Genomic DNA, 54,173 nt, shown 5'->3' on the forward strand with positions numbered 1-54,173 from the left:
GCCCGTGGACCATCAGCCGCCCGTCCTCGTCCGGTTCGGTGTGACGAGGCTGGGTGTCCTCCGAGACCTCGGCGAACGCCCGGACGTCCGCTTTGGTGAACGTTCGTTCGACGGTGAAGACGTCTCCCTCTTCGGGACGGTCGGTCATTATCGGGGCAACCACTCGGTCCGGCTAAGGAGTTGTGTGTTCGCGGGCTGTCGACGCCGCGCTCGTCGTGAGCGACGAGCTGTTAGAGAAGCTGAAAAAAGGCGCTCGTCTGGTACTGTGTGAGTTTACCGCTCGTCGACCGGCGTGAACTCCTGACCGGCGTCCGGGCCGACGTAGCGGCCGCGCGGGCGGATCAGGCGGTTGTCGTCGTACTGCTCGAGGACGTGGGCGATCCAGCCGCCGATGCGGGACATCGCGAAGATGGGCGTGTAGATGTCGACCGGGATGCCCATCTGATAGTACGTCGACGCCGAGTAGAAGTCGACGTTCGGGGCCAGGCCCTTGTTCTCGCCGATCCACTCTTCGATCTCCGTGGAGTACTCGAACCACTTCAGCGAGCCCGCGGCCTCGCCGAGCGCCTTGGACTTGTCCGAGAGGATGCGTGCGCGCGGGTCCTTGACGTTGTAGACGCGGTGACCGAAGCCGGGGACGCGCTCGCCGGCGTCGAGTTTGTCCTTGACCCACTGGACCGGCTCTTTGCCGGACTCGTCGAGGTCGAGCAGGGCTTCCATGACGTCCTGGTTCGCGCCGCCGTGGAGCGAGCCCGACAGCGCGCCGATCCCGGCCGGGATGGCCGAGTGGAGGTCTGCCAGCGTCGAGGAGACGACCATCGTCGAGAACGTCGACGCGTTCAGACCGTGGTCGGCGTGGAGCACGAGCGCCATGTCGAAGGTCTCGGCCAGCACGTCGTCCGGTTCCTCGTCGTTGAGCATGTAGAGGAAGTTCTCGGCGTGGCTGAGGTCCTCGCGGGGGGCGACCGGGTCGTTCCCGTCGCGCAGGCGCGTGAACGCGGCGATGATCGTCGGGATCTTCGCCGTGATGCGCCGGCCCTTCCGGAGGTTGGCCTCGCGGTCGGTCGGCTCGGCGTCAGCGTCCGGATCGTACGCGGAGAGGCTGGAGACGGCCGTCCGCAGTGCGGCCATCGGGTTCTCGTCGGCCTCGGCGAGTTGCCGAACCGTCGTCAGGACGTTCTCGTCGAGCTGGCGTTCCGTGCTCATCTCGTCGGTGAACGCCGCCAATTCCTCGCTGCTCGGAAGGTGACCGTGCCAGAGGAGGTACAGGACCTCCTCGAAGCTGGCTTCGCGCGCCAGGTCGTCGATCGAGTACCCTCGATAGATGAGCTGACCCGCGTCACCATCGATGTAGCTGAGCTCCGACTCGGCGACCAGGACACCCTCAAGCCCTTTCTTGAGCTCCTCGGACATAATCCGAGATTTACGACCTGCCGCTAAAAACATTATTATCCGTGGTAGATAGGTGACCGCCAGACGGCGCCGGGATTGGACACATGCCCATTCTTTCACGTCCATGAGTATAGGTATCTTACATCTTTCGTCGGGACGATCCTCGCCGGTCCCTGCGGGCGGACAACGTTTTTGTCTCGGCCCCGTCGAGATACGTGGGATGGCAGCCGACGACGTCGCCTACGAGCCAGTCAGCGTCAAGGAGCTGCTGGCAGAGATGAAAGACACCGCCGAGTTGCTGATCGACCTCTCCTACTCGGCCGTGTTGCTCGGTAACGACGAGGTCGCGGAGGAGGTCCTCGAACTCGAAGCCAAGATGGACCTCCTCCAGATGCGCGCCCGCATGAGCCTGCTGATGGCCGCGCGCAACCCCGAAGACGCCGAAGCGCTCGCGCCCGTCCTCGGCGTCGTCGGCGCCGCGGAGAAAGTGAGCGACGCGGCCGGCGACATCGCCAAGATCGTCTTAGAGGACATCGGTCTTCCCGACGCGATGCGCGCCGCGCTGCCCGAGGCCGTCGAGACGCTCGTGCGCGCCGAAATCACCGGCGACTCCCCGCTCGCCGACCGCACGCTCGGGGACATCCACCTCGAAACCGAGACGGGCGTGCGCGCGCTGGCGATCCGTCGCCAGGGCGAGTGGCTGTTCAACCCGGACGCCGAAACGACGTTCCGGGCCGGCGACGTCGTCCTCTTCCGCGGCCCCGAGGACGGCATCACCCAGGTCTACGAGGACGCGACGGACCGGACCTACAACCCGCCGGAACCGCCCGAACCCGGCATCGAGGACCTCGAACGGGCCGTCGACTCGATCGTCCACATGAAAAACATGAGCGAACTCGCAGTCGATCTGGCGTACGGGGCGGTGCTGTTCGACAGCGACCAGGTCGCAGAGGAGGTGCTCGAACTCGAAGCCGAGGTCGACGCTCTCCAGTCGCGCTTCGAGGCGTGGACGCTCCAGGCCGCAGGCCGCATCGACGATCCGGTCTCCCTGCGCGGGCTGGTCCACCTGGCCAACGCCACCGAGGTCATCAGCGACGCCGCCCTCGAAATCAGCGAGGGCGTCCTCCGGGGGCTGGGCACCCATCCGGTCGTCGCCGAGGCGGTCCGGGAGTCAGACGAGGTGATCGTTCGGCTCACCGTCGCGCCCGACAGCGTCCTCGACGGCGTCACGCTCGGCGAACAGATGGTGAAAACCGAAACCGGGATGCGCGTCATCGCCGTCCGCCGAGCGCGCGACGCGAGCGACCGCACCGGTCGCGAAGGGAGCAGCTGGGTCATCTCGCCCGGGCCGACGACGGAACTGGTCGCCGGCGACGTGTTCATCGCCAAAGGGACCCAGTCGGGAGCGAACCGGCTGGCCGACCTCGCCGGGGCCGAGGCGGGTGTGGAGGACTGATTTTATCCCCGTTGTCTTCCCTATCTGATATCCGGGAGCGAGTTGCCGATCGGTGTGTCTGAGAGGTTATCCACCGTCAGTACCATCGCAGCCAGGACGTACAACACCGTACCGAGTGAGACGATTCGACTTTGCAGCGTGACGAGAGAAAATGCGCCGAACGCGAAAGCAATTGGCCAGACGAGGAGTAACCGCCTCATTCGGACGGCGTAGACGGCGATGACCGACACGCCGAGCATCGCGATCGACCATAGGTACGGGACGAGCGCCGTTGTCTCGGTCTCAGCGAGGGAAGCAACGTACATCGCCGTCACCGCAAACCCGACAGTCGCGCCAAGATGTCCGAGTGCCCTGCCGAGTCGGGATATATTCACCATTCTACCTTGGCAATTAATTCTCACAGGCCGTATTTAGTACCCCTGTTACAGCTCTTTCGAGAGCCGGTAGGCCGTCCGCGCGGTGAGCACCGTCGTTACGATGCCGCCGATGCCGACCGCGAGGACGAACGCCAGCCCCAGGTAGTACAGCTGCGAGCGGTTGGTTCCCGGAATGATGATGAAGAACACGAAGACGGCGACGGTGAACACGAATCCGAACCCGAAGCCGCGGCGTGCGTTCCGTGGCACCTCCAGTGCCTCGATGAATCTGGCCTTTCCGCTGGGTTCCTGGGCGTCGGCGTCTGCTGACACGCCCGGGGGTACGGCCGCACCGCTCAAAATCGCGTCGGTCCGGGTCGACGGACGCGCTTCGCCCAGTTCCGGCAGTATAGCCGGCATATCGAACCGCATAAGAGCATGGGGGCGTCCGTTGGAAACAATGACGAGCCTCGGCACGGCGACTGCCGCCCCGGGAGAGATCGACACGGGGCGGCTGTTCGTCGGAGAGACCCGCGACGGGACCGAGATCGGCCTGCCGGTCGCGGTCATCAACGGTGCCGACAGCGGGAAGACGCTGTATCTGCAGGCGGCCAGCGACGGCGACGAACTCAACGGCGTGGGCGTCATCCGACGCCTGGTCCCCCAACTCGACCCCGACGACATCGCCGGCACGATCCTCGTCGTCGGGATCGTCAACTACCACGCGTTCCAGGTCGCCGAGCACCGCAATCCGATCGACGACACGAAGATGAACCGGACGTACCCCGGCGACGAGACCGGGACTTCCTCCGAGCGCATCGCTGCCGCCACCTTCGACGCTGCGACCCGAGCCGACCTCGTGGTCGACCTCCACCAGGGCTCGACCTCCCGCATGATCGAGGAGTGCCGCGTCCGCTGTGGCCCGCGCCACCGCCTCCACGACGACTGTCTCGAACTCGCGAAGGTGTTCGGCTGCGGTCACATCCTCGATCAGAAGGGTCCTGATGGCCAACTCGCCCGCGCCGGCCCCGACGAGGGCGTCCCCACCATCGACCCCGAGTTAGGGGGGTGTGTGGGTTGGGACGACCACGCTATCGAGACCGGCGTCCAGGGCGTCAAGAACGTCCTCGCCTACTACGGCTTCACCGAGGCCACGCACGTCCCCGAAGCCCAGACCCGCGCCAGCGGCTTCGAGCAGTACGGCTCGCCCGCCGGCGGCCTCGTCACCTTCCACGCCGAGCTGGGTGACCGGGTCTCGCGCAACGATCTCCTCTTCGAGGTGACCGACGTCTTCGGCCGCACCAAAGCCGAGATCACCGCCGACTCCAGCGGCATCTTCTGGCGCGCCCGCCGACTCCCCCAGGTCGCCACCGGTGAGTACGTCTGCTCCGTGGGGACGCAACTCGATACCTACTAACCCACCGTTTTCATCGGAGCCTCGCTCACTTTCGCTCGCTCGATCCCGTCTGCTCACGGGCGCTTCGCGCCAGTTCGCACGACCCGAGGGACCGTCGGTCTCTCGCTGGCCCAAAAACAGCCGGACGTGAGCCGTCGGCTCGCGTCCGGAAACCCCGTCGCGCTGAGTGCCCCTGCCGGTCGAGTTGGCTTCGCGACTGCCTGGCGCGGGTCCTTCGACCACTGCGATTCGTACTCACTGGCCCGGAGACCGAACGAAACCTGCAAATTGACTCATTCCGCTTCAGATCCTGGTATGGGGCATGGGTTCGGCTCACACGGTTTCACGACGTGCGCTGCTCCGAACGACGGCGGGCGCGACGGCAGCGGCGAGTGCGACCGGCGTCGCCGCCGCGCAAGGCGCCTCGGAGATCGACGAGTATCTCAGCGACGCGGACAACTACGACGAGATCGTCGACGAGACGGGCAGCGGGACGGTGACCGTCCAGACGGGCGCGCAGGGCAACGGCGGCGCGTTCGCCTTCGAGCCGGCGGCCGTCCAGGTCGACCCCGGCACCACCATCCAGTGGGAGTGGACCGGCGAGGGCGGCGGCCACAACGTCGTCGACGAAGAGGGCGCGTTCGACTCGGGTACCCCCGTCGCAGAGGCCGGCGTCAACTTCGAGCACACCTTCGAGGAGGAGGGCGTCTTTCTGTACTACTGTGCGCCCCACAAGAGCCTCGGGATGAAAGGCGCCGTCGTCGTCGGCGCGCTCCCGGAAGGTGGCGGCGGTGGCGGCGAGGCCGCGGCCGAGGTCGATCCCGAACACATGGGCGTGCCGTTCCAGGCGCACTGGGTCGGGATCGTGACGATGCTGATGATGTTCGTCACCCTGATTTTCACCTTTTTCCTCCTGAAGTACGGCGAATCGTCCCACGCATCGCACGGGGACTAGCCGGCGTCGAGATACTCGATCGCCTCCTCGTCGGTGACCTGGGTGAAATCCCGGTAGTACTGCCCGACGGCGTGAAAGTCGGGCGGCGTCTCTAACACTACCGCGTCGTCGACCATCCGTTCGAGCTCCGCGATCGTTCGCGGCGAGCCGACCGGCACCGCCAGCACGATCCGTGCCGGCTGTTCCGACCGAACGCGTTCGATACACGCCCGGACCGTCGCACCGGTCGCGACGCCGTCGTCGACGACGAGCACGCGCTTGCCCGCTAACTCCGGTGGCGGGCCGTTCCGGTATCGCTCGGCTTTCTGGCGGGCTTCCGCCGCTTTCTGCTCGCGCTCGCGGGCGACGTACTCGCGGCTGATCCCCTGGCGCTGAATGACGTCGTCGTTGAGCCAGATGCTGCCGTCCGCGGCGACCGCGCCGATGGCGAACTCCGGGTTCCCCGGCGCACCGATCTTCTTCGCGATGACCACGTCGAGTGGGACGCCGAGTGCGTCCGCGACTGCGCGTCCCAGCGGGAGGCCCCCGCGTGGGATGGCAAGGACGACGTCCGCCCCGATGTTCTCCTCTCGGACTCGTTCCCCCAACTGTCGGCCTGCGTCCGTCCGGTCTGCGAACTGCGTGGAGTGGGACCCTCTGTACATCCCGCCCTAGCTACGACGCCAACCACCTAATACCGCAAGCCGACGTGCGTCTCGTCTGTGATTTCGTTCCTGACACTCCACAGTGTGCTACCGCTCCGGATGCGTCGGCGTGTCGAATCCCCCTCGGACCAGCCCACCTTTTACTTCGTCGGGTGTGCTCGCCCTGCTCGCACACCCTCCTCGTAAAATCTGGACCAAAAGGGCCGCGCCCTCACCACGTTCGGGCGCGGTCAACCGCCTTCCCTCCGGTCGGCGGATGCAAACTCACCGCTCGGGATGTGTCGGTGCGTCGAACCCCCCTCGGACCAGCGGCTTCGCGATGTGCCGGCGCGCACACGGCGGCACTTCGTACCAGCCCAGTTCGAGGTCGCGTTCGACCGACTGACCGACTTTGCCGTCCCTGCTCGTCCCGCAGTCCCGGCAGCGATAGCCCGCGTTCCGACCGGCGCTCTTCATCGACCGGCCGCAGTCCGGACACGTCGGCGTCACCAGTTCCGTCTCGTTCAACTCGCGGACGGCGAACTTCTCCAGTTTGAGCGTTCCGTCGGTCACCTCGCCGCAGACGGTCACGCGGTCGCCCACGCGAAGCGCGCGCACCCGGTCGCGGAAGCGTTTGGTCGGCTCGAACGCCACGCACGGGAGCGCGTCCGCATTATTACCTTCGAAGGAAATTTGTGTGAACACGTGTCCCCCCGCTCTGGTTTCCGGTTCGTCGACCACTGTTCCGGTCACTCGGTACGCGCGACCGTCGGTGACGGCGGTCGGGTCGGCGTCCCGGAGGTGCATGTCCGTTCCCTGGTTAGTGACGAACACCGCGCGGCGCTCGACGGCTTCGCTCTCGATGGCGTCGGCCGCCTCGCGGACGGTCTCGGGGTCGTCGCCGCGGATGCCGTGCAGCACCGGACCCGGCGTGTTCGGGACGCAGACGGCCTCGCCCTGCTCCGCGGCTCTCTTTGCTCCGCGGCTCCTGGCGTCGCCGCTCCGCCACGAGGCCTCCCACTGGTCGGCCTCGCCCTCGCCACGGTCGACGGTGTCCCAGATGGTCGGATAGAACTCGTCGGCGACCGCGAACACCGACTCGGGGTCGACGTCGCGGTCGGTGCCCCAGCGGTCGCGCTCGCGGTAGGTGATGGACTCGTAAGACCAGTCGGTCGGCCAGCCGTCGGGTGCGGTCGCCCCGAACGCGCGCCAGGCGCCGATGGCGGCGACGGCGCCGACCAGGCCGCGGCCGTTGCCCCAGCCGCGGTGGCGGTAGCCGGCCTCGGCCAGTGGCTCTTGCACGTCGGCTTCGGGGTCAAGGAGTTCTCGGACGGCCCGACGGGAAATCGACTGCATCCAGTCCGGCCGCGGTCCGAGGGCGTCGTCGGTCACGACCACGCCCGGGTTCGTCCGCTCGTCGGCGGTCTCGGCGTCGGCGGCCACCAGCTCCACTGCGAGGTCGAACGCGCGCTCGACCGGGAGGTCACAGTGGATCGCCAGCGCGGCGTTGCCTCTGGTTTTGAACTCCACGGCGGGGTTCAGGCGGACGAGGAGCAGTCGCTCGACGCGGCCGCCGGCGTCGCGGATGCGGTCGGCGAGCACGGCGGCGGCGTAGGTGGTGCACATCCCCTCGGTTCGGGAGTCCGTGTCGTCGAGGCCGACGATGGTCACGGCCGGCGGTTTGGCCCCGGTGGAGTAACCCGTTTCGGGCCAGTTGTCCTATATGAATCTATCGCCGGCCGACCGGGCAAATCGCAAGACGCGACTGTGTGTCGCGGTCACAATCGTTTTATACGAGGAATGGTTAACCGTAACCTGATGTCACGATCCGCACTGGTCGGGAACGTAACCGCAATGTTGCGGGACGCGGGCTTTCTCGTGAGTGACCGGTGTGCGATCCGACCCAAGAGTTTCGACGTGGCTGCACGCCGCGGCGAGGACACGGTGTTGGTGAAGATCCTGGGCAACATCGACGCGTTCGACGCCATGACCGGCGCGGAGATGCGTCGCCTCGGCGAGTACCTGCAGGCCACGCCGATCGTCATCGGACTCCGGACGCGCGACGAGGACCTCAAGCCCGGTGTGGTGTACTTCCGACACGGGGTGCCGGTCCTCTCGCCCGACACCGCGATGGACCTGTTCGTCGAGGAAGTCCCGCCGCTCATCTACGCCGCACCCGGCGGCCTGTACGTCAACATCGACAGCGAGGTCCTCGAAGACGCCCGCCAACAGCGCGACTGGTCGCTGGGCCGGCTCGCCAACGAACTCGGCGTCTCCCGGCGCACCGTCTCGAAGTACGAGGACGGCATGAACGCCTCCGTCGAGGTGGCGACCCAGCTCGAAGAGCTGTTCGAGGCCCCGCTGACCTCGCCCGTCGACGTGTTCGACGGCGTCGACGAGGTCCGCGACAGCGAGCCGATGCCAGACGACCCCGACGTCGATCCCGACGAGGAGCCGATCATCGCCGTCCTCACCCGCGTCGGCTTCGACGTCCACCCGACCGAGCGCGCACCGTTCCGCACCGTCAGCGAGGACGAACGCCACCAGTCGCGCATGCTGACCGGCCACTCGGAGTTCACCGAGACCGCCGAGAAGCGCGCGCGAATCATGTCCTCGGTCGGCCACGTCACCAGAACGACCTCCATCTACGTCGTCGATCGCGCCAAGCAGGAGTCGGTCGAGGGCACGGCGCTCATCGAGCGCGAGGAGATCGAAGACGTTCGCGACGTCGAGGACCTCAAAGACCTCATCAAGGAACGCGCTGCAGAGAACCCCGCCTGAACCGGGCGGGCACCACGCTTTTCTACCAATTCGTTGAACGGTTCGTATGGGACTGTTCGGTCCGGACGAACACGGTTCTGAGTACGAAGCGCAGTACGACGTCGCCGACGATCCGCCAGACGGCGCCAGCGACGACGCCGAGGAAGCTGACAAGGGACCGGCGTTAACGCTCGCACACATCCACGACGAACACGTTCGGGGGACCATCAAGCGCGTCGTCGACCACGAGGCCGGCGTGATGCTGTACTGTTACAACCACGGGAGTGCGGGGGGCATAGCTGCCGTTCCGCTCAGCGAGACTGACTTCGAGATGGAGCGCGAGTGATCAGGCCGACCGTCGGTGCGGACCGTCAGTTGCCGTAGGTCTCTTCGAGGTACTCGACGATGTCGTCGGACTCGGGCATGGCGTCGACGCCGTGATCCGGGTCGACGAGCACGGGCACGCCGGTCTGGCCGCTGATCTCCTTGACTTCGGTGCGTTCGCCGTGCGAGCGCGGGACCTCGTGAGTCTCGTAGTCCAGCCCGAGTTCGTCGAGCTTTCTCGTGACCTTCTTACAGAACGGACAGCCCGTGAGTTCGTACAGTTCCAGGTTTGTCATCGACAGTTGGTAGGAACCACTGCCTGATAGGCCCAACGGTAGTGTGTACGAACTGAACAGTGCCGCGTCGTCAGCCGCCGGTAATGGTGCGATAGACCCGGTCACCGAGTCGGCCCAGGCGTCGTCGAAGGCGGCGTCGCTGCGCCACGAGCTCGCCCAGTCCCCAGCCGACGAGCACGACGCCAGCGAGCGCGTAGCCGGCGAACGCCCAGCTCGGCATCCAGACCGGCCGGACGAACGGAACGACGTGGGAGTACCGCTCCCCCAGGTCGGACAGTCCCTGGCGTTGCAGCCAGGCGCCGACGCTGGAGTTGGTCGCGACCGTGCCGCCGTCGAGCGTGTAGTTACCGGTGGCGTTCACGTCGGCGATCGTCGGACCGTTCGACCCGTCGCCGGTCCCGATGCGTTCTGAATCGTAGGGTGCCCAGGGAGCGTACGTCTCCCAGACGACGCGTCCGCGCGGCGTCACCTCGATGACGCGGTGGTTCAGCGAGTCGGTGATGAGCGTGTTCCCGTTTGGCAACCGGTCGGCGTCCCTGGGCCACTTGAACGGGCCGGTCAGCGTCCAGGTGCGCTTCCACTCCCCGCCGCGGCGCGCGTACTCGACGACGCGGTCGTTCTCGCTGTCGGCGACCAGCAGCGTCGGCGTGCCGTTCTCGCTTTCGAGGTAGTCGGGGTTGTGCTGCTCGTACAGCGTGTCGTGATCGCCGTCGCTCCCCAGACGCATGTCGATGGCCTTGGTCGAGCGATTGACGACGATCACCTGGTCGAAGTTCCGCACGGAGACCAGGTACTGCCCGTCGGCGATCTTGTCCACGTCGTTGACGTGGGTCCAGTCGCCGGTGTACTCGCCGCCGCCGCTTCGCGGGAAGTGCCGACGAGCCTGCCACTGCCAGACGATCTCGTCTTTCCCCAGGTCGTAGACGTAGATGCGGTCGCGGTTGACCCCGTCCTCGTAGTTGCGCATGTTGGCGACGAGCAACTGATCGCCGTTGATCAGATCGACGTCGTGGGTGTCCTCGGCGTCCAGCGTCTCCTGCCACACGCGCTCGCGGGTCTCGCGGTCGAGTTCGTACACGACGGTCTTGCCCGGCACCGTCGAGGTGACCAGCAGGTTCCCGTTGGGGAGCGGATCCACGTCGTAGAACCAGGTAGCGCCGTGTTTCGAGCCGTTGTACACCCAGTCGGTGCTCCCGTCGGGGGCGACGCTCACCAGTCGCGCGGGCTTTTTCTCGTTCCCGACGCCCTGGAAGTGGAACCCCTGGACGCTGACGATGGTCTGGTTGGTCGCGGCCGACGCGACCGCCCCCGAACCCAGCGTCGCGGGGTCGTACGCGAACGTGGTCGCCGTCGCCCACCCGGCCAGCACCACAAGGACGACGAGCAACACGCTCCGGACGAGCCAGCGACGCGGCGGGTGCGACCCGCTGGAGAACATGGTCCGCGGTACCACGTTCCCCGTGAAGGGTCTGTGGTTACCAGCCACCTCTTCCGTCCTCTCTGAGCGCCATCACGTACTTTTACGGTCGTGTTGGTCGACGTGAATGTATGGACGACACGCGCCGCCAGACCCTCCAGTCCCTGGCCGGTCTCGCGACCGGTCTCGCCGTTGCCGGCTGTATCGAGCAGTCGACGCGCGCAGGCGACGACGCTGACGACGTCCCCGAGAGCACGGGTGACTCCCCGCCGACCGACACCGCGACGGTCGCCGCGAGGGAGCGATCACCCGGCGCACCGGACCTCGGTGGCTACCTCGACGACGCGAACAACTACGACGGGATCGTCGCCGACGAGACGGGCCAGCAAGTAGTGACCGTGCAGGTCGGGGCCGGCGACCCCGGCCTGGCGTTCGGACCGGCCGCAGTTCACGTCGACAACGGTGCCACCGTCACGTGGGAGTGGACCGGGGAGGGCGGCGCCCACACCGTCGTCGCCGAGGACGGCACCTTCGATTCGGGCAACCCCGTCGCGGAGGCCGGCGTCAACTTCGAGCACACGTTCGAGCGGGACGGCATCTACCCGTACTACTGCAACCCACACAAGGCCAGCGGGATGCTCGGTGCCGTCGTCGTCGGCACTGACTATCCGACGGTCGCGTCCCACGCCGACTCGACGCCGACGGAACCGCGTGACGAACCGCCGGCGGAGCAGTCGCCGAGCGACGCGCCGACGACGACGGAGTCCGAAGCGAGTGGCTACGACGGGTATCTGGACGACGTAGCGCCCTTCGACGGGGTCGCCGACGCGACCGACGCGTCGTCGGCCACGGTCACCGTCGGGGCCGGCGACGCCGCCTTCGCGTTCGATCCGCCCGCGCTCCGGGTGACGACCGAGACGACCGTCACGTGGAAGTGGAACGGAGAAGGCGGCGCTCACAACGTCGTCGCGGAGGACGGATCGTTCGACTCGGAAAGCCCCGTCGCCGAGGCGGGCGTCCATTTCGAGCATACGTTCGACGAGACCGGCGTCTACAAGTACTACTGTGCCCCGCACAAGGCGCTCGAGATGAAAGGCGTCGTCGAGGTCGTCGCGTAACTACTCGCCGACGTCCACGTCGTCGGGTGCGTCGGCCAGCAGGTCCGAGGCCGTCACGAGCGACTCCAGTTCGAGGTCGGCGTCGGCGAGGTTCTCGCGAGCGCCCTCCTCGCGGTCGACGACAACGATCACGCGCTCGACCTCGGCGCCGGCGTCGCGGAGCGCCTCGGCGGCGTCGACGGCGCTCTGGCCGGTCGTCGCGATGTCCTCGAGAATGATGACTTCCTCGCCGTCGTCGAGGGTCCCCTCGATGCGGTTTCCGGTGCCGTACTCTTTTGCCTGCTTGCGGGCGATGACGTAGGGATTGCCCGTCTCGACGCTCGTGACGGCCACGAGCGGGACGGCGCCGAGGGCGACGCCGGCGAGTTTCGTGTCGCCGACCCGGTCGGCGAAGGCGTCGGCGATCAGTTCGAGACACCGCGGATTCGTCTCGAAGACGTACTTGTCGACGTAGTAGTTCGAGGTGCCGCCGTGGGAGAGCTCGAACTCGCCGAACTTCACCGCGTCGGCGTCCCGAAGCGCGTCGATGAGCTGCTGGTTGGCCATACCAGACGGTCGGCCAGGGGCACAAATATACTGGCGATTGGCGGCGAGCGAGGGAGAACGGCGGCGCTTACTCGTCGTCGGCCCGTCCGGCAGCGTCCTGGGCCGCCGCGACGTTCCCTTCGAGGTCGTCCTGGAGGTCCTCGAACCGGTGTTCGAGCGCGTCGAGCTGGTCCTGGTACCGGTCGAGCTGCGTTTCGAACTGGCGGCCGAACGCGTCGGCCTGCGCTTCGAGCTGGTCGCCGAACTCCTCGGCCTGGTCCCCGAAGCGCTCGCTGACGTCGTCGTACTCGTCGATGACCTGCTCGATGGCGTCGAGCGTCCGCTCCTCGACGTCCTCGTTGGTCTCGACTACCGTCTCGATCTGCTCGTCGAGCGCCTCCAGCACGTCACCGATCGCCTCGTCGTAGGTGTCGATCCCCTGGGCGTAGTTGTCGTCGATAGCGTCGGCCGCCTCGGCGTGCTGGTCGCGGAGTTCCTCGAAGCCGTCGTCGACGGACTCGCGGACGTCTGCGAGCGCGTCGTCGCCAGCCGGCGTCGTCGCCTCGACGGTGTCCAGGAGCCGGTCGATCGTGTGCTGTGCGAACTCCAGCGTCCGCTGCTGGGCCCGTTTCTGGGGTTCGATCGTTCCGCGGACCGTCTCGTTGACGGTCTTGGGGACCTGCAGCGTCGTCTCGACGAGCCGCGGGCCGGCCTGCAAACTCTCACGCTGTACCTCGAAGATCGCACCGATGGGGGATGTGCGCTGGCTCATGCTGTGGCCTCCTGGGGTCGAGTAGCGGTACGATCCAGAGACCCCTCTTTCTGCTGCCACCGATACACGGCTCCGTTAAGTACCGCCGCCGTCCGCGAGGGACGCGGGGTCGCGTGGCGGGCGTTCGGTCGGGTCAGTTACGGCTGATGACATATATCGCGGCCAGTCCGCCCAGGCCGATCGCGAACCAGTAACTCGCGACCCGGTAGACCAGCGACACCGCGTAGGCTTCGGCTTCCGTGAGGCCGACGAGGCCGATCAACAGCGCCGTCAGCGCGATCTCGACGCCGCCGAGGCCGCCCGGCGAGGGGACGATGCCGGCGATGGTGCTCGCCGGAACGATGAACAGCACGAGCAGCGGGCCGATGGGGATGCCGACGGTCTGGCCGGCGAAGTACAGCGGGAGGGCGAAAAACACCCACCCGACGTAGGAGAAGGCGAGCGCCCGCACCAGCGCGCGGGGTTCGGCGGCGATGCGGTCGAACGCCGCCCCCAGGTCGTGAATGCGCTCGTGGACGCCCTCGACGCTCAGTTTCGGGGTCCGCCGCGCGACGGGCGCGGCCACGCGCATGAACCCCCTCGCCAGCCGTTCGCGGAACCGCCAGCCGGCTATCGTGAGCGCGGGCACGCCCACCGCGAGAACGAGCAGCCCCATCGCCAGCGGGCGGACAGCTGCCGGGAGGCTCGCCTGCCAGAGCAGCCATCCCATCCCGACCGCCGCGAAGCTAAAGAAGGGCAGCAGGTTCAGCAGGTCCGCCGTGACGACGCTCGCGAGGCTGTCCTCGTAGCTGGCCTCCGTGTCCCGCGAGAGAACGTAGGCGATGAACGGCTCACCGCCGGCCTGGCCAAGCGGCGTCACGTAGTTGGCGAACGTCGCCGCGAAGTACGTGACGACGAGTTTGCGGAACGGTTCGTCGATGCCGGCCACTTCCAGCACGACTTGCCAGGCTTTCCCCCAGGCGACGAGACACAGCGCCGTCGAGACACAGCCAAGCGCCAGCCAGCGCAGCTTCGCGTCGGCGAACGCGCGGCTCAGGTCCTCGGTCCCGATACCGACCGCGACGAGGTAGAGGACGAGCGCCGCGACGACGAACCCCAGCAGGACGCGGACGAGCGTCTTCCTGTCGGCAAAATCCAGGATCGCCCGTCCGTCGGTCGTCACGATCAGTCCCCCTCAGCCGAGATACCCCAGGTCTCGGAGCCTGTCTTTCGCTTCGCCGCCCATGTCGTCGAGCACGTCCTCGTCGTCGACGTCGCTCCACTCGCCGCCGACGTACGACTCGAACTCCGCGAGGACGGCCTCGGTCTCGGCGACGGCCGCGTCGTCGTCCCCAGCCAGGTTCCGTTCCTCGCCGGGGTCCTCGTCGATCCGGTAGGCTTCGTCCGGAATCGTCTGATTGCGGATGTACTTGGCGTCCGGCCGGCGCGCGGCGCGCATCCGCGAGTAGAACCGGGAGTCTCTCTCGAGTTCGATGCCCGCCTCCGCCGCCTTCCCTTCGAGCTGGCGCAACTCGACGACCGGGCGGTGGTACTCGACGAATCCGTACTCGCCGCCCTCGAACTGGCGGTGCTCGTCGCGCAGTAGCGACCGCGTCGCCTCGAGCGACTCCCCGCCGGGCGCAGCCGAGACGTCCGTGGCGTCGAGCACCGTGTGGTAGAGGTCGGTCAGCTCGACGGTCGTCTCGTCGTCGCGGCCCCCATCGAGGTCGGGGTGTTTGACCATGAGCGGGACGTTCACGAGCGGGTCGTAGATACAGAACTCGTGGCCGTAGAGGTCGTGTTCGCCGTGGAGTTCGCCGTGGTCGGCACAGACGACGACCATCGTCTCGTCCCAGACGCCCTGGTTTTTGAGCCAGCCGAAGAGGCGACCGAGCTGGTCGTCGATGTGCTTGATCTCGGCGTCGTACAGACCCGTGATGTCGTCCCACTCGTCGTCGTCGATGTCGCGCGCGCCACAGTTGTACTCCTTGGAGTTCTGGCAGACTTTCGTCGTGTCGATGCGCGGGGCGAACTCCTGCTGGTACTCCTCGGGCGGGTGGTAGGGGAGGTGGGCGTCCATCAGGTTGACGAACTGGAAGAACGGGCCCCGGGACTGGGAGATGAAGTCCATCGTGCTGTCGATGACGGCCGGCGTCTTCGTGTCGCCGCCGCCCTCGGAGGCGAACCGCTCGTGGAACTTGTTGCCCAGCTGGACCAGGCGGTTGGCGACCGCTCGCAGCCGATCGTTGTCGTTCATCTTCTTCCAGGCGTCGGCCAGCGGGCCCGAGAGGAAGTCGCCGGGCATGATCTGGAAGAAGTTGTCCTGGTCGTCGAACCCGTCGGTCAGGTGGGTGTAGGGCGTGATCCAGGCGTTCGAGGAGTAACAGGCCGTGTCGTAGCCGGCCGCGGAGAGCGATTCGGCGAGCGTCGTCGCGTCCTCCAGATAGGGGTTCTCCTGGGTCGCGCCGTGTTCGCTCGGGTACAGGCCCGTGAACATCGAGGCGTGGACTGGGAGCGTCCAGGGCGCGGGGGCGACGGCGTGCTCGTACACCGTCGCCTCTTCGGCGAACGACGCCAGGTTCGGCGTCGTCTCCTTGTCGTACCCGTAGACCGAAAGGTGATCCTTCCGGACCGTATCCATCACGACGAAGAGGACGTTCGACGGCCCGTCGCGTGTCATTACGATACTGGCATCTGTCCACCGGGTTAAAGACCCTGATTTCCGTCGCTTCCCCCCGAAATCTGTCGCCGTCAGGCGGTTCGACAGGGACGGACCGCCGGCTCGGCGGCGGGAAAAAACGGCAAAGTGAAACGGCTCAGAACGGGGCTTCCGGGCCTTCGTCGTCGTCGCTGCTGTCGCCGCCCTCGTGGCCGGGGAAGGAAGGGCTCGCACCGCCGGCCATGCCCTCGTTGCCGCCCATGCCGGTGTCGGCGTGGACCTCTTCGATCTCGGGAATCTCCTTGACCATCCGGGTCTTGATCGCCTGGATCGTCATCGGGGAGATGCCACAGCCCGAGCAGGCGCCGCCGAGCTGGATGGACACCACGCCGTCCTCCCGGTCGAGGTGCTGGATGGCCGCGCTCCCGCCGTGCATCTGGATCTGCGGGAAGTTCCGGCGCAGGAAGTTCGTGACCTCCTCGCGCAGGTCGTCGTCGCTCCGCTCAGATTCCGTGCTCATAGTGAATCCGTCTATGCAGCGGGCACGCTTAGGCTTTTGGACTCACCCAGTCGTCGCCCGCCGAAACCGGGCGATTCAGACCGTCGCCTGGATGATCCCGCTGGTCCGGACGGCGAAGTACAGGACGAACGCGCCGGCCAGCACCCACTGGCCGACCTGGACGTCCCGCCACTCGCCCTGTGCGGCCTTGACGACCGGGTAGGAGATGATGCCCGCGGCGATCCCGTACGCGATCGAGAACGTGAACGGCATCACGAGCACGGTGAGCCCGGCGGGCACGGCGTGACTGAGATCGTCCCACTGGATGTCGACGATGTTGCGAAGCATCAGGACCGCGACGACCACCAGCGCGATGTGTGACGCGTGGAGCGGCACGGCCGCGGCCAGGGGGACGACCGCCAGCGACGCGACGAACAGCAGGGCGACGACCAGCGCCGTCATCCCCGTCCGCCCGCCCTCCTCGACGCCCGAGGAGGACTCGATGTACGTGGTGACCGTCGACGTGCCGATGATGCCGCCCACGGTGGTCCCGATCGCGTCGGCCAACAGCGGTTTGTTGATCTCGGGCAGGTTGCCGTCCTCGTCGAGGAACCCCGCGATCTGGGAGACGCCGGTGAGCGTCCCCGCGGTGTCGAAGAAGTCGACGAAGAAGAACGTGAAGACGATGAGCGCGAACCCCATCGAATCGACGTTCGAGAACCCGCGCATGAACGCGCCGATCAGCGGCGTGATGTCGTAGCCCGCGAGGCTGTAGACGATGTCGGTCTGTCCGCTCAGCGACGCCGGCGTGTAGAGGAACACGCCCTCGGCGACTTCGGACGCGTGCGGGGAGTAGCCCATGGCGTCTGCGGCGTAGCTGATGATCGTCGTCGCGATGATGCCGAGAATGATCGCGCCGCTGACGTCGGCCGCGACGAGCGCGAAGGTGAGGAACAGGCCGATCACGCTGATGATCGCGAGCGGGTCGGTCGCGAACGCCGGGTTGAACTGGACGAACGTCGCCGGGTCGCTCGCGATGACGTGCATCGCCTGGAGGCCGATGATCGCCAGGAACAGCCCGATCCCGGCCCCGACCGCGAACTTCACCGGCTCGGGAACCATGTTGATGACGTACTCGCGCGCGCCGATCACGGTCAGAAACAGGAAGATGACGCCCTCGACGACCACGGCCGCCAGTGCCGTCTCCCACGGAATGCCCAGCGTCAGCACGACCGTGAACGCGAAGAAGGCGTTGAGACCCAGTCCCGGCGCCTGCCCGAAGGGCCTGTTCGCGTGGAAGGCCATGACGAAGGTCGCCACTGCGGCGGAAATGAGCGTCACGACCGCGAGCATCTGTTGGGTCTCGGCGGCCGTCCGCCCGTTGACGTCGATCGCGAGACCGAGGATCGCGGGATTCACGACGACGATGTAGCTCATCGTCAGGAAGGTCGTTATCCCCGCGACGATCTCGGTCCGCATGTCGGTCCCGTGTTCGTCGAACTCGAAGTACCGCGCGAACCACGAACCGCCGCCCTGGCTCGCTGTCGCGCTCCGTTGCCCACTGTCGTCTGCACTCTCACGTGCCATCGGTTACCTCCCTCTCACGAGAGATCAGCCAAGTTGCTGTTGGTTCGAACCTGCGGCGCGACCGTGCGTGGCTCGGTCACGGCGCGGGCCGCCAGACGCCCCGCTCGGCGCGTCGCTGTGCGGTGTATGCCACTCAGTCCGCGATCGAGGCCTCCGCTTCGATCTCGACGACGAGCGCCGGGTCGATCAGTCGCTCGACTTCGACCATCGTGGTCGCTGGCTTGACGTCGCCGAACACCTCGCCGTGGGCGCGGCCGATCTCCTCCCAGGCGTCGATGTCGGTGACGTACATGCGCGTGCGAACGACGTCCTCGACGCTCGCGCCCGCTTCGGCCAGCGCGTCCGCGACGAGGTCGAGCGCGCGCTTGGTCTGTTCGTACGGCCCGGCGTCCAGGGGATCGCCGTCGTCGTCGATCGCGGTCGTGCCCGAGACGTGGACGGCGTCGCCGGCTCTGACCGCCCGCGAGTACCCCACCTCGTCTTCCCAGTCGGTGCCGCTCGAAACCAGTCGCCGTTCCATGTCGGGAGCGCGGCGGCGAGCCAGAAGAAGCTACTGGGGGTCAGCCTTCGAGGCCGAAGACGGCGCGGTGCTCGCGTTCGAGTTCGTCGACGTACCGGTCGAGGATCTCGTCGAACTTCTCCTCGTCGACGACGACGCCCTGCATGCGCTCGTAGGGGTTCTCGGGGAGGTCGATGCGGAACTCGCCGTCACCCTCGTAGAAGGGTTCGCTCTCGTTCAGGACGAACTGGTCGATGGCGTGGATGAGTTCCGAGTCGTAGCGGTCGTTCATCCGGTTGAAGGCGTTCTTGTACGCCTCCTGGAGTTCGGTGAAGTAGTTCGCGTACTTGTCCTCGAACTGCTCGGGATCGAAGTCGGCCATTACCGCGACTGTCGCGGAGTGTGGACAAAAGTCGGACGGTCCCGCGTCAGTGCTCGTCGTCCCGCTCGTCGGTGTCGAACCCCACGCGCCGCGGGATACCGAACCCCTGCTCGGGCAGCGCGAGGAGGTACAGCGCCACTCCGACGACGAACGCGAAGACGACGGCCGCGACGACCGGGAGGAGGACGCGCGAATCGAGGAGGCTCGTGATCGTCACCGACTGCGGGGCGACCGTCGAGAGGACCATGCCGAGAATCAGCATGGTGAACGTGACGCCGAGGGCGAATCCTGCACCGAAGATGAGACGCTCGCGCTCGACCGTCTCGTCGGGATTCGGGTGACTCATGTCACGATCGTAGCGACGCCACTGGCAAAACCCTGCCGGCCACTGTGCAGTGCGGTCGTGTCGAGCCCGGGACGATCGTTCTGGCTGAGTGTGTACTTACTTAGTGCTGCCGTCCCAACGGGAGGTATGCACGATACGATCGTCGTCGGCGCGGGCCTCGGGGGCTTGACCGCGGGGGCGAAACTCGCGACGGCGGGCCAGGACGTGCTCGTCCTGGAGAAACACACGATCCCTGGCGGGTACGCGACGACGTTCCAGCGCGGCGAGTGCGAGTTCGAGGTCAGTCTCCACGAGATCGACGGGCTCGACGAGGGCGACGCGAAACGCGAGGTGTTCGCGGAACTGGGCGTGTTCGACGCGGTGGAGTTCGAACCGGTGCCGAACTACCGGGTGCGACACGGCGACGGCGACGTGACGCTGCCCCACGGGCGCGAGGCGATGGAAGCCGCGCTGGTCGAGGCGTTCCCCGAGGAGGCGGCGGGCATCGAGCGCTTTTTCGACGTGGTCTGTCGCATCCGCGAGGAGATCTCGGAGTTCCCGATGTCGGGCGGGTCGCTGCGGACGCTGCTGACGGCGCCGTTCACCAGTCCGACGCTGCTGCGCTACCGGAAGACGACCCTCGGGGAGTTCCTCGACTCGCTGGTCGACGACGAGCGGCTCAAACTCCTGTTGAGCTTCAACTACGCGTACTACAACGACGACCCGTACACGCTGGCGCTCCCGTTCTTCGCCGCGGGGCAGGGGAGTTACCTGGCGGGCGGGGGGCACTACGTCAAAGGTGGCTCGCAGGCACTCTCGGACCACCTCGCGTCGGTCGTCGAGGACGCCGGCGGGAGCGTCGAACTCGGGCGACTCGTGACGGACATCCTCGTCGAGGACGGCCGCGCGACGGGCGTCCGTCACGAGAAGACGAACACCGGCACGGACGCGCGGACCGATCGGGCACGGACAGTCGTGGCCAACGGTGCCATTCCGAACGTCGCCGAGCACCTGCTGCCCGACCCGCACGGCGCGGACCTCCACGCGGAGATCGGCGACTTCGAGCGGGGACCGTCGCTGACGACGCTGTACCTCGCCTTCGAGACGCCGCTGTGCGAACTGGGGAACGACCACTACTCGACGTTCGTCGTCGACGAGAGCGTCGACGCGCTCAGCGAGACCGCGACGAACTCGCACGCCTCGTTCGGCCGGCGGAGTTTCGCCTTCGTCGACTACAGCCAGGTGGCCGCCGACCTCGCGCCGGAGGGCCAGAGCACCGGGACGGTGGCGACGCTCGATGAGTGGGACAACTGGGCTGGCCTCACCGACGAGGAGTACCGCCAGAAGAAAGCCCACGTGAAAGACGTCCTCCTGCGCCGACTGGACGAGCAGATTCCGGGCGCCGCCGACGCGGTCGCCCACGCCGAACTCGCGACCCCGAAGACGATGCACCGGTACACGCGCAACCCCGGCGGTGCGGTGTACGGGTTCGCCCAGACGCCGTCGCAGTCCCTGCTGAATCGGCAGATTCGCGCACCGGTGTCGGACCTGTACTTCGCGTCCGCCTGGTCGTTCCCCGGCGGCGGGTTCTCCGGCGCGATCCTGAGCGGGTACGGTGCCGCCTCGAACGTCCTGCAGCGCGACTCCCGTGCTGAACCAGCGGCCGCCGACTGAGTCGCCGTGCCCCCCAGCGACCGCGAGTCCGTCGGCTCGCTCGCCGACTCCTCTCTGACCGAATTATCGCCGGCCGATAGAACGCTCTCTAGCTGATAGACTATCTGTCACACGGCGTTCGAAATATCTGGTTGCGATTGGCTGATCGAACACGATACGTTTACCGTCGGCAGTCGGTGAGGTTCGATGATGGCAACCGAGTCGCAGTCGGTGAACGGGTCGCGGAGCTGGCGGTCGGTTGCGACGGTCGCGGGCTGGCAGACGACTGCGAGCCTCTGTTACTACACGATCTTCGCCGCGACCGGGTTCCTGCGCGACGCGTTTTCCCTGTCCGAATCGCTCGTCGGCGTCTTCCTCACGGCGGCCATGCTCGGGTACACGCTCATGCTCTTTCCGAGCGGCGCGGCCGTCGACGGCCTCGGCGAGAAACGACTGATGACCGTCGGGCTCGCTAGCCTCGCCGTCGCGGCCGTCGGCGTGTCGCTGGCGCCCACGTTCCTCACGCTGCTCGGCGCCGGCGCGATCCTCGGGGCGGCGTACTCGACGGCGATGCCGGCCTCGAACCGCGCGATCGTCGCCAGCTCGCCCGCCGGACGCCAGGGCCTCGCCATGGGGCTGAAACAGGTCGGCGTCACCGCCGGCAGCGGTGCGGCCTCGCTCCTCGTGACTGGGATCGCCGCCGTCGCCGCCTGGCAGTTCGGCTTCTGGGTCATCGCGCTGCTGGCCGGTGGCTACGCGCTCGTCTTCGCGACGCTCTACGAGGGCTCGCGCGGGAGCGGCGAGTTCTCGCTGCCGGACCTCTCGGGCCTCCGCGCCAACCGGGCCTACGTCCTGCTCGTCGCCGCCGGCCTGTTCATCGGTGCCTCGATCTTCTCGATGCTTGGCTACACCGTCCTCTACGTCGACGACGTCGTCGGTGCGAGCGCCGCTGCGGGCGGGCTCGTGCTCGCGGTGACCCAGGTCACGGGCAGCGTCGGCCGGATCGGCGCCGGCAACCTCGCCGATCGACTCGGCGGGGCGACGGGGGCGGCCACCGTCGCGCTCGGCCAGATGGCGCTCGGGGCCGTCCTCTTTGCCCTCATCGCCACGCGCGCCTGGTCCCTGCCGGTCGCCGTCGTGCTCTTCGCGGGACTGGGCCTCTCGGTCCACGGTGCGACCGGCGTCTTCTATTCGTGTCTCTCCGCGCTCGTCGACGCCGACGACATCGGCGGAGCGACCGCCGGCGGGCAAACCGCGATCAACGTCGGCGGCCTGCTCGCGCCGCCGCTGTTCGGCCTGCTCGTCGAGACGAGCGGGTACAGCGTCGGGTGGGCCCTGCTCGCAGGCACGACGCTCTTCGCGGCGGTCTTGCTCCTGGCAGTTCGGCTGCGGACGTGACGAGGCGCTTCGACCGCACGGACGTTATGTGTCTCGACGCCGACAGCCACGTATGGCTATCGTCGCAGAGATCCTGCTCGCAGATCGGACGCTGCCGCTCGCCGACCTCGCGCGGTCGCTTCCGAGCGGGGAAATCTCGCTCTCGCACTCGGTGCCGCTCGACGACGACGATCGGGACCTGTTCATGGTGAGCGTCGCCGACGGGTCGCGTGCGGCGTTCGACCGCGAACTCCACGGCCAACCCGAGGTCTGCGATTCGACGACCATCGGGAAAACAGGAGACGGCTGGTTCTACCAGGTGTTCGTCGATAGCGACGCGTTACCGTTCGACGCCTGCGACCCGGAGCAGTTCGAGGGCGCGCTCATGGACGCGACGGTCACCGGCGACGGCTGGCGAGAGCGGAAGGTGTTCGCCGACTACGACGCGTTCAACATGTTCCGCGAGCGGTGCGCCGTCAACGACCTGCCACTGGAGTTACTGAACATCGCCTCGGACCCCGACAACCCCGACGAACGTGCCCAGTTCGGACTCACTGACCGGCAGTACACGGCGCTCTCGCTCGCGCTTTCGAGCGGCTACTACGACTCACCGCGGCGCACGTCGACCGAGGACCTCGCCGACGAACTCGGCATCTCCGCTGCGTCCGCGTCCGACCTCCTCCGGCGCGCCGAACACCAACTCATCAGCCAGACCCTCGGTCCGGAGCCCTACTTAAACACGCTTACAGGCTAGCATGCAACTCTCCTCTTCGACGCCAGTACTGACGAGTGATGTCAGAGACAGCTGATTCGACGAGCGACGAGCGGAACGCAGCACCACTCGCCGACTCGGTCGCGATCGTGACCGGCGCGTCTTCCGGGATCGGGGAGGCGACCGCCGAAGCCCTCGCCGAAGAAGGCGCGACTGTGGTCCTCGCGGCCCGTCGCGTCGACGAACTCGAAGCGCTCGCCGACCGGATCGAGTCAGCGGGCGGCGAGACGCTCGTCGTCCCGACCGACGTCACCGACGAGGACGACGTCGACTCGCTGGTCGAGACGGTCACCGACGAGTTCGGTCGCATCGACGTTCTCGTGAACAACGCCGGCGTGATGCTGCTGGAACCGCTCGAACGCGCCGACCGCTCGAACCTCCGCCAGATGGTCGAGGTCAACCTCCTCGGGCTGATGGACCTCACCCACGCCGTGCTGCCGATCATGCAGGACCAGGACGGCGGTCACATCGTCAACGTCTCCTCGGTCGCCGGTCGCAAGACCATGGCGAACGCGAGCGGGTACAACGCGACGAAGTTCGGCGTCAACGCCTTTACCGACGCCCTTCGACAGGAGGTCACGACCCAGAACGTCCGCACGACGATCATCGAACCCGGTGCGGTCGATACCGAACTCGCGAGCCACGTCCCCGACGAACAGGTTCTCGAACAACTCAGTGAACTGTACACTGAATCGCTCGACCCCGAGGACATCGCTCGTGCGATCGTGTACGCGACCACCCAACCCGAGCACGTGAGCGTCAACGAACTCATGATCCGGCCGACCGGGCAGGTCTAATCCTGAGCGACGCCGGTGCTCGATTGCACTTCCCGACGGGACGACACCGCCGAGTCACGGGGCAGACCGCCTGCCGCGCGTGGCCGGCAGTGGCGACGAGCTGTACTGCAAGGGCTCGCCCTCTGGATCGCCGTCGCGCTCGGGTTGATTCTGATCCCAGCCGGCCATCCGCTGCAGATCGCGGTCCTCGTCGCCGGCATCTACGGCGCTGTGCTCCTCCCACTGGCCGCGTATCCGTATCTCCGACACCGAACGGCAGCGGACGAGCGTCCGTTGCCAGCGCTTCTCTCGCGAGATCGCCTCACGGCAGCCTTTGCTCGCTGGCGTGATTTGGGTCGGTGTGCTCTCCGAGCGGGACCGCTCCGACGGTGCGGCTGCGACCCGTGACTTCGATCTCTTTGGGGTCCCGCCCGAGCGCCGTGCCTCCGCTCGCGCCGACCATGCAATTCTATATCGCGACATGCGATTCATTGGCTAATTCTCCCCGATCTCTCCTGACTGCCGTCTGTGGCCGCAAGAAAGGCCGAAGCCTACGATTCGCGCTCTTCGATGCCCTCGCCACTGCGACCCTCGCCGCCAGCGAAGCGATCTGCACCCTCCCGTGCGGTGTCGAGCGCCCGCGAGCCGTGCCAGGCTTCGATCTTCAGTCCCTGGTCGAGCGGTTCGCTGAGGCCGTCGTACACCGCGGCGCGGTCGGTTCGGACGGTCTCCTGCGGGAACGAGGCGATCTGCTCCCCCATCTCGACGGCTGCGTCGAGAGCGTCGCCCTCCTCGGTGACGCGGTTGCCCAGTCCCCACTCCTCGGCGGTCTCGGCGTCCAGCGCGCGCCCGGTCAAAATCAGTTCCAGCGCACGCCCGAGGCCCACGACCCGGGGGAGCGCTGGGTGCCCCCGTCGACCAGCGGGACGCCGAACCGCGGCTCGAAACAGCCGAACTCGGCCGTTTCGCTCGCCACCCGGAGGTCACACCACAGCACCAGCTCGATGCCGCCGGCCACGCAGTGGCCTTCGATCGCCGCGATGGTGGGTTTCGAGACCTCCATCCGGGAAAAACCGTGGTAACCCTCGGGGTCGTCTGTCAGATCCATCGCCTTCAGGTCTGCCCCGGCCGAGAAGGTACCGTTCGCGCCCGTGAGGACGGCGACCGCGGCCTCTTCGTCGTCGAAGCGCTTCCAGGCCTTTCTGAGCGCGAGCGCCGTCTCCCTGTCGATCGCGTTCCGTCGGTCCGGGCGGTCGACCGTGACGACGGCTACCGGCCCGCGTCGGTCGGATTCGACCATGAGCTTCGTTCACAACAACCACGGAATAGGCGGTGCCTGGCTCGACGCTGTTGATCCCCTCGTCTCTCGATACGACGTCGAAAGCGCACTGAGACCGCCGATTCTGGCTGTCGACTCGTAGCTGCCACCGTTCTCAGTAAACTGCTGGGCGCTATACAGAATCCTGCCGTGCTGCCTAACTCTGTTCTGCCAGTCCGCGCTCGAGTGGGCGGCTGGCGTTCGATTTCGGCCGGTCGGGGCGTTCGCTCTCCAGCTCCAGCGTCGCAGCGTCCAGAACTGTTTTGCACGGTGACGCGCAACTGCTGGTATGGCGATTCCCGACTGGACGTGGGAGTCAGCGCCTGCCGACGCCCTCGCCGGGCAGTCGCTGCAGTCGGCACCGCTCGAACCGGTCTCGGAGACGTTCGCGGCGCTCTCGGACGCGACCCGTCTCGAAATCCTCCTCGCGCTCGCGCGTGCAGACACGCCCGTAGCGTACTCGACGCTCCGGAACGCCACGGACGTCGACGACAAGGGCCAGTTCAACTATCACGTCCGCCAGTTGCGCGGTGAGTTCCTCGAACAGGGCGAGGACGGGTACGCCCTGACCGAGGCTGGCCGTGGAATCGTTCGGACTGTTCTGACTGATCCCGAACTGCTCGGCGATCGACCTGACTGAGCTGGGGCCGACGTTTCCGCGCCGAAGGAGAAATCTGCTTCTCCGAGTACTTACAGGTCTGGCACCGCTCTAGCTGTCTCGATGTCGATTGTGTGCCGAGACTGGCGCTCGCGAGGTGACCAGTCGTGAGTACGGACGTTCGCGACCCGTCGGAGCGCCCGGCGGGGGACGACCAGTCGGTCCGATTCTCGTGGGCCGGCATCCGAGACGGCTACCTGCAGTGCGTACCGGTCGCGCTGGGCGTCGCCGGCTACGGCGTCGTCTTCGGGGTGTTGGCCCGCGACGCCGGCCTCAGCGTGGCCGAAGCGACGCTGATGAGTGCGACGGTCCTGGCCGGGGCGGCCCAGCTCGTCGCGATGGAGCTGTGGGCCGATCCGGTGCCCGTCGCGGCCGTGGTCGTCACGACGCTGGTCGTGAACCTCCGGTACGTCCTGATGGGGGCCGCGCTGCGGCCGTGGTTCCAGTCGCTCTCGCCCCGGCAGGCCTACGGGAGCGTGTTCTTCACGGCCGACGAGAACTGGGCGCTCACCATGGGTGAACTGCAGTCGGGCAGCCGCCAGGGCGCGTTCCTCCTGGGGAGCGGCCTCGCCATCTGGTCGTTCTGGGTGGTCGCGACCGTCGTCGGCGCGACTGCCGGCAGCGTGATCGACGACCCCGCGCGGTACGGCCTGGACTTCGCCCTCACGGCCGTCTTCCTCACGATCGCGGTCGAACTCTGGGACGGCCGATCGTCGCTGGCGCCCTGGGTGGCTGCCGGCGCCGTCGCGGTGGCAACGAATCGAGTGCTCCCGGGCCGCTGGTACATCCTCTGTGGCGGACTCGTGGGCGCGCTCGTGGTGGTGGTCCGGTATGAGTGACCTTCTCGACCCGGTGACCGTGGGGGTCATCCTCGCGATGGCCAGCGTGACGTACCTGACGAAAGCCGGCGGGCTGTGGCTGCTCGGGCGCGTGGACCTCTCGGCACGGGCCGAGGCAGGGTTAGAGGCGCTCCCAGGGGCGGTCGTCGTCTCCATTCTCGCGCCGTCGGTCGTAACAGCCGGCCCACCGACGTGGCTCGCGGCCGGCGTGGTCGTCCTGGTCGCCTGGCGCACCGAGAACGTCCTGGCTGCCCTGCTCGTCGGTGTCAGCGCGCTACTCCTCCTGCGGGGGCCACCGCTCTGAACCGCCGTCTGTCCGATTTCGGCGAGTTGCTGACGGCTACCGCTCTTTTTTGCGTCTCGACCCGGTCCGCCGACGCGTCGGCGCTAAACGCGATACCGCTATATCAAATGGGGGCGATCGAGGGCGGCGAAGCTTCTGCCTGGACTGCGTCAGACCCGCTGAAGCAGCGTCTCAGCCGAGTTGCTCGCCGACGATGCCGTCGGCGTGCTCGATGAACTCCTGCTCGCGACCCGCGGGGATGGTCGCGCCGGCGGCGACGTTGTGGCCGCCACCGCCGCCGTCGACCGCGGCACTGGCCTCGCCCATCACGACCGAGAGGTCCAGTCCCTTCCCGACCAGACGGCCGGTCCCGCGGGCCGATACCTTCGTCTCCTCGTCGTTCTTCCGAGCGAAGGCGATGATCGGCACGTCCGGGTCGACCCCGTCCACGCCGACGGCCATCCCGGCCACGATGCCCACGATCGTCTCCCGGACGGCGTCGCCGGCGTCGAACCACTGGAGGTTGTCCTCGCGGGTGACGCCCTGTTCTTTGACCCATTCGAGCCCCTCCGAGAGGTTCCGCCGGTGGTTCTGCAGGAGTCGCCGCGCCCGCTCGAGCCCGGCCTCGCGGTCGCCGAGACACACTGCCAGGCCCACGTCCGCGCGCTCGTAGCGGGCCGTCGCGTTCAGCAAGGTCGAGAACTCGCTTGCGTCCCGGAGTTCCGTCCCCTCGGGTTCGGCCGTCAGGGTGTAGGTCGTCCCGACCAGCCCGTCGATCTTGTCCGCCGGGACGCCGCGCTTGACCGCGCGCTGGACCAGCGAACTGGCGACGGTCTGGCGCTCGTCGTCGGTTAGGTCGACCCAGCGCCGCCACTCGCCGTTGTCCTTCAGGTCGAGCCCGAGGCCGTCGAGGAACTTGATCGACCCGGCCTCGTCGTTCGAGATGCCTGGAATCCCGATCTCGCTGGCGTACTCGAGGAGTTTGGGGAGCGGCCGCGTCTGTTTCCCGTACAGCGAGAGGTCCGTCCCCTCTGTGACGACGCCCGCCGCGACGCCTTCCTCGACGATCTTCTCGTTCGTGCCGACCAGTTCTCCCTCGACTGCCTGCATGTCGCCGACGGCACCGACGATCGCCAGCGCCGCCAGATCGCGGTTGTCGGCGTCCGCGGGTTCGAGTGCCCGAGCGAGGACGTAGCTCGCGCCCGCGCCGGAGAGCTCCGAGGCGCCGTCGATACCCTCTAGCAGGGGATTGAGGTGGAACGCCGTGTCCGCGTCGGCCGGCTGGTGGTGGTCGGCGATGACGGGGATGAAGTCGCCGGCGGCCTCGTGTTCGCTAATGGCGTCGAGCTGGCCGCTCCCGAAGTCCGTAAAGAGGACCGTGTCGTACTCGCGGGCGGCGATCGACGCGATCTCGGTCGGGTCGAGCTGTTTCTTGAACACGACCTCGAACGGAATTCCGGCGCGTTCGAGCGCCGTCGCCGCGATGGCGGCGCTGGTCAACCCGTCTGCGTCGATGTGCGAGGCGAGCAACACGGAATCGGCTGCCCTGAGGTGATCGGCACACGCCGCGGCGCGATCGTCGAGGGCTGGCACTGGTCCGGCCATCATGCGTTTGCTATCGCGGTCTCTGGTTTAAACCTCTGGTTGCCCCGCGCCGTCTCCGAGACGCCGAGATCTGCCGTTCGGCCGGCTCACGGGCTTCACTCCGGGGATAACGTTCGAGCGTGCGGCGACTGTCGCCGACGCGACAGACGGACTCGACTGCGCCACGGCGATAGCGTGCACGCAGCGACGCGATCGTGGGTTCGGCTGACCGCCGCAAAATGTGCCGACGGAGGTTCTATTTCTGGGACGACGCGATCTCGATGGCCTCGCGGGCGAACGCCTCGAAGTCCGCGCGGTCGGGGACCACGTCCACGTCGATGCCGAGCCCTTCGGCGGTCTCGCGGGTCGGCTCGCCGATGGCGCCGACGATCGCCGACTCGTTCAGGCCGGCGATGGCGTCGTCGCGAACCCCCCGCTCGGCCGCGGCGTCGAGGAAGTTCCGGACCGTGAGCGAGGACGTAAACAGCGCGACGCTCAGGTCGTTCGCTGCGGCCCGCGCGGCTGAGTCGCCGGCGTCCTCCGGCCGCGTGAGCCGGTACAGCACCGTCTCGTGGACGAACGCACCGGCGTCGTTCAGGCCGTCGGTCAGCACGGCGCTCCCGTGGTCGCTGCGAGCGACCTCGACGCGCTCTCCCTCGCACTTTCCTTCGAGGGCAGAAACGAGGCCGGCAGAGGTGAACTCCTCGGGAATCAGGTCGACGCCGTACCCTTCAGCTTCGAGGGCGTCCGCGGTCCCTTCGCCGATGGCACACAGCGTCGTGTCGGCGGGCTGCCAGCCGGCGTCGCTGACCAGCTCCGCACCGGTCTTGCTGGTGAGGATCGTGTAGTCGGCGTCCGTTCGGGCGATTCGTCCGGTGGGGTCGACCGCGAGCATCGGGTCTGGAACGGGCGTCGCGTCCAGCGATTCGACGAGGTCGACGGCGTCGGCCAGTCGGTCGTCGTCCGGGCGAAAGAGCGCGACCGAGAGGGTCACGACTGATCCTCCATTCGGTCGTTTTCGAGGAAAGCGAGCACGTTCTGGCGCTCGGCCGCGACGTCGCCGATGACGGTGACGGCGGGCGGCTCGATGCCGGCCTCGTCGCGCGCCTCGACGATTGTGTCGAGGGTCCCCGTGACCACCTGCTGGTCGGTCCAGGTCCCGCGTTCGACCAGCGCGACCGGCGTCTTGGGGTCCATTCCGGCGTCACGCAGCGCCTGCGTGTAGTCCGGGAGCTTCCCGACGCCCATCAGCACGACGATGGTGCCGCCGGTGGCCGCCAGCGCCTCCCAGTCGACGGCCGACTTCTCCTTCGTGGGGTCCTCGTGGCCAGTGACGAACGACACGGACGAGGCGTGGTTCCGGTGGGTGACCGGAATCCCCGCGACGCCGGGGCCGGCGATGGCCGACGTGATGCCCGGCACGACCTCGAACGGGACGCCGTGTTTGGCCAGGTACACCATCTCCTCGCCGCCGCGGCCGAACACGAACGGATCGCCGCCTTTCAGCCGCGCTACCGTCTTGCCTTCGTGGGCAAGGTCCGTCATCCGCTCGTTCGTGTACTGCTGGGAGGTGCGCTCACCGCGGGCGCGCTTGCCCACGTCCTCGCGTTTCTCCTCGGGGATCATCCCAAGGATGTCGGGGCCGGGGAGTTTGTCGTGGAGGACGACGTCTGCGTCCTCGAGAATGCGCTTTGCCTTCACCGTCAGGAGGTCAGGGTCGCCGGGACCGCTCCCCACGAGGTAGACCTTCCCGTCGGCGATGTCGGCGTCGTCAGTCATGATTGGCGTCGCTTCTCCCCCCTGGCCATTATTCCTCCCGTTTCGCTTCGTCCGGTTCTTTCCGGCGGGCCTGCTCGATGAGGTCGGCCGCACCCTGCTCGCGCAACTCGACGGCGAGGTCGCGGGCCGCCGTCGGATGGCGGTCGACCGGGAGGTCCCGGCTGGCGCTGACCTCCTCGCTCCCGTCGCGGCTGAGGACGCGGACGTTCACGTGGACGACGGCACCCTGGACGACGGCGTTGACGCCGATCGGGGCGACGCAGCCGCCGCCGAGTTCGTCGAGCACGATCCGCTCGACGCTGGTGGCGACCCGGGCCGGCGGGTGGTCGAGCCGTCCTCGGATCATCTCGGCGGTGTCGCCGTCCAGCGCAGTCACGGCCAGCGCGCCCTGTCCGGGCGCGGGCACGAACTGCGTCCGCGGGAGCGCCTGGAACTCGACGTGGTGAATCAAGCCGGTCCGCTCCAGGCCGGCGCGCGCGAGGACGATGGCGTCGTACTCGACCTCGACCTCCCGCTCCATCGCCCGTCGTTCGATCTCCGCGAGGCTGTCGAACCACTCCTGATCGAACTCGACGGGCTCCTCGTCGCTGCTGTCGAAGCCGCCCTCCTCGTCGTCGAGCCGCTGTTCGTGCTCGGCCTGGAGACTGGGGGCGAGCAGCTTCTCGATGCGCGTGTCGACGTTCCCGCGGAGCGGCTGGACGTCGAGGTCCGGCCGCTCGGCCAGCAACTGGGCCTGGCGGCGGAGACTCGACGTGCCGACGGTCGCGCCCTCGGGCAGGTCGGCCAGATCCGTGCCGTCGGGGGTCACCAGCACGTCCTCGGCGGCCTCGCGTTCCGGAACGCCCGCGACGACGAGGTCGTCGGGCTGTTCGGTGGGCATGTCTTTCATCGAGTGGACGGCGGCGTCCAGGTCGCCGTCCAGCACCTGCTCGTCGAGGCTGCGAACGAACGCGCCCGTCTTCCCCAGGCGATGGATGAGTTCGTCCTGAATCTGGTCGCCGGTCGTCTCGACCTCGACGAGTTCGACCGTCTGGCGGCGGTCTTCGAGGGCCGACTTGACCGTGGCCGCCTGCCGGAGTGCGAGGTCCGAGCCCCGGGTGGCCAACCGGAGCGTCGTGCCGCGAGAGTTCATGTCTCCCCCTCTGGCGTCCGTGGTGAAAAGCCCACCAGTTCGCCGCCGCTCGCCCGTTCCCGCGGTATACCTTTTTATTCCTACAATTGTAACGTGTCTGCTACCGAACACCATGGTACTGGCTGTCGACGTGCTGGGGGTGGCGCTCGTGCTGACCATCGTCCCAGCCGTGCTGATGACGTACGTCGCCTGGCAGAACAGTGAGAAGCCGGGCGCTCGGTGGTTCTCCGTGTTCGTCTTGGGCATCGCCGGCTGGTCCAGTACCTACGGGTACAGTCTCGTCGCCGACGGCACGCAGGTGACGCTCGCGGCGGTGAACCTCCGCTACTTCTTCACCGACGTCGTCACGATCACCTGGTTCCTGCTCGCCCTGGAGTACGTCCGTCGGCGGCGGCTGTCGCTTCGGTCGCCCTGGCTCGTGCTGTTCGTCTTTCCGTTTTGCAGCCAGTTCGTCATCTGGGCCGTACCGGAGTTCGTGTACACCTCGTGGCACGTCGATCGACTGGGGGTGTTCCACGCCGAGTTCGGGGCGTGGTTCTACGTCCAGACGCTGTTTTCCTACTGTCTCGTCGTCGCCGGCCTCGCGCTGTTCGTCGACGACTATCGCAACGCCCAGGGGATTCGCCGGACACAGACCGGTATCCTCGTCGCGGGCGCGGTGATTCCGTTCGTCGCGAACATTTTCTTCGTGGCCGGTTTCTCGCCGTATCCGGACCTGGACCTGACGCCGCTCGCGTTCCTGCTCACCACGATCCTGTTCGCGTGGGCGCTGTTCCGGTACCGGCTGCTGGAACTCCTACCGATCGCCCGGAAGACGGTGCTCGCTCAGATGCAGGACGCCGTCATTACCATCGACGAGGACGACCGAGTCGTCGACGTCAACGAGGCCGCGCTCGCGCTGTTCGGGACCACCGAGCGAGCGGCCATCGGCACGTCCGGCCGGGAGTTCTTCGCGGACTACCCGGCCATCGTTGCGGAGTGCGGGGAAGCGAGCGACGTCGACACCGACATCGAGTTCGAGCACGACGGCGAGACGCGCCACTTCCATCTGCAGATCTCCCCCGTCAGTTCCGCCAGCGATCTCGTCGACGGCCGGGTCGTCGTCCTCAGGGACGTCACCGAACTCAAAGAGCGCGAGCAGGAACTGGACCTGCTGAAGCAGGTTCTCAGCCGCGTCCTTCGACACAACATCCGCAACGACGTCGCCGTCGTCATGGGGTACGCCGAGGAGATCGCCCAGCAGACGACTGGCGACCCGGCGGCCCTGGCGGGACAGATCCGGGACAAGAGCGACGACATCGCGACCCGCAGCCAGAAAGCCGCGACCATCGAGCGGGTCCTGACCGGTGACAGGGAGCGCGTGGTCCACGACCTCGACAGCGCGATCGACGAAGCGGTCGAGACGGTCCGCAGGAGCGGGACGTCGTTCACGGTACAGCGGCCGTCCGTCGACGACTGCCGGGTCCGTGCTCTGCCCACGCTCCCCGTCGCGCTCGCGAACCTCGTCGAGAACGCCGTGGAGCACGGCTCCACGAGCCCCCGCTCGCAGGCTCCCGGGGACGCCGTCGAGCACGGCTGTGAGACCGCCCAGTCACGGGCTTCAGCGCCGTCAGGCGGCCACGACGACGAGGTCCCGGAAGTCCGGCTCTCGGCGTCCTGTGACGAGGAGACGGTCACCGTGGAGGTGCGCGACGACGGCCCGGGGATTCCCGAGGGCGAACTCTCCGTCTTCGACCAGGGAGAGGAAACGCCGCTGCACCACTCCAGCGGCGTCGGCCTGTGGCTGGTCGTGCTGATCGCGCGGCGGTCCGGCGGGAGCGTGGCCTTCGAGGACGACGGCGACGACTCGGTCGTCCGGCTGACCCTCGAGAAAGCCTGACTACCAGGGTTCGCTCTTCAGCGAGAGCTTGTAGGCGATGACGTTCGTGCTGACGTGCAACAGCGGCGTGATGAGCAACACCGTCGCCAGCACTTCTGGCGTGAACGTCGCGGTGAACCAGCCCCAATCGGCGACGGCAGTCAGGACCAGCGCCATCACGACGAAATCGAGCTGATCGAGTCCCGGGAACGCCGCGCCGCGTTCGCGTCCGGTCCGGCGTTTCAGGAACGAGGCGGTGATGTCACCGAGCAACGCGCCGGTCGGGAGCGCCAGCACCACCGCTGGGGGGAACGGCGCCGGCAACTGAACCGCGAGCACGTCCTGGAGCGTCGGGTGGACGGCGTTCAGCAGGAGCGCGAGGATCGCCCCGGCCGCGATGCCGCCGCCGGTTCCGCGCCAGGTCTTCCCGTCTCCGAGGATGCGCTCCCCGTTCCACGTTCGTCCCCCGTCGATCGGTGGTCCCCCGCCCGTGAGCACGGCCGCGTTGTTCGGCACGTACGCTGGGAGCATCGCCCAGAAGGCCGTCACGAGCACCGCCACGATATCCATTGCTACCTGGTAACTCGCTGTCAGCACCCTTAATCGCGGTGGTTCAGGCCGTTCGACCCGGAAACTGATTAGCTGGTGGGCAATACTTGCCACCATGATCCCGCCGATAGCGCGTCGGTTCGTGGCCGGGGAGCACGAGGCCACCGCCCTGGAGCACGCGCGCCGACTGGACGAGCGATCGGTCGGCACCATCCTGAACCTCCTCGGCGAGCACTACGACGAACGCCCGCCGGCCGACGCGGACGCGGACACGTACTGCCGGCTGATCGACGACGTCGCTGCGACCGACCTGCGTGCCTGCGTCTCGATCAAACCCTCCCAGATCGGGCTGGACGTCTCCGAGGCGGCGTTCCGGGAGAACCTGGCACGGATCACGGAGCGGGCCGCGGCCGCGGACGTGTTCGTCTGGCTCGACATGGAGGATCACACGACGACCGACGCGACCCTGGACGCCTTCGAGGCCGAGACGCGCGCACACGACGGTGGCGTCGGCGTCTGCGTTCAGGCGAACCTCGAACGGACGGCCGCAGACGTCGAGCGGCTGGCACCGTTGCCAGGGAAGGTCCGCCTCGTCAAGGGGGCCTACGACGAACCCGCTGCCATCGCCTACCAGGGCCGCGAGCGCGTCGACCAGGCGTACCGCGACCGGCTGGCGACCATGTTCCGCGAGTTCGATGCCGGGATCGCGGTCGGCAGTCACGACCCGGCGATGATCGAGCTGGCCAGAGACCTCCACGCCGAGCACGGCACGGCCTTCGAGATCCAGATGCTCATGGGCGTGCGCGAGGACGCCCAGACCGACCTCGCCGACGCGTACGACGTCTGGCAGTACGTACCGTACGGGTCGAAGTGGCTATCGTACTTCTATCGCCGAGTGGCGGAACGTAGGGCGAACCTTACGTTCGCCCTTCGGGCAATCGTCAACTAGTAGGGGGAGCAGTGGGAAACCCCTGCCAGTTCAATGGCTACCTGGAAACGGGACATCGCGAGTGGGTTGATCGTGCTCCTCCCGCTGATCGTGACCGCCTACATCGTCGCGATCATCTACAACCAACTCGCGGCGGTACCGGTCCCCATCGAAAACAACGACCCGATACTGCAGGGTCCGCTGAAGGTCACGCTGACCCTCGTCGTGTTCTTCCTGCTGGTACTCTCCATCGGCTATCTCAGTCGGACCGCCTTCGGTGACATTTTCGAGGAGGTGATCGACAACCTGATGAACCGCCTGCCGGGCCTCCGGGTGGTGTACAACGCCTCGAAGATGGCCGTCGAAACCGCCGTCTCCGGCACGGAAGAACTCCAGACGCCGGTCAAACTCGAAGTGTGGGACGGACTCCGCATGACCGCGTTCAAGACCGGCAAGAAGACCCAGGACGGCCGCGACGTCCTCTTTCTCCCGACCTCCCCGAACATCACCACCGGGTACGTCATCGAAGTCGAGTCCGACCGCTACGAGGAAACCGACGAGGGCGTCGAGGACGCGCTGACACGCATTCTCAGTGCCGGCTTCGGGGAGTCCCGCGACAACGGCATCCCGATCGCCGTCACCGAGGAGTACGTCGACGGCGAGGCCGACGACGAATCCGTTCCCACGAGCGCCGACGGGAACGCGTCCGCCAACTCCCGCGACGGCGACGACTGACACCTTTTCTCCGGGCTTACTGCCCCGCTCGCCGCCCCGCTCGCCGCTCCAGCACTCCCGGACGCTGACTCCCGGCTCACAGTGTCACATTCGACATACGATAGCCCTACTCGCGCCGCGTCACAGCACTCCTCGGGCCGGCCGAACAACGCGGTTTCTAACTAAGGTCGTCCTGGCGCTAGCAACGGTGTATGGCGACGCGAACCCAACAGGAAGAAGCGGCGGTCGAAGTCGCACAGCGGTCGAGCACTGACCCGTACATCGTCGCGGCGGTCGCATCGGTGTTGCTGTCCTGGTACGAGTTTTTCGTCCGCGGGAACCGGGAGATGGGACTGTTCGTCGGGCTCTGGCCGCCGACGTTCCTCGCCTTTGGCAGCTACTTCAAGCAAACCCGGCTCAGCAACACGCTCGACCGGGCGCTCGGACAGACCGGCATCATGGACTCCGTCGAGCGGCTCATCCAGAATCGGTGACGCTGGGACTCCGCGATCAGACGTAGCGGAACCAGTCTTCGTAGTCGTCGGTGCGGCGGTTGATGACGTCGAAGAACCGCTCCTGAATCTCGTCGGTCACCGGCCCCTTCGTTCCTGCGCCGATCTCGTTGTCGTCGACGCTCCGGATCGGGGTCACCTCGGCGGCCGTCCCGGTGAAGAACAGCTCGTCGGCAGTGTAGAGCTCGCTGCGCGAGATGGTCGCACCGTCGTGGACGGTGTAGCCGAGGTCCTCGGCGACCGTGATGACGCTGTCGCGCGTGATCCCTTCGAGGATCGACTCGGCCAGTCCGGGCGTGTAGATCTCGCCGTCGCGCACCAGGAAGATGTTCTCGCCAGGCCCTTCCGCGACGTTGCCCTCCTTGTTGAGGAAGATCGCTTCGGTGTAGCCGTTGCCCTTCGCCTCCAGCGACCCGAGGACGCTGTTGACGTACGCCCCGGTCGTCTTGGAGTTGGTCGGGATCTGGCTGGAGGCGTACTTGCGCCACGAGGAGACGGCGACGTCGACGCCCTCTTCGAGCGCTTCCTCGCCGAGGTACGCGCCCCACGGCCAGACGGCGATGGCCACCTCGACGGGACACTCCTCGGGGTTGAGTCCGAGCATGTCGTAGCCGTAGAAGGCGACCGGCCGGATGTAACAGGACTCCAGGTCCTGTCGCCGGATGAGTTCCTCCGTCGCCTCCGTGAGTTCCTTGCGGTCGAACGGAATCTCGATGTCGTACGGTTTGCCCGACTGGTAGAAGCGTTCGAGGTGTTCCTCCCAGCGGAAGATCGCCGGGCCGTTCTCCGTGTCGTAACACCGGACCCCCTCGAACACGCCGGTTCCGTAGTGGAGTCCGTGTGTGAGGACGTGGACCTGCGCGTCCTCCCAGTCGACGAACTCTCCATCCTGCCAGATCAGATCGACGTCCATTTCGTCGAAGCCCATATGAAGGTCTGTTGGCGCAATCCGGCCTTAACAGTTTCCGTACCCGGGTCTCGACCCCGCGAACGTTCCCCTTTGCACTGGCCAGCGGAACCCCGTCCCGGATCGCCAGTAGCCGGCCGATAGTGGCACTTCGGTCCCAACGTGCCCCTGTAAGGGACGCTTTCGAGCCCGAGCGACTGCGGACCGCCGGTGGACGACTGTGGCTCCTCTCGCGTGGTAGCGGATTCTGTATAGCGATACGCAGTTCATACTAAAGGGGCCGTTCGTGAGACTGTGTGGCGAATGTCCCGCGGAGAGCGAGTCGTCGTCCCGTCGCGAAACGACGCGGCTGCGTACGCCTGTGTTCGGTCGCTCGCCCGTCACGACCTCTCGCCGGTGGTCGTCTCGGAACACGACGCCGATCCGGCGGCGGCGTCCCGGTACTGCGACGAGGCCGTCACTGTTCCCGCGCCCACCACTGACCTTCTCGCCTATCGCGACGCGCTCCTCGGGGTGGCGGCCCGCCCCGACGTGCGGACTATCCTCCCCGTCCGGCAGCACGACGCCTATCTCCTCTCGAAGTACCGCGCCCGGTTCGAGCAGTACGTGTCGCTCGCCGTGCCGTCGTTCGAGCGACTCCGCACTGTCCACGACCGGCTCCGACTGGCCGAGATCGCCGCTGCGGCCGACGTTCCCGTGCCGGAGACTCGCCCACTCGCCGCGGTCGACGACCTGGGGGACGACGCCATCGTCAAGGCGCGATACAACGTGCTCGCGGACGCCTACCTCCCGGAGTACACGGAACGAGACTGCGACGTGGTGAAAGACGTGCGCCACCTCCGTTCCGGTGACTCGATCGACGCGGCCGCCGTTCGCGACGAGATGGGCCACGATCCGATCGTCCAGGAGTACGTCCACGCGAGCGACGAGTACATGGTCGGGGCGCTGTGCGACCACGGCGAGCCGGTCGCCAGCTTCCAGCACCGCCAGATCCGCGGCGACTCCTACACCGGCGGCGGCGGCGTCTTCCGCAAAGCCGTCGACATCCCGGAACTCCGCGCGGTCAGTCGAGCGCTCCTCGACGAGTTGAACTGGCACGGTCTGGCCTGTATCGAGTATCTCCGCGACGCCGAGACGGGCGAGTTCAAGTTCGCGGAGGTCAACCCGCGGCTGTGGCAGTCCCTGCCCGCGGCCGTCCACGCCGGCGCGGAGTTCCCCTACTACTACTGGCTGCAGGTGACCGGCCAGTCCGATCGCATCGACTGCCAGTACGAGGTCGGCGCGGGGAGCCACTTCCTCGTCGGTGAACTGGGCCACCTCTTGAGTATCGTCCAGGACTCCTCGCCGCACGTCGAACGGCCGTCGCTCGCCGGCACGCTCGCGTCGATTCTCGGCTCGAGCTACCGGTTGCCGGCGTTCGACTACCTCCGGCTGGACGATCCGCTTCCGTTCATCCAGCGCCTCCGAAACGTCTCTCTGTGACACCGAAACGGCGAGAACAGCCGTGAGACCGTTCTGGGCTGTCTTTTCTGCTGCATGCACCGATTCCTGCTGCAGCGCCGATAAACTGTATTTCGCGATATAGAATGCTGGTGTCGAGCGACGACGCCGGTGCTCCTGAGTACCTTGAATCCGGCCGCTCGGTGTTTCTCGGCCCCGAACACGGGGGTCGGTGGCCTATTCAGTCCGTCGCTGCGGGGCCGTTGCCGGTCGCGCCGTTTCCTGTACGTATTTCTGGACCGACGCGAACGGCGTGACATGGGGCTCCTCGCCGAGTACAAGATCGGTTTCCAGCACCTGCCACTCGTCGACGTGGCGGCAGCCGTGCCCGCGATGACCCTCGAACTCAGGGTGGGCCAGCCGAACCAGGGGGCGCCACCGCCGTTTTTCGTTCGCGCAACGGGGGAGTCGTTCCGGGCGCTGGAACGAGAGTTCGAGACCACTCCCTTCGTCGACGAGTACGCCCGTCTCACCCGGGACGGCGACACGCGGCAGTATCAGGTCCTCCCGACGGCCAGTATGGCGGACCAGCTCGACGACAGGGTCGACGACTTCCCCCGGCTGCAGGCGCTGGCGACGAACAGGTCCGTCGTCGAGCAGATCTCCGTTCAACCCGACGGCTGGGTCCAGCAACGGTGGTTCGCGGATCGGGACGCGTTCCTCGACTACAGTGCATTCTGGCGCGAGAACGCCTCGTTCTCGCTGTTTCGCCTCACGGAGTCCGACGCCAACGGGAACCCGCCGACCGGGCTGACGGACCGTCAGCGCGAGGCGCTACTCACTGCCTACGAGATGGGGTACTTCGACATCCCCAGAACGACGTCGCTCGACGCCGTCGCGGACGAAATCGGCATCTCCGCGCCGGCGCTGTCCGAGCGGCTCCGACGCGCCCACGCGCACCTGATCGAGGAGGTCGTCGCACCTGTCGGGTATATAAACGGCTTTACAGGTTAGAGAACGGCCTACCCGTGTCGCTCGCCGATCTCTCGTTCCATGCAAACCGTCACGTCAACCGATGGGACCAGTATCGCGTACGAACAGCACGGGAATGGCCACCCGATCGTCCTCGTTCACGGCGGCTCCGGAAGTCGGCAAAGCTGGGGCGCGCTCGTCCCGCACCTCGCAGACGAGTTCAGCCTCGTCTGCATGGACCGACGGGGTCGGGGCGACAGCGGCGACGCCGACGCCTACGACCTCGACAGGGAGGTGGCCGACGTCCGGGCAGTCGTCGAGGCCGTCGACGGCGAGCCGACGCTGTTCGGCCACTCCTTCGGGGGCCTCTGTGCGCTCGAAGCGGCCCAGCGCGTCGACGTCGACCGGGTGATCCTGTACGAACCGTCGCTCCTGGTCGGTGAACACCGGACTGGAGCTGATCTGGCCACCCGGATGCAGGACCTCGTCGACGCAGGCGAGCGCGAACGGGCGGTGGAACTGTTCTTCCGGGCGGGTAGCGGCGTCGAGGACGTCGAGCAGTTGCCGGTCGCCCAGGCTGCGACCATCGTCGAGACGATCGTGCGGGAGAATCGCGCCGTCGAGCAGTACGCCCTCGCCGACGACCTCTCGATACCTGCTCCGACGCTGCTGCTGACGGGCGAGCACGGCCCAGCCCACCTCCGCGATGGCGTTCACGCCCTCCAGGACGCACTATCCGACAGTTGGCTCGTCGAACTCGACGGCGTCGGCCACGTCGGCATCTTCTCGGACCCCGAGCGAGTCGCGAGCGAGGTTCGGGCGTTCGCCGGTGCGTCGTCGCCCTGACTCGCGACCGCACCGAGCTAGTGCTTTTCCGGCGTAGCGACGCGCTGTGTGCTGTTTCTGCCGTTCTCCCTGTGGCTTTCTTCGGCGATGCGCACCACATTCTATATCGCGAAATGTGGTTTATCGAAATTTTCGGACCGAATCCGTCCGAGCGTCGATGTCGCTCAAAACCCGTCGCTACTACCGGTGCAGTTACCGAAAACGGAAAAATCGGCTACGACAGTCGCTCGACGAGGTCGCGGCCTTCGACGTAGGGGATGTCGTTGCGCTCGCCGTAGGCCTGGGCGGCCGCGGGCGGGAGCGCTTTGCCGGTTTCGTCGTCGAGCATTTCACAGACCACGACGGCGGGCGCCTGGTCGGCAGCGTCCGCGAGCGCGATGCCCAGTTCCGTGTGGCCCATGCGGTCCGCGAGGAGGTTCGGTGCGGCCTTCAGCAAGTGGACGTGGCCCGGTGCGCGGAACTCCTCGGCGAAGGTCTCGACGTCGGGATCGGCTGCGACCGAGGCGAGCTCCGTGATGGTCAGGGCGCGGTCCTCGTCGGTGATGCCGGTGAAGGTGTCCCGGTGGTTGACCGTCAGCGAGAACGAGGAGCGCTCGTCGTAGTCCAGGTCGTGATCGGCCGCCAGGGGGTGGTCGATGGTCTCCTGGAGGAAGGGAAGTTCGAGCGTCTCGGCGACCTCGTGGGAGAGCGCCGTGCAGATCAGGCCGCCGGCGTCGTTACGCAGGCGGGCGACGGCGTCGGGGGTCACGCCGCCAGCGGGATACACCAGGTCGGTCTCCCCTTCGCGGTCGGCGGCGTCGTGGATCAACACGGGCTGGCCGGCGCGGAACGCAGTGATCGCCGCGTCGACGGTGCTCGACGTCTGGTGCATGTTATCGCTCCTTGACATGGATGCTGATCTCCTCGTCGTCCTCGAGGCCGAGTTCGTCCCGGAGCTTCGCCGGGGCGATGACCTCCAGTTGGTCCTCGTCGTGATGGGTGCGCTCGGGCGCGATGACGTGGGCCGGCTCGTAGATGCTGTCGTCGGACTGAATGGTCGCGGGATAACAGTACGCCGGGCCGTAGGTTCGCTCGTCGTCCTCCCAGCCTTCGATCTGGACGGGTTCGAGCGCGGCCACGCCGGCGCGGGCGCGGACGCTCTCGTCGGTGAGGTCGACGTTGAGCGTGCCGGCGAACGGTTCGTAGCCGAGCTTGTCGATGAACTGCTCCATGTAGCCCGGCAGGGAGATGTAGTGGCGCCCCTCGCCCATGCCGCTCGTCACGAATCCGTGCAGCTCGATGCTCGCGTCGCGCTCGAAGATGCGGCGGTAGTCGGCGTACTCCCGTCGCAGCGCAGACTCGCCTTCGGGCGTGATCGTGACCCACTGCCCGTCGCTGACGATCTCGCGCTCGACGTAGTTCGCGTCGTCGAGTTCCTGTAACCGTCGGGAGGCGGTCTGGTTCGAGGCCGACAGCTCGTCGGCCAGCGCCGAACACGACACCTTCTCCTGGCCCTCCAGGGCTCCCTCCAGGGCCAACAGCTTCAGCGTCGCGAGTTCGTCGTATCCAACGGACCGTCCCGTCGCTTGTGCCATGTCCTCACATTCGTAACTCTCGGGGATAAGCGTAACGAATGTGGAACGCGTCCCAGGGGTGGAACGCGGAGAAACGCAAACGGCGTTTCTTGAGCACTAGTTGGTTGGCAACGGCGTATAAGGGCTGGGGTCGTTCTCACTCGCTGGGGATCGGTCGCGTGAGACGGATTCGCGCTCTCGGATCTCGTTTCGCTCGCGGGTCACTTCGTTCCCCGCTCGCCATTCCGAGGTCGCCTCCTTCGCGTCGCTCAGTCGGCGACCTCGCTACTCCCAGAACTCGCTGTTCTTCTGGAGTTTCGGGACGAGCGTGTTGCGCTCTTTCGCGAGCAGCGCCACGTTCGAGGCGGGCACCTGCTTCAACACGTCGAACTCCGGCATGTCCGCCATGACTTGCTCGGCCCACTCGACGACCTCCTCGTGTTCCGGCATCGAATCGCGGTCGAGCCGACCCCGGGAGTGGCCGACGTGCATGTACCCTTTCAACTCGACGAAGTCCGGGTCGGCCCGCTGGAACATGGCCGCGAACCACTCGGGGCGGCCCATGTTCAGGCCCTTGATGCAGGTCGTCCGCAGGACCGTCCGGGTCTCGTCTTTCGCGGCCAGCACGTCCAGCGTGTCGACGAGCCGGTCCCAGGCGTCGTCTTCCATCGCCTTGACCGTCTCGTCGAACGTCTTCCGGTCGGCGGCGTCGACGCTGACGTACAACTGCGTGGGGTCACATTCGGCCAGCACCTCGGGACGCGTTCCATTGGAGACGAGGAAGGTGGTGATGTCGCGCTCGTGGAACTCCTCGATGAGTTCCGGCAGATAGGGGTAGAGACTCGGCTCGCCGTCGAGGGAGATCGCCACGTGCCGCGGCTCCATGGCCTCCTCGAACATCTCTTCGGGGACTTCCTCGTTCCCGCCGAAGCCAGAGAGGATCTTCGTCTGGAGTTCGAGACTGGCGTCCGCGACGGCTGCGGGGTCGTCCCACTCGACCTCGTCCATCTCGTAGGCGTGGCCCGCGTGGTCCCGCCAGCAGAACACGCACCGCTCGTTGCACTTGACGACGGGCGTCATCTGGATGCAGCGATGTGACTGAATTCCGTAAAACGTGTTTTTGTAACAGCGACCTTCCCCCTTCAACGCGTTCTTGGTCCACCCGCAGGTCTGGGCGGCTGTGTGGTTGATGCTGTGGTAGTTTGGGTCCGAGACCTGTTTCGGTCCCCCGTCCCCGGACTCCGAGTCACTCATGTTGGCGTCAGTTGTGCGTCGGCGGGCAAAAGCATCCGGGTGTCCAGGCCGTCGGCAACCGCTCTCTAAATCGAAACGACAAACTTGGACTATACTGCGGGAAATAAATACGAATGGCTTTGGATTTGCCAAAGAAGACAATGTTTGGCTAGTAGTAAAGACTTTTATTGTGCGTTACGCAAGTCTGTGTATGGTTGCCAATGCGGTGGAGGTCGAAACCAGGGACAGTTCGGAGTCGGACGCGACCACGCGGAGTGAGGAGGAAATGACCGACGGTGAGTCGGCTGACGCGTTCGCAGTCACGGCACACCTCCGAGCGTCACCGACGGGGGCCGCAGCGCGCCGTCAGCAGGCGGTCCTCGACCGGTTGCGGTCGCTCGAAGCCACGGGGACGATCGAGGACCTGACCATCGAGCGGTGGGGAGCGCGCGTGAACGTGCCGGTGTCGGAAGCCGACCGGGACGACGCAGTCGCGCTGTACGCAGAGCTCGAGCGTGCGGCCGCCCGGACCGGGGTCCAGCTCGAACCGTTCTTCGAGTCGCGAAAAGCGGTCGGTGGGTTGCTCTCGTCGGGGCCGCCGACCGAGCGCATCATCGTCTTTCCGGTCGTTTCCATCACGATCCGTCGGGCCGGCGAACTCACCGGGCTGTATCCGTGCTGGTCGGACGGCGTCCACGAGCGCGTCGAGGACTGCCTCGGCGCGCTCGCGAACGACGACCCGGTCGAGAACCTCGACTAGGGGTTCCGGTCCTGGGCCTCGATGACCGCTGCGTTCTGCAGGAAGTACTCTTCGCCTTCCTTCCGAAGCATGATCGGCTTGCCGGGGAGGTCGTTCTGATCCGTATCGACTTCGTCCGGTTCGGTCGGTTCGTCGTTGCGGGGCACTGAAATCGCCGTCACCTCGCTGACGTCGATCTCCCGCCGTAACAGCGTCCGCTCGCCCTGCTCGATCCGTTCCCATCCCTCGTCGACGTCGAGATCGTCCACGCTGAAGTAGTCCGCCGGGCTTCTGTCCGGCTCGACGCTGCCCTGGGATTCGACCGATTCGGTCGCGTCGTCTTCCCGGTACTCGAAGATGGAGACGAGCATACCCGACGTTCGCCACGAGCAGTGATAACAATTATCGGGGGCTACGGTAACATGTGTATTGGCGTGAATCCGGTGGTCGGCTCCCGACGCCGGGCGTCGCACTACCAGTTCGTTATCCCTTTATCTACCCGAACGAGACAGGAGCGTATGTTCCTATCCGCACGTGCGGAGGTCGAGGACGCCCTCACGAGTGCGCTCTCGTCGCTCGACCTCCCGACTGACGACCTCGGCATCGAGGAGCCACCGGCGGACGTCGACGCCGTTCTCGCGTCGAGCGTCGCCTACCGGCTGGCCGGCGAGGTCGGCGCACCGCCACCGAAAGTCGCTGCCGACGTCGCCGACGAGATCGACGCCGCCGACTACGAGTCGCTCGGCGCCGTCCAGACCCAGGGTCCGTACGTCAACTTCCTGCCCAGCGAGGCCTACTTCCAGGGGACGCTCGACGCGTCCCAGGACGAAGAGTACGGCCGACTCGATCCCAAGGACACCAGCGTCGTCGTCGAGCACACGAGCGCCAACCCCACGGGACCGGTCCACGTCGGCCGCGCCCGCAACCCGATCATCGGCGACGCGCTCGCGAACGTCCTCGATTTCGCCGGCTACGACGTCGAGCGCCACTACTACGTCAACGACGCCGGCCGCCAGATGGCCGTGTTCACCTGGGCCTACGAGACCTTCGACGAGGAGGACCTGCCGGAACCGGAACGAGATCGAATCGAGTACGACATGGTCCGGTACTACCGCGTCGGCAACGAGTTCCTCGAAGACGGTCCCGAGGACGAGGTCGAGGCGGCCGAAGCCGAGATCCAGTCGATCATGCAGGGACTGGAATCGGGCGACGAAGCGGCATACGAACGGGTCAGCGAGGTCGTCGACAAGGTGCTCTCCGGGATGAAGGAGTGTCTCGGGCGCCTCCCTGCGGAGTTCGACGAGTTCGTCAAGGAGACGCGGTTCATCCGCGACGGCGCGACCGACGAGCTGGTCGCTCGCCTGAAAGAACTCGACGCGGCCGTTTACGAAGAGGACGCCTGGCAACTCGACCTCCCGGACATCGACAAGAACCTGGTCTTTCTCCGTTCTGACGGGACCAGCCTCTACGCCACGCGGGACCTGGCCCACCACGAGTGGAAGTTCGAGAACTTCGACCGCGCGGTGACGGTGCTCGGCGAGGACCACAAGCTCCAGGCCGACCAGCTCCGAACGACCCTCGATCTGCTCGGCAACGATACCAGTCAGCTCGACCAGGTGCTCTACTCGTACGTCAATCTCCCGGAGGGGAAGATGAGCACGCGACGGGGAACCGGTATCGACCTCGACGATCTGCTCGACGAGGCCATCGACCGGGCCCGGGACGAGGTCGAGACCCGCCTCGACGACCGCCTCCGCAACGACGAACTCGACGAGGACGACGTCGAGCGCATCGCCCACCAGGTTGGCATCGGCGCCGTCCGCTACGACATCGTCTCGAAACAGCCGACGAAAGCGATCACGTTCGAGTGGGACCGCGCCCTCGACTTTGAGGCCCAGTCCGCCCCCTACGTCCAGTACGTCCACGCGCGCACGTGCGGGATTCTCGGTGAGGCGCGCGAGGCCGGTTACGAGGTGCCCGACGCGGACAGTCTCGACGTGGGCGCGCTCGACACGGACGCCGAACGAGACCTCCTGCGGGTCATCGCACGGTTCCCGGCGGTCATCGAGGAATCGGCCGAGGACCACCAGCCCCACCTCGTGGCGACGTACACGCGGGAGTTCGCCGAGCGGTTCAACGCGTTCTACCGGGAGTGTCCGGTGCTCGACGCGGACGACGACGTGAGAGACGCACGGCTCGCGCTGGTGGCTGCTGCGAAACACACGGTGGCGAACGCGCTCACCGTCCTGGGCGTCGCTGCGCCCGAGTCGATGTAGGACCGTCTATAGCGAAACAGGTACGGCGGTCCCGATGATGTCGCCGCCGACGCCCATGACGGCGGCCAATCCGAGACCGAGCACGAGGAGCAGGTAAATCAGAATCCAGCTCAACCGTATCGATTCTTCGTCTGCCATGTCTCCATGTGGCGCAAGGGGCTGTTTGAATGTACCGTTTTGGGAGCAAAAACAGACGGAGACGGGCTGTTCGTCGAAGCGGTGACCGGAACGGCGTCAGTTGAAGAGGCCGAACACGCCGTCTTCGTCCTCGTCGTCGTCGTCGGACTCCGGGCTGGCTTCGTTGCCCGGGCCAATGCCAGTTTCACTGCCGCCTGACTCGGCGGACTCGGCGTCGGCGTCGCTGTCGGCCGCGTCGCTGGCGTCGCCGCTGGGACTGCTCGGCTCGAACTCCTGTTCTGTGGTCGCGCCGCCTTCCGTGTTGACCTCGTAGATCTCCTCTAAGGTCGAGGCCAGTCGGCGATACGCCTCGGCAGCGTAGCTGTCGGAGTGGTTGATGAGCAGCGGTTCGTCCTTGGTGGCGTCCTGGTCCTCCGGGACGACTGCGAGCATCTCCAGATCGAGCTTGTCCGCGACCTGCGAGACGTTCGTGTCGTCGTTGGCTCGAGTCAGGACGGCACCGACCACGTCACCCTCGATGCGCTCGGCGAGCTGTGCGGTCTTGATGGTGTCGCCGATGGCCACGTCGTCGGCCGTCGTGATCAGGAGGACGCCGTCGGCCAACCCGAGGGGCACGGTCGTCTCGTGGCTCAAGCCGGCGCCGGTGTCGATGAGCACGATCTCGTAGGCAGTCGAGAGCGCTTTGACGACCTTCCGGAGCTTCGCCGGATCGGCGTCGGCGAACGCCTCGAGGTTGCGCTCGCCCGGCACGACGGTGACGCCACCTGGCCCTTCGGTGATCGCGTCGCTGACGGCGGCCTTGCCCGCCAGCACCTGGTGGAGACTCGGGGAGTGCTCGATGTCGAGCATCGCTCCCAGGTTCGCCATCCCCAGGTCGGCGTCAACGACGACGACGTCGTGGCCGGCGTCCTGCAGCGCCACGGCGACGTTGATGGCCGTCGTGGTCTTCCCGACGCCACCCTTCCCGCCTGCGACTGTGAAGACGTATCCCGTCATACTTCCTGTTGTGTAGCTACAGACAAGGGAAACATATAAACCCGTGCGTCTGACGGGTCTCCGCTCCCCTCGTCGACTTCCCGCACTGCCGTCCGCGGTGGTCGGCTCCGCGTCGTGACCCCCCGGACGTCTCTATGTACATTGACGCTCGTTACCATTGAAAAACTACCGGTAATTCACATTCGCTTACCCGACCGAAACAGTCACTGCAACTGAGCGTCGCGCCTGGTCGCCCGCAGTCAGGCCGCACCGTCGGCCGCGTACGCCGTTTCGACCTCGTCGACGATGCGCTCGACGCCCTCCTCCTCGACGATGATTGCGAGTCCCTCCTCGAGCGTTCCCTCGACGAAGTCCTCGGCGTACTCGTTCGTGATCGCCATCCGAACCACGAGCTGTGCCACCTCGTCGACCAGGGCGTCGGTGTGGTCGCCTTCGACCAGCTTCTCGCCGATCACGTCCCCGACGCCCTCCACGACTTCGTCGGACTGGCCCATGAGCCCTTTGACGATTCGCTTGAGCGCCCGCCTGATGAACATCGAACGCATCCCCAGGTTGTCGAGGACGACGTCGGCGGTCCGCTCGACGATCGCGTCCGAGTGACCGCCTTCGACGAGGTGCTTGACGATCAGGTCCTTGACGCCGACGACGACGACGTCGGCGTCGCCGTTCGCCGCGATGTTCTCCGCGACGAGGACGCCCACGGCCTCGACGATCTCGTCGGCCTGCTCGTCGGACAGTTCCTCGCCGATTCCGTCCCTGACGAGCTCGGCCACGTCGACCTGCTCGTCCGCCCCGAACTGGATAGTGTGTGCCTCGTCGGTGCGAGATTGCTGCGACATACTTTCACGGTCGACCGGACCGATAGTAAGGATTCGTACTCATATGAGAGGGGTTCTTTACCGTAGTCGTGACGGGCCGTGAGGTGGGGACTCTCGCTCGGCGACCGTCGGGGGCGGGTGGTGGACCTGCGGTCAACAGTTTTAAGAACAAAATCCCGTGCGTGAGCGCGAGGACGAATCTGACGACAGAGAGACCGACCCCGAGTCTTAAATATGCCGACAGCATATCGTTGCGTAAGCACATCTGGCGAAAACTGGAGTTGGTTTGGGGTCTCCGTCAACAAAAAGCAACCCTGCGTCCGATGGCTACTCGGCTTCGGACCGAGTCGGGTCGATGGCACGGCCCGTGGGGTGCAAGCGGATACCCAAGGACACCACGCCTCATATCGAGGCCCGACGCACAGGCCCACAAACCACAGCCGGACCTCCGTGGTCTGGTCAGGGTGCCTTCGGGAGCACACGACTGGCGGGCTGTACCACGAAGGAATCCCTGTGCTTCAGCGCGGGGAGGATGTCAATTACCCTGCATTCGGTTATACGAGAGTAATGAGTAGCCCCGAGCAGGACCAGACGGACGAACAAAACACGAGTTGTCATTTCATCAGTCAAATTGAGCACTACTATAAAGGATACTACAGTTTGTTGAGGCCGCGGTCTTGTCTGTTGATTTTTGCATGTCGGACTCCGAGCCAAGGGGAGGCGTGCCCCGCTTGACACAGAGAATTCTTTTGGAGATTGTGTACGAGTAGTCTCTGTCACCTTTTCTGAATCCCACGTCCTTTAGTCGTCGGGACTGTTACAGAGAGTAATGAGTAGCTCCGAGCAGGACCAGACGGACAAACAAAAATACGAGTTCCGGAAGGTCATCGAAGACCTCAAGGAGTACGAGGGCTCCGGGACGCAGCTCGTCACCATCTACATCCCCGAGGACCGGCAGATCAGCTCGGTCGTCGAGCACGTCACCCAGGAGCACAGCGAAGCGTCCAACATCAAGTCGAAACAGACGCGCACGGCCGTCCAGGACGCACTGACCTCGATCAAGGACAGACTGCGCTACTACGACGTCTACCCGCCGGAGAACGGGATGGTCGTCTTCTCCGGCGCCATCGACACCGGCGGCGGCCGCACGGACATGATCACCAAGGTGCTCGAATCGCCGCCCCAACCCATCGAGTCGTTCCGCTATCACTGCGACTCGGAGTTCCTCACCGAACCCCTCGCGGAGATGCTGGGCGACAAGGGCCTGTTCGGTCTCATCGTCCTCGACCGACGGGAGGCCAACGTCGGCTGGCTCAAGGGCAAACGCGTCGAACCCGTCAAGTCCGCCTCCTCGATGGTCCCCGGCAAACAGCGCAAAGGGGGTCAGTCCCAGGCCCGCTTCGAGCGCCTGCGCAAGGAGGCCATCGACAACTTCTACCAGGAGGTCGCCGAGATGGCCGACGACCTGTTCGTCGAACAGCGCCACGAACTCGACGGCATCCTCGTCGGCGGTCCCTCGCCGACCAAAGAGGAGTTCCTCGACGGTGGCTACCTCCACCACGAGATCCAGGACAACGTCCTCGGGAAGTTCGACGTCTCCTACACCGATGAGTCCGGCCTGTACGACCTCGTCGACAACGCCCAGGAAGTCCTGGGCGAGTACGAGGTCATGCAGGACAAGACGGAGATGGAGGAGTTCTTCGAGGAACTCCACGACGGCGACCTCGCGACGTACGGGTTCGGCCCCACCCGCGAGAACCTCATCATGGGCGCGGTCGACCGCCTGCTCATCTCCGAGGACATGCGCAAGGACGTCGTTACGTACGAGTGTCCCAACGGCCACGAGGAACGCGAGGTCATCGACCGCCGCGAGGCGACGCCCGACCACGAGTGTTCACGCTGCGGCGAGGTCGTCGAGGTCGAGGACGAGGAGGAGGCCCGCGAGGACCTCATCGATCACCTCATGAACATCGCCGAGCAGCGCGGCACCGAGACGAAGTTCATCTCCACCGACTTCGAGAAAGGCGAACAGCTCCTGAACGCCTTCGGTGGCGTCGCCGGCATCCTGCGCTACGATACTGGGGTCTAACGACTTTCGGCTCGCTTCGGGGCTTGCCGCAGCACGAAACCTTCTTGATTGCTGGTTGCCACGTTGGGGGTGATGTCCCCGCACCGTCGAGTGGTCTTTTTGCTCCTCCTGCTCGCCGTTTCAGTAACTGGCGTCCCGACAGTCAGTGGTGCGGTCGACTCTCCAGTTGTGACTGTGCCGGACCCGCAACCCGAACCGTTGACCACTGGAGAGCAGTACTGTCAGGGTCAGCACGTGACCGTCTCACTGCCGAACCCGAGTGCGACGAACACGTCATTTGTGATTACGCGCGTCAACAGTACGGTACCGGTTGTCACCGTCGGTTTCGGCGAGAGCGGCCGAGCCGTGCTGAACACGAGTCGGCTGTCAAACGGAAGCTACGTCCTCCGTGACGATAGCAACGAGACGCTGGAAACCGACGAGACGGGTGCGGTGGTCAGTGCGAGCACCGTGGCCACTGCTTCGTTTCGGGTCCGATCGTGTTCGTTCGACGCACGGTTCGAATACGACGAGTTTGTCGTCGACCCTGGGAGACAGGTCCCGCTGCAGATCGACAGGACTCTCACGGAGGCGGTGTCCCTCGACGTGTCGGGGATTCCCGACGGCGTGCTGGCGAGGATGGCAAACGGGAGCGTGACCGACGGCGGCGTTCGGGTACCCGTGCCTGACAACGGCCGGCTCTCGCTGAACGTCACCCGCGAGTTCTACTGTGGTCCGGGGGCTGGGGAGTACGAGTTCACCGTCACGAGTGCGAAATCAGGCGCAGCCAGGCGGGCGTCGGTAACTGCCGCCTCTGAGCTGGGTGCAGAGGCCGTCTTCGGAACCATCAGGACCGACGAAACCCGAAACGTGGTGACTATACCGATAACGGTCGCGCCTAAACGAGCGCACTGCTGGAACGAGTCGGATCTCGTTCTCCAACTAGGGACGGACACTGACGGGTTCACCGTCCGTACTGGAATCGCGGACGCGAACGACGACGGGACCGTTCTCGTGCGAGTGAACACGTCGACCGTCGGCACTGCCCCTGCTTCGGAGTTCTTACGAGCTGTGGGTAACGACTCGCTTCGGAATCCGATGCTCCTTACCCACCGGACGCGGCCGATTCCTGAGGGAAACTACGAAGTGAAACTGAGTGCCGACGGCAACGAACTTGACGTCGGAAGGATGCTAATTGAACGGAACCAATCGACGCCACCTCAGGACCCGACGTCACCGACGCCAGCCACGGAGTCCGGGACGACGCGGACCGAGGCTGTGATGTCGAAACCCGCTCTGACTGCAACGACACGGCCGGAGACCGCTACTCGGCCGACCACAACTGCCGACGGCGTTGGATTCGGACCGGTGACTGCGATCCTTGCAATCGCGCTGGTCGTTCTGGCCCGACGCGGTTTCGAGTCGACGTAGCGGCTGCCTACTCCAGCAACTGCTCTAACTGCTGTTTCCGACCCTGGAGGTCGATCTGGCTGTCGACGCTCCCGGTCGCCGAGAGCCGATCCATCACGAGCATCGGGTCGGTGCCGGCTTCCTCGACGGCCGTGAACAGTTCGGTGATCTGCTGGCGGTACAGCGCCAGCGACGTCAGCAGGCCCAGACCCAGCGCCATCGGGACCGCAGCGTCGGGGTCCGAGGGGAACGCTTCGCCGATCTTCGCGAAGTCCGGCAACTCTGCCGGCGGCTCCTCGTCGGGGTCCATCGCGAGACAGGTCGGACAGATCGAGACGCCGGGGGCGTCCTTGGGGACGTACTCGGCGTACTCCTCGGGCACCGGGACTCGAAGGACTTGCGTGTTACAGTGCGAACAGTTCATATCGTATCTCGTGACCTGACAGGGAAAAACCTACCCCGACTCGGCCAGCGCGGCGACGGGCTGTCGTGGCCCCGCTCTGGCGACCGATCGGAGGCAAACTGGCTCCGTTTCGCGGGGCTGACCAGGAATACTGTCGCGCTTCGAAAAATCCGGGCGGGTCGATGCCGCAGTGAGGCCGATCAGGCGTCCGCGGGAACGGCTTCGGCGGCTTCTTCCTCGGCTTCGCGTTCTGCTTTTTCCTCTTTTTCTTTCTTGGCCTTGATCTTCTTCATGCGGAAGATCTCCTCGCGCTCCTGCTCTTCGAGCTTCTGCTCGATGTACTCCTGATTGGTCTTGAGGTCGGGGAGGACCTTGAACTCCAGGGCGTTGACGCGGCGCTTGGTCCGCTCGATCTCGTCGAGCATCTTCTTCATCGCGGTCTCGACCTCGGCGGCGAGGATGATGGACTCGAGCAGTTCCTCGTAGGCCTCGGCGGCCTCGTCGATGCGGGCGCTCGTCCCGAGGACGCCGTAGCCTCGCTCGTCGAGGCTCTTTTTCACCTTCGAGGACTCGATCTGGGGAACGACGACGCCCATGATGTTCTTGGACTCGGTGGTGAGCTCCGGGTGTTCCTTGAGCGCGGCGGCGGCACCGCGGACTGCGACGTCGCCTTCCATCGCCCGCGCCATGTTGATCTTGCGCTGGGCGTTCTCGTAGTCGTCGGCCAGGTTCGAGCGCACGTCCTGAGCCTGGTCCAGGATGTCCTGGAACTCCATGATGAGACCGTCCCGCTTTTTCTCCAGCGTGTCGTGGCCCCGCTCGGAGAGTTCGATCCGGTCCTCGATCGCCATGAGGTTCTTCCGGGTCGGTTTGACGTCTTTGGCCATCTGTTGGGTGGACCTTCCTAGCCCAGTCGGTTAACTGTTTTCAGTTCGTCCGTGCGTGCCCGTTGCAGGCTCCGTCTCCCGACAGCCACGCCGCTCTCTGTTCCGCAATGAAGGCGGTGAAAGTTACCTACTTGTAGCCGTGGGTACATTTCAACGTATGGACTCGCTGAAGATTCTCGCCGCGATCTTCGCTGCCGGCGGGATTCTCCTGTTGGGGATCGGGGGGTACGTCCTGTACACGCAGTACACGGCGATCCAGGGCGCAGTCGCGGTCAACGCGACCGTCAAGTCGGCGACCGTCGAGGCCGAAACGGGGGCCAAGTTCGCCCCCTCGGTCGTCTACCGCTACGAGTACGAGGGGAACACATACCAGAACGACGACCTCTATCCTGGTATCGTGAACCAGGAGACGTCGGGCGATCGCGCGTTCGAGATCAGTCACGAGTATCGCTCCGGCGACGAAATCACGGCCTACGTCGACCCGAACGACCCGTCCGAGGCGTTTCTCATCAAGAAACTGGCGTCCCGGATGACGCTGGGGTTCGTCGGCGGCGGGATCTTCATCGTCGGGCTGGCCGTGCTCACGCTGGCCTGGAACAGTCGCCGCGACCAGCTCACGCAGTGGCTCGAACAGGCCGGCGCCGAGTGAGAGACGGCGCTGCTGCTCTCCCCGGTCGAAAAGAACGAAAAAGGAACCGGCGTTATTCCTCGGCTTCGACGGCTTCGGCCGTCTCTTCCTGGTAGTGCTCTTCGATGAGCTCCTCGTCGATACGGTTGAGCTCTTCTTTCGGGAGGTCCGAGAGCAGTTCCCAGCCGAGATCGAGCGTCTCGTCGATGGTTCGGTTGGTCCGGAAGCCCTGCTGGACGAACTCCGTCTCGAACCGGTCGGCGAAGTCGAGGTACTTGTTGTCACGCTCGGACAGCGCTTCACGACCGACGATGTTCACGAGGTCGCGCAGGTCCTCACCCTCTGCGTACGCCGCGTACATCTGGTCGGAGACGTCGGCGTGGTCGGCGCGGGTCAGGCCCTCGCCGATCCCGTCGTCCATCAGCCGTGACAGGCTGGGCAGCACGTACACCGGCGGCTGGATGCCCTGGCTGTTCAGGTCACGGTCGACGTAGATCTGGCCCTCCGTGATGTATCCCGTCAGGTCCGGGATCGGGTGGGTGTCGTCGTCGCCGGGCATCGTGAGGATGGGAATCTGCGTGACGGACCCTTCCTCGCCCTCGATCCGACCGGCACGCTCGTAGAGCTGTGCCAGGTCGGTGTACATGTATCCGGGGTAGCCACGGCGGCCCGGGACCTCTTCACGTGCGGCACCGATCTCGCGCAGTGCCTCACAGTAGTTGGTCATGTCCGTCAGGATGACCAGCACGTGGTAGTCCTTCTCGAAGGCCAGGTACTCTGCCGTCGTCAGGGCGAGGCGCGGGGTGA

58 protein-coding genes and 1 pseudogene (2 of these 59 only partly in view) are annotated in these 54,173 nt (G+C 66.3%); 25 read left to right on the forward strand and 34 right to left on the reverse strand.

Translation table 11 applies throughout. The features are described from left to right. Positions 1–148, reverse strand: partial view of an FAS1-like dehydratase domain-containing protein gene (locus MU553_RS17470; RefSeq protein WP_247379913.1) — the start only. Its footprint begins 239 nt before the window's first position; 148 of the gene's 387 nt are visible here — the first part of the coding sequence; it begins with the start codon at positions 146–148; the stop codon falls past the left edge of the window. Positions 149–273: 125 nt separating this feature from the next. Further along, positions 274–1,413 carry a citrate synthase gene (gene citZ / locus MU553_RS17475; protein ID WP_247379915.1) on the reverse strand — a complete coding sequence of 380 codons (1,140 nt, stop codon included), beginning with the start codon at positions 1,411–1,413 and terminating at the stop codon, positions 274–276. Positions 1,414–1,612: 199 nt separating this feature from the next. Between citZ and MU553_RS17480 the strand changes: the two genes are divergently transcribed. Then, positions 1,613–2,848 carry a potassium channel family protein gene (locus MU553_RS17480; protein WP_247379918.1) on the forward strand — a complete coding sequence of 412 codons (1,236 nt, stop codon included), beginning with the start codon at positions 1,613–1,615 and terminating at the stop codon, positions 2,846–2,848. A 20-nt stretch (positions 2,849–2,868) separates the two neighbouring features. Here the strand turns inward: MU553_RS17480 and MU553_RS17485 are convergent, their stop codons facing one another. Both MU553_RS17485 and MU553_RS17490 read right to left on the reverse strand, forming a co-directional pair. After that, the gene (locus MU553_RS17485) at positions 2,869–3,225 is read right to left on the reverse strand and encodes a hypothetical protein (protein WP_247379920.1); all 357 of its coding nucleotides are present in this window, start codon (positions 3,223–3,225) and stop codon (positions 2,869–2,871) included. A gap of 45 nt (positions 3,226–3,270) precedes the next feature. Beyond that, positions 3,271–3,537, reverse strand: a complete 267-nt coding sequence (locus MU553_RS17490) for a DUF7536 family protein (RefSeq protein ID WP_247379924.1) — start codon at positions 3,535–3,537, stop codon at positions 3,271–3,273. A 127-nt stretch (positions 3,538–3,664) separates the two neighbouring features. Here MU553_RS17490 and MU553_RS17495 point away from each other — a divergent pair, with 127 nt between their 5' ends. Continuing rightward, positions 3,665–4,621, forward strand: a complete 957-nt coding sequence (locus tag MU553_RS17495) for a succinylglutamate desuccinylase/aspartoacylase family protein (protein WP_247379929.1) — start codon at positions 3,665–3,667, stop codon at positions 4,619–4,621. A 301-nt stretch (positions 4,622–4,922) separates the two neighbouring features. Then, positions 4,923–5,555 (forward strand): halocyanin domain-containing protein, encoded by a 633-nt coding sequence (locus MU553_RS17500; protein ID WP_247379932.1) that lies wholly within the window; start codon positions 4,923–4,925, stop codon positions 5,553–5,555. On the opposite strand, the gene MU553_RS17505 is transcribed toward MU553_RS17500, so the two are convergent. Next, the gene (locus MU553_RS17505; protein ID WP_247379935.1) at positions 5,552–6,199 is read right to left on the reverse strand and encodes a phosphoribosyltransferase; all 648 of its coding nucleotides are present in this window, start codon (positions 6,197–6,199) and stop codon (positions 5,552–5,554) included. The two genes, MU553_RS17500 and MU553_RS17505, sit on opposite strands and share 4 nt — an antisense overlap. A gap of 264 nt (positions 6,200–6,463) precedes the next feature. Next, positions 6,464–7,849 (reverse strand): TiaS agmantine-binding domain-containing protein, encoded by a 1,386-nt coding sequence (locus MU553_RS17510; RefSeq protein WP_247379937.1) that lies wholly within the window; start codon positions 7,847–7,849, stop codon positions 6,464–6,466. A gap of 147 nt (positions 7,850–7,996) precedes the next feature. Between MU553_RS17510 and MU553_RS17515 the strand changes: the two genes are divergently transcribed. Both MU553_RS17515 and MU553_RS17520 read left to right on the forward strand, forming a co-directional pair. Next, complete coding sequence (locus MU553_RS17515; RefSeq protein WP_247379939.1) at positions 7,997–8,959, forward strand: transcriptional regulator; 963 nt, start codon at positions 7,997–7,999, stop codon at positions 8,957–8,959. A 46-nt stretch (positions 8,960–9,005) separates the two neighbouring features. After that, positions 9,006–9,284, forward strand: coding sequence for a hypothetical protein (locus tag MU553_RS17520; RefSeq protein WP_247379942.1), 279 nt, complete (start codon positions 9,006–9,008; stop codon positions 9,282–9,284). Between the two features lie 25 nt (positions 9,285–9,309). On the opposite strand, the gene MU553_RS17525 is transcribed toward MU553_RS17520, so the two are convergent. Together MU553_RS17525 and MU553_RS17530 are read right to left on the reverse strand one after the other, a co-directional pair. Continuing rightward, complete coding sequence (locus MU553_RS17525) at positions 9,310–9,558, reverse strand: glutathione S-transferase N-terminal domain-containing protein (protein ID WP_247379944.1); 249 nt, start codon at positions 9,556–9,558, stop codon at positions 9,310–9,312. Positions 9,559–9,628: 70 nt separating this feature from the next. After that, positions 9,629–10,996, reverse strand: coding sequence for an arylsulfotransferase family protein (locus MU553_RS17530; protein ID WP_247379946.1), 1,368 nt, complete (start codon positions 10,994–10,996; stop codon positions 9,629–9,631). Positions 10,997–11,106: 110 nt separating this feature from the next. Between MU553_RS17530 and MU553_RS17535 the strand changes: the two genes are divergently transcribed. Then, on the forward strand, positions 11,107–12,093 hold the full coding sequence (locus MU553_RS17535; protein WP_247379948.1) for a halocyanin domain-containing protein: 987 nt from the start codon (positions 11,107–11,109) through the stop codon (positions 12,091–12,093). On the opposite strand, the gene pyrE is transcribed toward MU553_RS17535, so the two are convergent. The 9 genes from pyrE to MU553_RS17580 form a co-directional block, all read right to left on the reverse strand. After that, on the reverse strand, positions 12,094–12,639 hold the full coding sequence (gene pyrE, locus MU553_RS17540) for an orotate phosphoribosyltransferase (protein WP_247379950.1): 546 nt from the start codon (positions 12,637–12,639) through the stop codon (positions 12,094–12,096). A 67-nt stretch (positions 12,640–12,706) separates the two neighbouring features. Continuing rightward, positions 12,707–13,390 carry a hypothetical protein gene (locus MU553_RS17545; RefSeq protein ID WP_247379952.1) on the reverse strand — a complete coding sequence of 228 codons (684 nt, stop codon included), beginning with the start codon at positions 13,388–13,390 and terminating at the stop codon, positions 12,707–12,709. A 133-nt stretch (positions 13,391–13,523) separates the two neighbouring features. Continuing rightward, positions 13,524–14,552, reverse strand: coding sequence for a lysylphosphatidylglycerol synthase transmembrane domain-containing protein (locus MU553_RS17550; protein ID WP_247379957.1), 1,029 nt, complete (start codon positions 14,550–14,552; stop codon positions 13,524–13,526). Between the two features lie 12 nt (positions 14,553–14,564). Continuing rightward, positions 14,565–16,049 carry a sulfatase gene (locus MU553_RS17555; protein WP_247379960.1) on the reverse strand — a complete coding sequence of 495 codons (1,485 nt, stop codon included), beginning with the start codon at positions 16,047–16,049 and terminating at the stop codon, positions 14,565–14,567. A 136-nt stretch (positions 16,050–16,185) separates the two neighbouring features. Further along, the gene (locus tag MU553_RS17560; RefSeq protein ID WP_247379963.1) at positions 16,186–16,548 is read right to left on the reverse strand and encodes a NifU family protein; all 363 of its coding nucleotides are present in this window, start codon (positions 16,546–16,548) and stop codon (positions 16,186–16,188) included. A gap of 75 nt (positions 16,549–16,623) precedes the next feature. Further along, the gene (locus MU553_RS17565) at positions 16,624–18,006 is read right to left on the reverse strand and encodes an NCS2 family permease (protein WP_247380117.1); all 1,383 of its coding nucleotides are present in this window, start codon (positions 18,004–18,006) and stop codon (positions 16,624–16,626) included. Between the two features lie 241 nt (positions 18,007–18,247). Then, a complete protein-coding gene (locus tag MU553_RS17570; RefSeq protein ID WP_247379966.1) occupies positions 18,248–18,634 on the reverse strand; it encodes a RidA family protein in 387 nt (128 codons plus the stop codon). Between the two features lie 40 nt (positions 18,635–18,674). Beyond that, positions 18,675–18,995 (reverse strand): DUF5783 family protein, encoded by a 321-nt coding sequence (locus MU553_RS17575; protein ID WP_247379969.1) that lies wholly within the window; start codon positions 18,993–18,995, stop codon positions 18,675–18,677. 46 nt (positions 18,996–19,041) lie between these two features. Beyond that, on the reverse strand, positions 19,042–19,341 hold the full coding sequence (locus tag MU553_RS17580; RefSeq protein ID WP_247379973.1) for a hypothetical protein: 300 nt from the start codon (positions 19,339–19,341) through the stop codon (positions 19,042–19,044). Between the two features lie 126 nt (positions 19,342–19,467). On the opposite strand from MU553_RS17580, the gene MU553_RS17585 reads away from it, so the two are divergent. The 4 genes from MU553_RS17585 to MU553_RS17600 all read left to right on the forward strand — a co-directional run bounded on the left by MU553_RS17585 (position 19,468) and on the right by MU553_RS17600 (position 23,919). Continuing rightward, positions 19,468–20,994, forward strand: a complete 1,527-nt coding sequence (locus tag MU553_RS17585; protein ID WP_247379976.1) for a phytoene desaturase family protein — start codon at positions 19,468–19,470, stop codon at positions 20,992–20,994. Between the two features lie 186 nt (positions 20,995–21,180). Further along, positions 21,181–22,371 (forward strand): MFS transporter, encoded by a 1,191-nt coding sequence (locus MU553_RS17590; RefSeq protein WP_428222017.1) that lies wholly within the window; start codon positions 21,181–21,183, stop codon positions 22,369–22,371. Between the two features lie 52 nt (positions 22,372–22,423). Next, the gene (locus MU553_RS17595) at positions 22,424–23,104 is read left to right on the forward strand and encodes a helix-turn-helix domain-containing protein (protein WP_247379980.1); all 681 of its coding nucleotides are present in this window, start codon (positions 22,424–22,426) and stop codon (positions 23,102–23,104) included. A 38-nt stretch (positions 23,105–23,142) separates the two neighbouring features. Then, on the forward strand, positions 23,143–23,919 hold the full coding sequence (locus tag MU553_RS17600; RefSeq protein WP_247379982.1) for an SDR family NAD(P)-dependent oxidoreductase: 777 nt from the start codon (positions 23,143–23,145) through the stop codon (positions 23,917–23,919). Between the two features lie 530 nt (positions 23,920–24,449). Here the strand turns inward: MU553_RS17600 and MU553_RS23885 are convergent. After that, positions 24,450–25,198 (reverse strand): annotated as a pseudogene (locus MU553_RS23885) (crotonase/enoyl-CoA hydratase family protein). Positions 25,199–25,505: 307 nt separating this feature from the next. Between MU553_RS23885 and MU553_RS17615 the strand changes: the two are divergent. The 3 genes from MU553_RS17615 to MU553_RS17625 all read left to right on the forward strand — a co-directional run bounded on the left by MU553_RS17615 (position 25,506) and on the right by MU553_RS17625 (position 27,017). After that, complete coding sequence (locus MU553_RS17615; RefSeq protein WP_247379989.1) at positions 25,506–25,856, forward strand: winged helix-turn-helix domain-containing protein; 351 nt, start codon at positions 25,506–25,508, stop codon at positions 25,854–25,856. A gap of 125 nt (positions 25,857–25,981) precedes the next feature. Further along, entirely contained in the window at positions 25,982–26,713 is a 732-nt protein-coding gene (locus MU553_RS17620) for an AzlC family ABC transporter permease (RefSeq protein ID WP_247379991.1), read from the forward strand. Continuing rightward, on the forward strand, positions 26,706–27,017 hold the full coding sequence (locus MU553_RS17625) for an AzlD family protein (RefSeq protein WP_247379994.1): 312 nt from the start codon (positions 26,706–26,708) through the stop codon (positions 27,015–27,017). Before MU553_RS17620 ends, MU553_RS17625 begins: the two co-directional genes overlap by 8 nt. 171 nt (positions 27,018–27,188) lie before the next feature. Here MU553_RS17625 and recJ read toward each other — a convergent pair whose 3' ends face one another. From recJ to hemC, 4 genes are all read right to left on the reverse strand, one after another. Then, positions 27,189–28,601 carry a RecJ family nuclease gene (recJ, locus tag MU553_RS17630; protein ID WP_247380120.1) on the reverse strand — a complete coding sequence of 471 codons (1,413 nt, stop codon included), beginning with the start codon at positions 28,599–28,601 and terminating at the stop codon, positions 27,189–27,191. Positions 28,602–28,836: 235 nt separating this feature from the next. Further along, complete coding sequence (locus MU553_RS17635) at positions 28,837–29,574, reverse strand: uroporphyrinogen-III synthase (protein WP_247379996.1); 738 nt, start codon at positions 29,572–29,574, stop codon at positions 28,837–28,839. Beyond that, positions 29,571–30,359, reverse strand: coding sequence for a uroporphyrinogen-III C-methyltransferase (gene cobA, locus MU553_RS17640; protein WP_247379999.1), 789 nt, complete (start codon positions 30,357–30,359; stop codon positions 29,571–29,573). Before cobA ends, MU553_RS17635 begins: the two co-directional genes overlap by 4 nt. A 28-nt stretch (positions 30,360–30,387) precedes the next feature. Continuing rightward, entirely contained in the window at positions 30,388–31,491 is a 1,104-nt protein-coding gene (gene hemC, locus MU553_RS17645) for a hydroxymethylbilane synthase (RefSeq protein WP_247380002.1), read from the reverse strand. Between the two features lie 112 nt (positions 31,492–31,603). Here hemC and MU553_RS17650 point away from each other — a divergent pair, with 112 nt between their 5' ends. Next, positions 31,604–33,370 (forward strand): histidine kinase N-terminal 7TM domain-containing protein, encoded by a 1,767-nt coding sequence (locus MU553_RS17650; protein ID WP_247380005.1) that lies wholly within the window; start codon positions 31,604–31,606, stop codon positions 33,368–33,370. On the opposite strand, the gene MU553_RS17655 is transcribed toward MU553_RS17650, so the two are convergent. Continuing rightward, positions 33,371–33,919, reverse strand: a complete 549-nt coding sequence (locus tag MU553_RS17655) for a CDP-2,3-bis-(O-geranylgeranyl)-sn-glycerol synthase (protein WP_247380007.1) — start codon at positions 33,917–33,919, stop codon at positions 33,371–33,373. A gap of 94 nt (positions 33,920–34,013) precedes the next feature. Here MU553_RS17655 and MU553_RS17660 point away from each other — a divergent pair, with 94 nt between their 5' ends. The 3 genes from MU553_RS17660 to MU553_RS17670 all read left to right on the forward strand — a co-directional run bounded on the left by MU553_RS17660 (position 34,014) and on the right by MU553_RS17670 (position 36,034). Then, a complete protein-coding gene (locus tag MU553_RS17660; protein WP_247380009.1) occupies positions 34,014–34,847 on the forward strand; it encodes a proline dehydrogenase family protein in 834 nt (277 codons plus the stop codon). 33 nt (positions 34,848–34,880) lie between these two features. Continuing rightward, positions 34,881–35,561: a DUF502 domain-containing protein gene (locus MU553_RS17665; protein ID WP_247380011.1), complete on the forward strand. Its 681-nt coding sequence runs from the start codon at positions 34,881–34,883 to the stop codon at positions 35,559–35,561. Between the two features lie 191 nt (positions 35,562–35,752). Beyond that, positions 35,753–36,034: a VHS/ENTH/ANTH domain-containing protein gene (locus MU553_RS17670; RefSeq protein WP_247380013.1), complete on the forward strand. Its 282-nt coding sequence runs from the start codon at positions 35,753–35,755 to the stop codon at positions 36,032–36,034. Positions 36,035–36,050: 16 nt separating this feature from the next. Here the strand turns inward: MU553_RS17670 and MU553_RS17675 are convergent, their stop codons facing one another. Further along, entirely contained in the window at positions 36,051–36,980 is a 930-nt protein-coding gene (locus MU553_RS17675; RefSeq protein WP_247380015.1) for a branched-chain amino acid transaminase, read from the reverse strand. A gap of 282 nt (positions 36,981–37,262) precedes the next feature. Between MU553_RS17675 and MU553_RS17680 the strand changes: the two genes are divergently transcribed. The 3 genes from MU553_RS17680 to MU553_RS17690 all read left to right on the forward strand — a co-directional run bounded on the left by MU553_RS17680 (position 37,263) and on the right by MU553_RS17690 (position 40,217). After that, positions 37,263–38,441 carry a carboxylate--amine ligase gene (locus tag MU553_RS17680; RefSeq protein ID WP_247380017.1) on the forward strand — a complete coding sequence of 393 codons (1,179 nt, stop codon included), beginning with the start codon at positions 37,263–37,265 and terminating at the stop codon, positions 38,439–38,441. Positions 38,442–38,717: 276 nt separating this feature from the next. Further along, entirely contained in the window at positions 38,718–39,413 is a 696-nt protein-coding gene (locus tag MU553_RS17685; RefSeq protein ID WP_247380020.1) for a helix-turn-helix domain-containing protein, read from the forward strand. A gap of 39 nt (positions 39,414–39,452) precedes the next feature. After that, the gene (locus MU553_RS17690; RefSeq protein WP_247380022.1) at positions 39,453–40,217 is read left to right on the forward strand and encodes an alpha/beta fold hydrolase; all 765 of its coding nucleotides are present in this window, start codon (positions 39,453–39,455) and stop codon (positions 40,215–40,217) included. A gap of 214 nt (positions 40,218–40,431) precedes the next feature. On the opposite strand, the gene ribB is transcribed toward MU553_RS17690, so the two are convergent. The 3 genes from ribB to twy1 form a co-directional block, all read right to left on the reverse strand. Further along, the gene (ribB, locus tag MU553_RS17695) at positions 40,432–41,106 is read right to left on the reverse strand and encodes a 3,4-dihydroxy-2-butanone-4-phosphate synthase (protein ID WP_247380026.1); all 675 of its coding nucleotides are present in this window, start codon (positions 41,104–41,106) and stop codon (positions 40,432–40,434) included. Then, positions 41,090–41,791 carry a CTP-dependent riboflavin kinase gene (locus tag MU553_RS17700; protein WP_247380029.1) on the reverse strand — a complete coding sequence of 234 codons (702 nt, stop codon included), beginning with the start codon at positions 41,789–41,791 and terminating at the stop codon, positions 41,090–41,092. The genes ribB and MU553_RS17700 overlap by 17 nt, the downstream gene beginning before the upstream one ends. Positions 41,792–42,055: 264 nt before the next feature. Next, positions 42,056–43,024: a 4-demethylwyosine synthase TYW1 gene (twy1, locus tag MU553_RS17705; RefSeq protein ID WP_247380034.1), complete on the reverse strand. Its 969-nt coding sequence runs from the start codon at positions 43,022–43,024 to the stop codon at positions 42,056–42,058. A gap of 190 nt (positions 43,025–43,214) precedes the next feature. Here twy1 and MU553_RS17710 point away from each other — a divergent pair, with 190 nt between their 5' ends. Continuing rightward, positions 43,215–43,763, forward strand: coding sequence for an HTH domain-containing protein (locus MU553_RS17710; RefSeq protein ID WP_247380037.1), 549 nt, complete (start codon positions 43,215–43,217; stop codon positions 43,761–43,763). Here MU553_RS17710 and MU553_RS17715 read toward each other — a convergent pair. Continuing rightward, a complete protein-coding gene (locus MU553_RS17715; RefSeq protein ID WP_247380040.1) occupies positions 43,760–44,113 on the reverse strand; it encodes a hypothetical protein in 354 nt (117 codons plus the stop codon). The two genes, MU553_RS17710 and MU553_RS17715, sit on opposite strands and share 4 nt — an antisense overlap. 147 nt (positions 44,114–44,260) lie before the next feature. Between MU553_RS17715 and argS the strand changes: the two genes are divergently transcribed. Continuing rightward, positions 44,261–46,018, forward strand: coding sequence for an arginine--tRNA ligase (argS, locus tag MU553_RS17720; protein ID WP_247380042.1), 1,758 nt, complete (start codon positions 44,261–44,263; stop codon positions 46,016–46,018). A 6-nt stretch (positions 46,019–46,024) separates the two neighbouring features. Here the strand turns inward: argS and MU553_RS23650 are convergent, their stop codons facing one another. From MU553_RS23650 to MU553_RS17730, 3 genes are all read right to left on the reverse strand, one after another. Continuing rightward, the gene (locus MU553_RS23650; RefSeq protein WP_282594342.1) at positions 46,025–46,156 is read right to left on the reverse strand and encodes a hypothetical protein; all 132 of its coding nucleotides are present in this window, start codon (positions 46,154–46,156) and stop codon (positions 46,025–46,027) included. Positions 46,157–46,252: 96 nt separating this feature from the next. After that, entirely contained in the window at positions 46,253–47,152 is a 900-nt protein-coding gene (locus tag MU553_RS17725) for a MinD/ParA family ATP-binding protein (RefSeq protein ID WP_247380045.1), read from the reverse strand. A gap of 239 nt (positions 47,153–47,391) precedes the next feature. Next, entirely contained in the window at positions 47,392–47,991 is a 600-nt protein-coding gene (locus MU553_RS17730; protein WP_247380048.1) for a hypothetical protein, read from the reverse strand. An 808-nt stretch (positions 47,992–48,799) separates the two neighbouring features. Between MU553_RS17730 and prf1 the strand changes: the two genes are divergently transcribed. Beyond that, positions 48,800–50,059: a peptide chain release factor aRF-1 gene (gene prf1 / locus MU553_RS17735; protein ID WP_247380051.1), complete on the forward strand. Its 1,260-nt coding sequence runs from the start codon at positions 48,800–48,802 to the stop codon at positions 50,057–50,059. Between the two features lie 450 nt (positions 50,060–50,509). After that, a complete protein-coding gene (locus tag MU553_RS17740) occupies positions 50,510–51,469 on the forward strand; it encodes a hypothetical protein (protein ID WP_247380054.1) in 960 nt (319 codons plus the stop codon). Positions 51,470–51,476: 7 nt separating this feature from the next. Here the strand turns inward: MU553_RS17740 and MU553_RS17745 are convergent, their stop codons facing one another. Both MU553_RS17745 and MU553_RS17750 read right to left on the reverse strand, forming a co-directional pair. Continuing rightward, positions 51,477–51,872 carry a DUF6276 family protein gene (locus MU553_RS17745; RefSeq protein ID WP_247380057.1) on the reverse strand — a complete coding sequence of 132 codons (396 nt, stop codon included), beginning with the start codon at positions 51,870–51,872 and terminating at the stop codon, positions 51,477–51,479. A gap of 179 nt (positions 51,873–52,051) precedes the next feature. Continuing rightward, entirely contained in the window at positions 52,052–52,738 is a 687-nt protein-coding gene (locus MU553_RS17750; RefSeq protein WP_247380059.1) for a V-type ATP synthase subunit D, read from the reverse strand. 157 nt (positions 52,739–52,895) lie between these two features. Between MU553_RS17750 and MU553_RS17755 the strand changes: the two genes are divergently transcribed. Continuing rightward, entirely contained in the window at positions 52,896–53,387 is a 492-nt protein-coding gene (locus MU553_RS17755) for a DUF3592 domain-containing protein (protein ID WP_247380061.1), read from the forward strand. 52 nt (positions 53,388–53,439) lie between these two features. On the opposite strand, the gene MU553_RS17760 is transcribed toward MU553_RS17755, so the two are convergent. Next, positions 53,440–54,173, reverse strand: the 3' portion of a protein-coding gene (locus tag MU553_RS17760; protein WP_247380065.1) for an ATP synthase subunit B. 685 nt of this gene lie beyond the right edge of the window; the window shows 734 of its 1,419 coding nt (coding positions 686–1,419); its start codon lies off the right edge, out of view; it ends in the stop codon at positions 53,440–53,442.

The organism is Halorientalis brevis (assembly GCF_023077655.1).

What these genes read in the sequence shown, in the direction of transcription:
- MU553_RS17680 (WP_247380017.1), top strand. Translation starts at nt 37,263, where the DNA reads ATGTCCCGCGGAGAGCGAGTCGTCGTCCCGTCGCGAAACGACGCGGCT.
- MU553_RS17590 (WP_428222017.1), top strand. Translation starts at nt 21,181, where the DNA reads ATGATGGCAACCGAGTCGCAGTCGGTGAACGGGTCGCGGAGCTGGCGG.
- recJ (WP_247380120.1), bottom strand. Translation starts at nt 28,601, where the DNA reads ATGGCCGGACCAGTGCCAGCCCTCGACGATCGCGCCGCGGCGTGTGCC.
- MU553_RS17615 (WP_247379989.1), top strand. Translation starts at nt 25,506, where the DNA reads ATGGCGATTCCCGACTGGACGTGGGAGTCAGCGCCTGCCGACGCCCTC.
- ribB (WP_247380026.1), bottom strand. Translation starts at nt 41,106, where the DNA reads ATGTCAAGGAGCGATAACATGCACCAGACGTCGAGCACCGTCGACGCG.
- cobA (WP_247379999.1), bottom strand. Translation starts at nt 30,359, where the DNA reads ATGACTGACGACGCCGACATCGCCGACGGGAAGGTCTACCTCGTGGGG.
- MU553_RS17730 (WP_247380048.1), bottom strand. Translation starts at nt 47,991, where the DNA reads ATGTCGCAGCAATCTCGCACCGACGAGGCACACACTATCCAGTTCGGG.
- prf1 (WP_247380051.1), top strand. Translation starts at nt 48,800, where the DNA reads ATGAGTAGCTCCGAGCAGGACCAGACGGACAAACAAAAATACGAGTTC.
- MU553_RS17755 (WP_247380061.1), top strand. Translation starts at nt 52,896, where the DNA reads ATGGACTCGCTGAAGATTCTCGCCGCGATCTTCGCTGCCGGCGGGATT.
- MU553_RS17710 (WP_247380037.1), top strand. Translation starts at nt 43,215, where the DNA reads ATGGTTGCCAATGCGGTGGAGGTCGAAACCAGGGACAGTTCGGAGTCG.
- MU553_RS17515 (WP_247379939.1), top strand. Translation starts at nt 7,997, where the DNA reads ATGTCACGATCCGCACTGGTCGGGAACGTAACCGCAATGTTGCGGGAC.
- MU553_RS17505 (WP_247379935.1), bottom strand. Translation starts at nt 6,199, where the DNA reads ATGTACAGAGGGTCCCACTCCACGCAGTTCGCAGACCGGACGGACGCA.
- MU553_RS17570 (WP_247379966.1), bottom strand. Translation starts at nt 18,634, where the DNA reads ATGGAACGGCGACTGGTTTCGAGCGGCACCGACTGGGAAGACGAGGTG.
- MU553_RS17650 (WP_247380005.1), top strand. Translation starts at nt 31,604, where the DNA reads ATGGTACTGGCTGTCGACGTGCTGGGGGTGGCGCTCGTGCTGACCATC.
- MU553_RS17545 (WP_247379952.1), bottom strand. Translation starts at nt 13,390, where the DNA reads ATGAGCCAGCGCACATCCCCCATCGGTGCGATCTTCGAGGTACAGCGT.
- MU553_RS17750 (WP_247380059.1), bottom strand. Translation starts at nt 52,738, where the DNA reads ATGGCCAAAGACGTCAAACCGACCCGGAAGAACCTCATGGCGATCGAG.
- MU553_RS17585 (WP_247379976.1), top strand. Translation starts at nt 19,468, where the DNA reads ATGCACGATACGATCGTCGTCGGCGCGGGCCTCGGGGGCTTGACCGCG.
- MU553_RS17535 (WP_247379948.1), top strand. Translation starts at nt 11,107, where the DNA reads ATGGACGACACGCGCCGCCAGACCCTCCAGTCCCTGGCCGGTCTCGCG.
- MU553_RS17690 (WP_247380022.1), top strand. Translation starts at nt 39,453, where the DNA reads ATGCAAACCGTCACGTCAACCGATGGGACCAGTATCGCGTACGAACAG.
- MU553_RS17495 (WP_247379929.1), top strand. Translation starts at nt 3,665, where the DNA reads ATGACGAGCCTCGGCACGGCGACTGCCGCCCCGGGAGAGATCGACACG.
- MU553_RS17560 (WP_247379963.1), bottom strand. Translation starts at nt 16,548, where the DNA reads ATGAGCACGGAATCTGAGCGGAGCGACGACGACCTGCGCGAGGAGGTC.
- hemC (WP_247380002.1), bottom strand. Translation starts at nt 31,491, where the DNA reads ATGAACTCTCGCGGCACGACGCTCCGGTTGGCCACCCGGGGCTCGGAC.
- MU553_RS17715 (WP_247380040.1), bottom strand. Translation starts at nt 44,113, where the DNA reads ATGCTCGTCTCCATCTTCGAGTACCGGGAAGACGACGCGACCGAATCG.
- MU553_RS17580 (WP_247379973.1), bottom strand. Translation starts at nt 19,341, where the DNA reads ATGAGTCACCCGAATCCCGACGAGACGGTCGAGCGCGAGCGTCTCATC.
- twy1 (WP_247380034.1), bottom strand. Translation starts at nt 43,024, where the DNA reads ATGAGTGACTCGGAGTCCGGGGACGGGGGACCGAAACAGGTCTCGGAC.
- MU553_RS17685 (WP_247380020.1), top strand. Translation starts at nt 38,718, where the DNA reads ATGGGGCTCCTCGCCGAGTACAAGATCGGTTTCCAGCACCTGCCACTC.
- MU553_RS17485 (WP_247379920.1), bottom strand. Translation starts at nt 3,225, where the DNA reads ATGGTGAATATATCCCGACTCGGCAGGGCACTCGGACATCTTGGCGCG.
- pyrE (WP_247379950.1), bottom strand. Translation starts at nt 12,639, where the DNA reads ATGGCCAACCAGCAGCTCATCGACGCGCTTCGGGACGCCGACGCGGTG.
- MU553_RS17500 (WP_247379932.1), top strand. Translation starts at nt 4,923, where the DNA reads ATGGGTTCGGCTCACACGGTTTCACGACGTGCGCTGCTCCGAACGACG.
- MU553_RS17725 (WP_247380045.1), bottom strand. Translation starts at nt 47,152, where the DNA reads ATGACGGGATACGTCTTCACAGTCGCAGGCGGGAAGGGTGGCGTCGGG.
- MU553_RS17670 (WP_247380013.1), top strand. Translation starts at nt 35,753, where the DNA reads ATGGCGACGCGAACCCAACAGGAAGAAGCGGCGGTCGAAGTCGCACAG.
- MU553_RS17520 (WP_247379942.1), top strand. Translation starts at nt 9,006, where the DNA reads ATGGGACTGTTCGGTCCGGACGAACACGGTTCTGAGTACGAAGCGCAG.
- MU553_RS17530 (WP_247379946.1), bottom strand. Translation starts at nt 10,996, where the DNA reads ATGTTCTCCAGCGGGTCGCACCCGCCGCGTCGCTGGCTCGTCCGGAGC.
- MU553_RS17665 (WP_247380011.1), top strand. Translation starts at nt 34,881, where the DNA reads ATGGCTACCTGGAAACGGGACATCGCGAGTGGGTTGATCGTGCTCCTC.
- MU553_RS17600 (WP_247379982.1), top strand. Translation starts at nt 23,143, where the DNA reads ATGTCAGAGACAGCTGATTCGACGAGCGACGAGCGGAACGCAGCACCA.
- MU553_RS17655 (WP_247380007.1), bottom strand. Translation starts at nt 33,919, where the DNA reads ATGGATATCGTGGCGGTGCTCGTGACGGCCTTCTGGGCGATGCTCCCA.
- MU553_RS17480 (WP_247379918.1), top strand. Translation starts at nt 1,613, where the DNA reads ATGGCAGCCGACGACGTCGCCTACGAGCCAGTCAGCGTCAAGGAGCTG.
- MU553_RS17745 (WP_247380057.1), bottom strand. Translation starts at nt 51,872, where the DNA reads ATGAACTGTTCGCACTGTAACACGCAAGTCCTTCGAGTCCCGGTGCCC.
- MU553_RS17675 (WP_247380015.1), bottom strand. Translation starts at nt 36,980, where the DNA reads ATGGGCTTCGACGAAATGGACGTCGATCTGATCTGGCAGGATGGAGAG.
- argS (WP_247380042.1), top strand. Translation starts at nt 44,261, where the DNA reads ATGTTCCTATCCGCACGTGCGGAGGTCGAGGACGCCCTCACGAGTGCG.
- MU553_RS17525 (WP_247379944.1), bottom strand. Translation starts at nt 9,558, where the DNA reads ATGACAAACCTGGAACTGTACGAACTCACGGGCTGTCCGTTCTGTAAG.
- citZ (WP_247379915.1), bottom strand. Translation starts at nt 1,413, where the DNA reads ATGTCCGAGGAGCTCAAGAAAGGGCTTGAGGGTGTCCTGGTCGCCGAG.
- MU553_RS17700 (WP_247380029.1), bottom strand. Translation starts at nt 41,791, where the DNA reads ATGGCACAAGCGACGGGACGGTCCGTTGGATACGACGAACTCGCGACG.
- MU553_RS17565 (WP_247380117.1), bottom strand. Translation starts at nt 18,006, where the DNA reads ATGCGGACCGAGATCGTCGCGGGGATAACGACCTTCCTGACGATGAGC.
- MU553_RS17625 (WP_247379994.1), top strand. Translation starts at nt 26,706, where the DNA reads ATGAGTGACCTTCTCGACCCGGTGACCGTGGGGGTCATCCTCGCGATG.
- MU553_RS17660 (WP_247380009.1), top strand. Translation starts at nt 34,014, where the DNA reads ATGATCCCGCCGATAGCGCGTCGGTTCGTGGCCGGGGAGCACGAGGCC.
- MU553_RS17555 (WP_247379960.1), bottom strand. Translation starts at nt 16,049, where the DNA reads ATGACACGCGACGGGCCGTCGAACGTCCTCTTCGTCGTGATGGATACG.
- MU553_RS17575 (WP_247379969.1), bottom strand. Translation starts at nt 18,995, where the DNA reads ATGGCCGACTTCGATCCCGAGCAGTTCGAGGACAAGTACGCGAACTAC.
- MU553_RS23650 (WP_282594342.1), bottom strand. Translation starts at nt 46,156, where the DNA reads ATGGCAGACGAAGAATCGATACGGTTGAGCTGGATTCTGATTTACCTG.
- MU553_RS17595 (WP_247379980.1), top strand. Translation starts at nt 22,424, where the DNA reads ATGGCTATCGTCGCAGAGATCCTGCTCGCAGATCGGACGCTGCCGCTC.